Raw genomic sequence first — 57671 nt, 5'->3', positions numbered from 1 at the left:
TTGCGTTTTCACCGATCCAGGACATCATGCCACGCAGCTTCGCACCAACTTCTTCAATCTGATGGGCATCGTTCAGCGCGCGTGTTGCTTTAAGGAACGGCTGGCGAACCTTGTTTTCCAGCATAAAGTCGCGCGTAAATTTACCTGTCTGAATGTCATCCAGAACACGCTTCATTTCAGCTTTAGTCTCTGGTGTAATGATCCGTGGACCAGTGACATACTCACCATATTCCGCAGTGTTGGAAATGGAGTAGTTCATGTTGGCAATGCCGCCTTCATACATCAGATCAACGATCAGTTTGACTTCATGCAGGCATTCAAAATAAGCCATTTCAGGCGCGTATCCAGCTTCGACCAAAGTTTCAAAACCGGCGCGGATCAACTCAACCAGACCACCGCACAAGACAGCCTGCTCACCAAACAGATCGGTTTCACATTCTTCTTTGAAAGTCGTTTCAATAATGCCTGCACGGCCACCACCAATTGCTGACGCATAAGACAAGGCAATATCCAGCGCATTACCGGAAGCATCCTGATACACTGCAACAAGGCAAGGAACCCCTCCGCCTTTCTGGTATTCAGAGCGAACCGTATGGCCAGGACCTTTTGGTGCCACCATGAAGACGTCCATATCTTTGCGAGGCTCAATAAGGTTAAAATGCACATTCAAACCATGAGCGAACACCAGCGCTGCACCGTCTTTCATATTTGGCGCAAGATCATTTTCGTAAATGTCTGCCTGCAGCTCATCTGGTGTGAGCATCATGACCACGTCGCCCCATGCCGCAGCATCTGCAGGTGTCATGACTTTAAGGCCGGCATTTTCTGCTTTCTTGACGGATGAGCTATCTGCACGAAGGGCAACAGCCACCTCAGCAACACCGGAATCTTTTAGGTTGTTTGCATGGGCGTGGCCCTGGCTACCATAACCAACAATGACGACTTTTTTGCCTTTGATCAGGTTTACATCGGCATCGCTGTCATAATAAACGCGCATCTTACTATTTCCTTCTGAATATCAATTCTTGAGTTGTTTAAAATTAGTTGGCCGGGACAATCAGATTGTCTCATCACCCCGTTTAACCGCCACAATACCTGTGCGGCACACTTCGGTTTTTCCAAGTGGCCCCATCAATTCGACAAAGGCTTTCACCTTGTCACGAACTCCGGTGACTTCGAACACGAACGATTTTTCAGTGGTATCAACGGCACGGGCACGGAAAATATCCGCCATCCGCAGCGCTTCAACCGTTTTTCACCTTTGCACTCGACCTTGACGAGCGCCATTTCGCGCTCAACGCTGGGTCCATCAATTGTCAGATCAGCAATTTTGTGAACCGGAACCAGCCTTTCAAGCTGCGCCTTGATCTGGGCAATCACCATTTCAGTTCCGGATGTAACAATAGTGATGCGCGACAGATTTTCGTCGTCATCAACCTTGGCGACGGTCAGGCTTTCAATATTGTAGCCACGGCCCGAAAACAGCCCCACCACACGGGCCAGAACACCAAATTCATTGTCAACAAGAACCGCAATGGTGTGTCTGTGAAAATCAATATTTTGCATGTTGTCCAAGTTTTCTTTCTTCGGCCGCTTGAGCGTCCATCCACAATTTATCCATTCAACTGCTGAAAAGGAATTTCACCTTAAACCAGCGTCATTCCCTGAGAAGAGACTTCCGGCCCTTCCCCTTCCTTGTCATCTGCAAGCAGCATCTCGTTATGAGCAGCGCCCGAGGGAACCATGGGGAACACATTTTCCTGCTTGTCGACCAGCATATCAACCAGTACAGGCCCATCAGTTTCTATCATTTCTCGAATGCAGTCATCCACTTTATCCGCTTCATGACACCGCAGACCCTTCGAGCCAAAGGCTTCAGCAAGCTTCACAAAGTCTGGCAGACTTTCCATATAGCTTTCCGAATACCGCCCGCCATGCAGCAATTCCTGCCACTGACGCACCATTCCCATATATTCATTATTGAGAATGAAAATTTTGACCGGCAGACGATATTGCAAAATCGTCGACATTTCCTGGATATTCATCATCGTCGATGCCTCACCCGCGACATCAACCACGAGTGCATCAGGATGTGCAATCTGAACGCCCATGGCAGCTGGCAGGCCGTATCCCATAGTGCCCAATCCACCAGATGTCATCCAACGATTTGGCTCATCGAATTCAAGATACTGGGCTGCCCACATCTGGTGCTGCCCGACTTCCGTTGTGAAATACCGATCCATGCCCTTTGTCAGTTCATTCAGGCGTGACAGAGCATATTGTGGCTTGATCACAGGGCCATCCTGCACGAAATCCAGACATTTACGAGCCCGCCAGCCATCAATCTCTTTCCACCATTTGGTGAGAGCTTTCGCATCTGGCTTGCAAACTTCGGATTTCCAGACTTTGACCATGTCTTCAAGGACATGACCAACATCCCCGACAATCGGAATATCAACTTTAATGTTTTTGTTGATCGAAGATGGGTCAATATCAATGTGAATTTTTTTGGAGTTTGGCGAGAATGCGTCCAAACGCCCAGTAATACGGTCATCAAAACGCGCCCCGACGCACACCATGACATCACAATCATGCATGGCGTTGTTGGCCTCATAAGTCCCATGCATCCCGAGCATGCCCAGAAACTGCTTGTCAGAAGCGGGGAATGCACCAAGCCCCATCAATGTGCTTGTAACCGGATATCCAGTCATACGCGCGAGTTGTGTGAGAACCTTGGACGCCTTCGGACCAGAGTTAATAACGCCGCCGCCGGTGTAAAAAATCGGCCTTTTGGCACTTGCCAGCAGCTTCACAGCTTTTTTAATCGCTTTCAGGTCACCCTTAACCTGTGGCTTGTAGCTTTTATGCTGAACCAATGTTGGCGGAGTATAGGTTGCAGGTTGGAACTGAACATCTTTTGGAAGATCAATGACAACAGGGCCAGGGCGACCTGTTGTCGCAACGTGAAACGCCTCGTGCATTGTGCGCGCAAGATCGGCCGCATCTTTGACCAGATAATTGTGCTTCGTGACAGGTCGCGTGATCCCAACGGTATCCGCTTCCTGAAACGCGTCATTTCCAATGAGATGTGTAGCAACCTGCCCTGTCAGGCAAATAATAGGAATACTGTCCAGCAATGCGTCAGCCAAACCAGTCACTGCATTTGTAGCGCCAGGGCCAGATGTCACCAGAACAACGCCCGGTTTGCCTGTAGAACGCGCATATCCTTCAGCAGCGTGAACAGCGCCACCTTCCTGACGGACGAGAATGTGACGAATGTTGTTTTGCTTGAACAATTCATCATAGATGGGGAGCACAGCGCCACCAGGATATCCGAAAATCACCTCCACGCCCTGATCAATCAGCGACTTGATTACGATTTCTGCACCTGTCATTTCTTTGCTTGCCATGGGATATCCCTAATCTCTTTGTCTGGTAGTGGCATAAAAAAATTGTTTAAACGAAAAAGCGCCCGGATGATTGATCCGAGCGATGCTTCGGTCGATCTGGCAGAAAAAACTGGTCTTTCCTACCGTCAACAAGGGGAAACTAGACTTTCATTTCGTCAGGGTCAACAAAAAATGGCGAATAAATGGAAAGAATTCTGCCTTTAAACTTTCCAAATCTTGCGCAGATGACACATTTGCTTCTGTCATCTTATTTCTCACCCATGTCATTTGACGCTTTGCATACCGACGTGTCAGCAGCTTGATCCGCTCTTTTGCCTCCTCCAATGTCAGCTCTTCTGCCAAATACGCACTGATTTCTGGCACCCCCAAAGCTTTCATGGCCGGTAAAGTCGGATCCAGATCACGCTGCAGCAAGGCAGCAACCTCTTCTACGGCGCCCCCCTCATCAATCATCCAGTCAAGGCGCTTTTCACACCGATCATAAAGCCATTGGCGATCAGGAAGAAGAGCCAGCCATAATCTGGGACACTCGAGAATGGGCCCGTCAGCTTCTTTTTTATGCCATTCGCTCAAGGGAATTCCGGTTTCTTCCACGACTTCCAAAGCCCGAAGTAACCGCTGCGAATCTCCCACATTCAATCGTGATGCAGATTGCGGATCTTTTTGCAGTAACCGATCATAAATGACCTGATTACCCTCACGCCGTTGCAACTCCCGCAAATTCTCCCTGACCTCGTCACTGATACTGGGAATTTGCGCAATCCCTTTTGTCAGTATTTCGAAATAAAGACCCGTACCCCCACAAAGAATGGGGAGCTTTCCAGCTGCATGACAGGCACTTATTTTAGCCAGCGCCATATCCCGCCACCTCGCAGCAGAGCAATAATCGTCAGGGGACAAGACCCCATAAAGCGAATGCGGTGCAGCGGCTTCCTCCTGGGGGTCCGGACGCGCCGTAATAACGGACAGACCGGAATAAATCTGCATGCTATCCGCATTAATGATTACACCATCGAACTCATTGGCAATTGCAATTGCCAATGCGGATTTGCCGCTGGCGGTCGGGCCTGCTAAAAGAATGCAACCCTGTTGCGAGGGGCTTGGTGAAACCTGTTCAGACATAAAGAATACTGGTCTATTTGATGGAAAACACATTAACTCTGGTGGCCAACCCGGCCGATATTGCCTCATTTTCTAGCACATTGTCTGCGGTTAAATCCAGACTGGCGGCGCAGAACATACAGCTCACGGAGCAAAACTGGCTTTGCGATGACATTGCTGTAGATCTGCTATTAAGCGAAACACCAGATATTGCCCCGCTAGAGGAAGTCCTCTCGAGCAGTGATTACTGTCTGCAAAAAACATCTCACAGACGCAAAAAACTGTTACTTGCTGATATGGATAGCACAATCATAACTGTAGAATGCATTGATGAACTGGCAGATTTCGCAGGACTGAAGGCCGAAGTCTCCACTATCACAGAACGAGCCATGCGCGGCGAGCTGGACTTTAACGACGCCTTTAAATCCCGCGTTGCGATGCTTAAAGGACTCAAAGAAGAGGTACTCGCCCAAACCTTTGATGAAAGGGTGAAAATCATGCCCGGTGCGCGTACCCTTATCCAAACCATGAAAAAGAACGGTGCCTATTGCGCCCTCGTTTCCGGCGGATTTACCTATTTCACAAACAGAGTTCGGGATATTGTCGGCTTCGACATGGATGACGCCAATGAACTGTTATTTGAAAACGGGCAGCTAACCGGAACGGCGGTTGAACCAATTTTAAACTCTCAAGCCAAACTTGATAACCTTAACCGGTTGCAAGAAGAGCTCAAACTTGAGGCGGCGCAATCTGCGGCCATCGGTGACGGCGCAAATGATATCCCCATGATCGAAGCCGCAGGCCTTGGGGTTGCCTATCATGCCAAACCAGCGGCGCAGGCAGCCGCCGATGCGTCAATCCGTTTCGGTGACCTCACCACATTGCTTTACTATCAGGGCTATAAAAAAAGCGAATTCTTCGAAGGATAAAAAAAACCCCGGCAATCTGCCGGGGCTTCATCTGGTTCACTTTTACCTGTAACGCTACTCTTGAGTGCTCAGGGCAACAAAGCGGGAGTTAAGTCCCCTTCGCGTCAGCATGAGCACTGACTTGCGATCGCTTTCTTTGATTTCATTCAAACTGGCTTTCACATCAGCAACTGTTGAAACCGGTTTAAGCTGCACTTCCAGAATTTGATCGCCTGGACGAATATCTTTTTCCGCAGCTTCACTTCCTTCCTCAACGTCAATGACCAGAACACCTTTTGCATCGTCACCCAGTTTAAACTGTTCACGCAAACTGTCTGTGACAGTGGCAAGCTTCATTCCCATAACGGACACCGTCGCATCAGGACTGTCAGCCTTGCTGCCGTTTGCCATTTTGGTTTCAGCTTTTTCCAACTCACCCAGCTTTACCGTTTTGGTAATTTTTTCACCATTTCTCCAAAGCTCAACTTTTACTTTGGATCCCACAGCGGTCTCTGCAACAACCCGTGACAGCTCTCGGGTCTCACGAACTCGTTTATCACCAAATGTTAAAATCACGTCACCAGCTTTAATTCCCGCTTTGTAGGCAGGTCCATCCTCTGGAACACCTGCAACAAGGACGCCATCTGTATCACCCAGCCCCAAGCCATCGGCCAGTTCCTCGGTCACATTCTGAATTACAACACCGAGCCATCCGCGCTTTGTCTGACCAAATTCAATCAATTGATCAACAACCTTACGGGCGAGCTGCGATGGGATGGAAAAGCCAATACCGATACTCCCACCAGATTGAGAGAATATGGCTGTATTGATCCCAATGACCTCACCTTTCATATTAAAAAGGGGACCACCGGAATTTCCCTTATTGATGGAAGCATCTGTCTGAATGTAATCATCATATGGACCGGAACGAATATCACGGCCACGAGCGGATATAATACCCGCGGTTACTGTGCCGCCGAGCCCAAATGGGTTACCAATAGCAATAACCCAGTCACCTACACGGGACTTGTCACTATTTCCCCAAGGAACCTCGATCAGTTTTTTTTCGCTTGGATCAATCTGCAGCACAGCTATGTCAGTTTTGGGATCAGTACCGACAAGTTCGGCGGCAAGTTTTTCGCCATCCTGAAAAATCACAAAAATTTCGTCAGCGCCGTCAATCACATGATTGTTCGTAATGACATAACCATCACCAGCATCAATAACAAACCCAGATCCAAGCGACGTTGCCTTGCGTTCACGCTCCCCTTCTTTACCCTTTCTTCCAAAATCCTTGAAAAAGTCTTCAAAAGGATGCCCTGGCGGCAATTGTGGAAAGGCTCCTCTGTCGTTCTTCACTGTCTGTGTCGTTGAAATATTGACAACAGCTGGTGACAGCCGTTCTGCCAGATCAGCAAAGCTGTCAGGAGCCGACCTTGCATAGGCATTTAAAGTCATCAGAACCAGCGCGAAAAATGAGATGATCCCCATAACAATATACTGGTTCGGACCTGTAGCAGACTTTGCACGGGCAATCTTGCGTGAAGGAGAGACTTGCCTCTGGTCCTCGGAGGTACGATAGGGTGTGTACAACTTGGTCGTCCTTTCTAAATCTCATTCAGGAAAATCTGCTCTTGTTCTGAATTGAATAGCCAAGGCTGATTTCCAGAAAACTTAACCCAATGCCAAAGTGACAGGATGATCTAGTATCTGGCTTTCCATAACTGGAAGTCAATTATGGCAACATTGTGTAATTTGTGATTTTTCATCAAATTCGACTAAAAAATCAGCTCAGACCGTCACCCACCAGATTTTAAGAGCCAGACACAGAAAACACCGATCACCGCACAAACCAGCCCCATTATTCGTAAATTCATACTCGGCATTTGCAGAACCGATATCATCATCCGCTTCATGCCATTGGGAAATAAGGCATATAATGCTCCCTCAAAAAACAGAACAAGCGCCCCTGCCAAAAATAGATTTTCAAGCAAAATGATCTCCGTCAGAAAATAAAAAAGCCTGCAGAGGTCTCCCCCTGCAGGCTGCCAGATACCGTAACTCTACTGAGCTGGTCTGTTGGATTTTGTACCAAAATACTTGAAGAAGTCAGAATTTGGCGACAAAACCATGGTCGTATCATTATCCGAAATTGCTTCGCGATACGCCTGCATGGACCGGTAGAAAGAGAAGAAGTCCGCGTCCCGCCCGAAAGCTTCGGCGAAAATACGGTTCTTTTCAGCATCACCCTGACCACGCAGAATTTCGGAATCCTTTTTCGCTTCAGCAAGCAAAACAGTTTTCTCACGATCCGCGTTCGCCTTAATCCGTTGGGCGATCTCGGCACCTTCTGCTCGAATTTCACGCGCTTCCTGCTCACGCTGGGTGCGCATACGGTCAAAAACCTTCTGCCGATTTGCTTTAGGAAGATCAGTACGTACAATCCGGACATCTACAACCTGAACACCACGTCGCTCTGTCTCCGCATTCACGCGGTTTTTGATCTGGTCCATCAAACGGTTACGCTCACCGGACACAATATTCGTGAGAATTTCACGGCCCAGATTCTGTTTCACCTGCGAACTCACCAGTGTTTCCACCCGTGAAAAGGCAACTTCTAGATTTCCAAAAGACTGATAGTACAGAAGCGGATCGATAATTTTAAACCGGGCGAAGCTATCAACCATCAGACGCTTCTGATCCCGAGTTACCACTTCACTTCTGCTTGTGCTGACGGACAAAACCCGGCGTTCAACAAACACAACGTCCTGAACAAACGGAACTTTTACCTTAAGACCTGGCTCTGTGAGGACGTTTTTCACCTCACCAAACTGCATAACCATAGCCTGCTGTGTTTCGTTCACAGTGAATAGCGCGCTGCTTGCAACAATACCGCCGATAAAGACGATAACTGCTAGGACAATTCCAAGTACTTTACCCATTACTTAGCACCTCCCTTGGTCAGCTCGCCAAGCGGAAGGTAGGGAACAACACCCTGGCCTGAACCTTCACTGTCGATAATCACCTTGTTTTTACCTTTCAGCACTTCCTGCAGTGTCTCCAGATAGATACGCTGGCGTGTAACTTCCGGTGCCTTGCGATATTCATTATAAATGGCAAGGAATCTTGCAGCTTCACCTTCAGCTTCAGAAATAACCTGCTGTTTGTAACCTTCGGCTTCCTGACGAATTTTTTCCGCCTCACCACGTGCACGTGGAACAATGTCATTTGCATAGGCAAGTGCTTCGTTTTGAGCACGTTCTTTATCTGCCACAGCGGCCTGCACATCTCGGAACGCGTCCACAACTACCTCAGGCGGGCCTGAATCGTTTAGTTTCACTTCAGAGACTTCAACACCCATACCATATGTATCCACAATATCCTGAAGTTTTTGCTGCACTTGCTGCTCAACTCTCAAGCGACCTTCTGTAATCGCGCTTGTGAGTTCGGTCCGACCGATAACCTCACGCATTGCGCTTTCTGCGGCCGCCTTAATGGTCATTTCCTGTTGCGCCACATTAAATAAAAAGTCGCTGGCATCCTTGATGCGCCACAGAACCGTAACGCCAATATCGACAATATTTTCATCGCCAGTCAGCATCAGGCTTTCAACTTCAACAGGCGATGTGCCACCACGTGAATTATGCCTGAACCCGATTTCAATACTGTTGACTTTGGTTACATTTGGTGTCAGGACTGTTTCGATCGGGTATGGTAAGTGATAATTCAAACCGGGCTGGGTTGTTGCGACCTGCTCACCAAAGCGCAGAACGACGCCCTGCTGGTTCGCTTCCACTTTATAAAATCCGCTGGCAAGCCAACCGACGACAATTACAAGCAGAATAACAAAGATTCCCAACTTTCCGCCGCCACCGCCGGGGAGAGTGTCTTTAAGCTTTTCCTGACCTTTTTTGATAATGTCTTCCAGGTTGGGGGGCTGTTGGCCGCTGGGTCCCTGTCCCCAAGGCCCGCGGTTTCCACCGCCGCCGCCTTGCCAACCACCACCATTACCACCTTGATTGCTCCAAGGCATGAGATATTCTCTCCTCTATTTATTCAGCAAAATTGCTAACTTGTGTAACAAGGGTTATATGACACCCTGACTATTCTGCAATGTAGCAGCGTTGCGTTAGGTACCCATTTTGTAAGGATTCCGGAGATTTCAAGTATGGCCGACATAACAGAGCAAGCAATTCTCACCCATTTGTCCCGAATTGTGGACAAAAAAAGAGGCAAGGACATTGTCTCCCTTGGCATGGTGAGTGGTTTGGTAGTCAAGGATGGCAACGTTGCTTTCGCCCTGGAAATTGATCCATCGGAAGCCGCGGAAATGGAAATCCTTCGAAAAGAAGCTGAACAGGCTGTCTTTGGCATGAACGGAGTGAAATCTGTCAGCGCGGTTCTGACAGCGGAAAAGCAACAGGACAGCGCTCCGCAATCCGCTCCTCAAAACACGCCTCAGCAAAAACAGCCACCGCAAAAACCAGAGGTCCCGGGAGTTGCTTCCATTGTTGCTGTTGCGTCCGGAAAGGGCGGCGTTGGTAAATCTACTTGCGCAGTAAACCTTGCGCTCGGACTGAAAGCTCAAGGCTTGAATGTCGGAATACTGGATGCTGATATTTATGGGCCTTCCCTACCCCGTATGCTCGGGCTTTCTGGCAAGCCAAAAACCACAGACGGCAAAAAGCTGGAACCGATGGAAAAATGGGGCCTGAAAGTCATGTCCATGGGATTTCTTGTCGAAGAAGATACCCCCATGATCTGGCGCGGGCCAATGGTGATGAGCGCGTTGCAGCAGATGATTTTTGACGTCAACTGGGGTGAGCTTGATGTCTTGATCGTTGATATGCCGCCGGGAACCGGTGATGCACAACTGACCATGGCGCAACGGGTTCCCCTCACCGGTGCCGTAATTGTCTCAACACCGCAAGACATCGCTCTTCTTGATGCTCGCAAGGGCCTCAACATGTTTAGAAAAGTGGAAGTGCCAGTATTTGGAATAATTGAGAATATGAGCTATTTTCTATGCCCCTCCTGCGGTGATCGCAGTGACATATTTGGCCATGGCGGTGCACATGAAACGGCTAAAGAGCTGAACACGGATTTTCTGGGCGAAGTTCCCCTTCATATGAGCATCCGGGAAACTTCTGACGCTGGCACTCCCATAACTGCAACAGCACCTGATGGGGAGCATGCAAAAATCTATATTGAGCTTGCAGGTAAAATTCAGGACAGAATTGAAGCGGCCCTTGCTAAAAGTGGTCCAGCATTTGTTGTTGAATAAACCGATCTCATACTTCATCAAAAAAGCCCGGCAAAAATGCCGGGCTTTGTTATTTGGAGCAAGATCTGCTTTATGCTTCTGATTCCCGGCTGACACCCAAGGCAGCCTGCGCAGCAGCCAACCGTGCAATCGGCACCCTGTATGGTGAACAGGAAACATAATCCAAGCCAACTTTTTCACAAAAATCGATACTACTGGGATCACCGCCATGTTCACCGCAAATACCAAGCTTGATATCAGAACGCGTTTCACGCCCCCGCTCAGCTGCAATTTTAACGAGCTCGCCAACACCATCCTGATCGAGTGACACAAAAGGATCCACTTCATAAATTCCTTGATCCACATAGGCTTCAAGGAAAGAGCCAGAGTCATCGCGGCTGATGCCATACGTGGTCTGAGTGAGGTCGTTGGTCCCGAAAGAGAAAAATTCTGCCTGATTGGCAATGTGGCCTGCCTGTAGCGCAGCTCTTGGTAATTCAATCATTGTACCAATGAGATACTCTACATCCACGCCGGTTTCAGTTTCTATTTCCTTGGCAACTGCTTCAATTTTACCTTTGAGAATCTCCAGCTCACGCTCTGTCGCGACAAGCGGAATCATAATCTCTGGAATCACGGTCTCGCCCAGCTCTTTGGATACACTGGCGGCCGCTTCCAGAATGGCACGGGCCTGCATCTCATAGATTTCCGGGAATGAAATCCCCAATCGACATCCTCGGTGCCCCAGCATCGGATTGAATTCATGTAATTGAAGCGCACGATGACGAAGCTTTTTCGCATCGGCCCCAAGGGCTGCTGCCAACTCATCAATTTCCTGATCTGATTTTGGCAGGAATTCATGCAAAGGTGGATCAAGCAGGCGAACTGTCACCGGCAATCCGGACATAATCCGGAAGAGTTCCACAAAATCTGCTCTTTGAACCGGCAGCAACTTGGCCAGGGCCTCCTGCCGCTCTTCAAGACTATCAGCCAATATCATCTGGCGAACAGCAACTATCCGGTCGGCATCGAAGAACATGTGCTCTGTCCGGCAAAGGCCAATCCCTTCTGCTCCAAATTTACGGGCGGTTTCCGCATCCAATGGCGTTTCCGCATTTGTCCGTATTTTAAGGCGGCGGATTTCGTCAGCCCACCCCATCAACGTTCCAAATGTACCGGAAAGTTCTGGCAGGATCATACCAACAGCGCCAAGCATGACTTCGCCGGTTCCACCATCAATCGTGATGATATCGCCCTTGTTAAAGGTCTGCCCCATGACACTCAAAGTCTCTTCGCGGTAATCAATGTTGAGCGAGCCCGCGCCGGATACGCACGCACGCCCCATGCCGCGAGCCACAACTGCCGCATGGGAAGTCATGCCACCGCGACTGGTCAGAATACCCTTCGCCGCATGCATTCCGTGAATATCTTCCGGGCTGGTCTCAACACGGACCAGAATGACCGACTTACCTTCGGACGCAAGCTGTTCCGCTTCATCACTGTTAAAAACAATCTGTCCCGACGCTGCTCCGGGGCTTGCTGGCAAGCCGCGTGCGATTACATTCTTGTCCGCATCTGGATCAAGGGTTGGATGCAGCAACTGATCCAATGAGCCAGGCTCGATCCTTTTAATAGCCTCTTCCTTGTCAATCAGCCCTTCTTCAACCATATCGATGGCAATTTGCAAGGCCGCTTTTGCTGTTCGCTTACCCGATCTGGTCTGGAGCATCCAAAGCTTACCCTGCTGAACAGTAAACTCGATGTCCTGCATGTCGCGATAATGTGCTTCCAGTTTCTTGTAAACGTCTACAAGCTGAGCAAATACATCTGGGAACAATTCTTCCATTGAAGGCTCGTCTGATCCCGCTTCCTCGCGCGCGGCCTTGGTCAGGTTCTGAGGCGTACGAATACCGGCAACCACATCTTCACCCTGCGCATTGACGAGAAATTCCCCGTAGAAAACTTTTTCACCAGTTGAAGGATCACGGGTAAAGGCAACACCGGTCGCGCTGTCATTACCCATATTACCAAATACCATTGCCTGCACATTAACTGCAGTGCCCCATTCAGCCGGAATATCATGCAGTTTCCGATAGGTGATCGCCCGCTGGTTCATCCACGAGCCGAACACGGCACTAATGGCACCCCAAAGCTGATCCTGAACCGATTGCGGGAATGGGCGGCCCAGCTCTTCTTCGACCTTGGCTTTATATTGCTCTACCAGTTTTTCCCAATCTTCGGCGACCAGATCCGTATCAAGCTGATACCCGTTCTCTTCTTTCAGAATTTCGAGAAGTTCCTCAAAATGATGATGCTCAACTTCAAGCACCACATCGGAATACATCTGAATGAAGCGACGATAACTGTCATAGGCGAAACGGCGATCTCCGGACTGCCGGGCAAGACCTTCAACCGTTTCGTCATTCAATCCAAGGTTCAGAACCGTATCCATCATCCCCGGCATGGATGCGCGAGCGCCAGAGCGAACCGACACTAGCAAGGGCTGCTCTTTGTCACCAAATTTACCGCCAACGGAATTTTCGATTTTTTCGATAGCAGCATCAACCTGTGCAGCCAGATCTTCGGGATAATTTCGATCATTTTTATAATAGGCAGTACAGACTTCAGTGGAAATGGTAAAGCCGGAAGGCACCGGCAGGCCCAGATTGCTCATTTCCGCAAGGTTGGCGCCTTTTCCTCCCAGCAGGTTCCGCATGTCAGCAGTCCCGTCTGCTACGCCATCGCCGAAGGAATAAACCCATTTAGTCATTGTTTTGTCCACTTTTCGCTATACTGTTATCTTTAGGCTAACCCTCAATTTTTGAAAAATCAGCCAGTTGGTCCAGAGAATTACGAATGCTTGCCAGCAGTCGCAGGCGGTTCGACCGGACATCGGCCTCATCCGCATTAACGATCACATTATCAAAGAACGCATCAACCGGTCCTCGCAAAGTCGCGGCTGCTCGGCTGGCGGCATCGAACTCATCCGCACCCAAAGCTGCAGCCACCAGGCCGGAGACGTCTTCAATTTGATCGAATAGCTTTATTTCCTCGTCCCGTGTAAACAAGGATTTATCAGGGGTTTCATTGTATGAAACACCATCTTTCTTTTCTTCAATCCGCAGAATGTTGGCAGCGCGGCGATAGGCAATCAGGAGATTGGCCCCGTCTTCACTTTCAAGAAACTGGGATAATGCAGATACTTGGGCCATCAGACGGACAAGATCACTGGTTCCGCCCAGCGCAAAAACGGCTGCAATATAATCATGCCGTACATTCTGCTCTTTCAGATGGACTTTCAATCGATCTGCGAAAAATTCCAGCAGTTCCGATGCCTGCAATTTTTCGTCGATAATCTGCAATTCATCTGCCTTTTCGAAAATCTTGAGCAGCGGCAGACGCAAGCCATTTTCAAGAACAAGGCGAATAACGCCAAGTGCCGCACGCCTTAAAGCATAGGGATCTTTTGATCCGGTTGGCTTTTCATTCATCGCAAAAAAGCCAACCAGTGTATCAATTTTATCTGCCAGCGCGACAACAACACTCACCGCAGCAGACGGACAGGCATCATTAGGGCCAAGCGGGGAGTAATGTTCCTGCAAGGCACAGGCGATATCTGCATCCTCGCCATCATGTTCAGCATAATAGCGCCCCATCAAGCCTTGCAGGTCTGCAAATTCCCCAACCATTTCAGTGGTCAAATCCGCTTTACAGAGCAGCGCCGCGCGAACACATTTATCCGCATCAGCTTGCGGGACAAATGGGGCAATGACTTTGGCAAGTTCGGCGATGCGCGCCACCTTTTGACGGACAGTTCCAAGGCGGGCATGAAACACAACTTTTTCAAGCGCATCCACACGGCTTTCGAGGGTTTCTTTGCGATCCAGGTCCCAAAAAAACTTTGCATCAGAAAGACGCGCACTTAAAACACGCTCATTTCCGGCGACAATCTTTTTGCCGCCATCTTCAGCGCGCAGGTTCGCAACCGTAATAAAGCGCGGTGCCATCTTGCCCGTCCCGTCAGAGAGGGAGAAATATTTCTGATGGCTGCGCATGGCTGAAATCAGGGCTTCCTGTGGGACGTCCATAAATTGGGGATCAATTCCGCCAATGAGAACTTCAGGCCATTCAACAAGTCCAGCCACCTCCGCAAGCAAACCTGGATCTTCGATCAGCTCGAGCCCTTCATCTTTTGCAAGGCTGGTCGCATCTTTAAGAATGATATCTCGGCGCTCCGCATCATCCAAAATCACATAAGCACTGCGCAATTTGCTGTGATAGTCCGCAAAGTCCTTCACTACGATTGTATCCGGTGCCATAAACCGGTGGCCATATGTATGACCTGTTGCAGTGAGATGCTCCCACTCAATGGGGAGAACGGCTCCATCAAACAGGCACAGAATATTATGAAGCGGGCGAACCCAACGTGCCTTGTGAGCATTCCATTTCATAGGCTTCGCCCAAGGCAATGCACTCAGCGCGGCCGGAATAATGTCTTTAAGAACATCGCTTGTCTGGCCACCCTTGGTTTCAATTACCGCATAGTAAAAAGATCCCTTAGGGGTTTCACGCTCTTCAAGCTGATCCTTTGACAGACCGGTAGAGCGCAAAAATCCTTCCAGCGCTTTCTCTGGTGCTCCAACCCGTGGGCCACGGCGCTCTTCGCTTTTATCTGGCTGGGAATGAGGCAGGCCCGCAATCACCAGTGTTAACCGACGCGGCGTGGAATATGACGTTACAGCCCCATATTCAACCCCCGCCTCTTTCAAAGAGGCGACCAGTAATCGTTCAAGATCAGACGCAGCTTTCACCTGCATCCGCGCGGGAATTTCTTCGCTAAACAGCTCAAGCAACAATTCAGCCATTATTTCGCCTCCCCGTCCAGATGACCACGGTTACGAAGCCACTGTTCGGCGCAGCCCTTGGCAAGTGCCCGCACGCGCCCGATATACGCAGCCCTCTCGGTAACACTAATGACACCGCGGGCATCCAATAGATTGAACAGATGAGACGCTTTCATGCATTGATCATAGGCAGGGAGTGCCAGACCGGCAGCCAACACCTGCTGACACTGTTTTTCTGCATCCTCAAACTGGCGAAGAAGAATTTCCACGTCTGAATGTTCGAAATTGAAGGCCGACATTTCCTGCTCATTTTGCAAGAACACATCTCCGTAAGTCACGCCCTCATTGTTCCATTTCAAATCATACATGCTGTCAACGCCCTGCACATACATGGCAAGACGCTCAAGCCCATAAGTCAGCTCACCAGATACCGGATTGCAGTCAAAACCGCCAACCTGTTGAAAATAGGTAAACTGGCTGACTTCCATACCATCACACCAGACTTCCCAACCCAGTCCCCACGCACCCAGTGTCGGGCTTTCCCAGTCGTCCTCGACAAAGCGAATGTCATGGTTTTTTGGATCAATGCCCAAGGCATAGAGGCTTTGCAAATAAAGCTCCTGAATATTCTCAGGTGACGGCTTCAGAATGACCTGAAACTGATAGTAATGCTGTCCGCGATTTGGATTTTCGCCATAGCGGCCGTCGGTCGGCCGGCGTGACGGCTGGACATAAGCGGCACTCCAGGCTCCGGGCCCAGCGCCCGTAATGTGGTTGCCGGATGAAACGTACCTGCACCAACTTCCATATCATAGGGTTGCAGGATCACACATCCCTGCTCAGCCCAGAAACGTTGCAAGGTCAGGATCAGATCCTGAAACGAGGAACCAGGCGTTGACACCGCATTAGCCGTCATGACTTAAACCGCATTCTTATTTAGTAATAGGTGCGGTGCAACATAGTGCCCCGTTTTCTTTCGGTCAACAAGCCTGTGACAAGTTTGAATATTCAGCGCTTGCAGCATGATCCTCAAGCGCGGAAACATATGTCCCGCAATTTGGGCATTTTTCCATTTCAGTGGGATCAGCACCCTCATCTTTTTCATTGGAGTAGCTGTATCCACTGGATTTCCGCCTTTTTTAACAGCTCCGCGAACCATTCTGGCGATCAGAAAAACACCAGCGACGACGGCCAGCAATAAAATAATCTTTATCGGTGACAACATTTGATTCTCACTTGCTGTCCGATTTTAGCGAATCACAAACCATATTTGTTCCATTCTGCCTCTGCTTTTGCGGCCCCGACAACGGATTGCACTGTTTCAGATACAACGGACTGAGAGCCGAGCCCCAATGTTTTCTGCAGCCAGCTCTTACGACCTTCCAGCAATTGAAGTTTGACCTTCTCGCCATATTTCTCCCGCATGAAACTGCGAACATCACCCAGGCCGTCAATCAAACCCAGCTCAACAGCCTTGCTGCCAGTCCAGACATCTCCAGAGAAAAGCTCTTTATCTTTTCGCTTTTTCAGGCGATCTCCCCGACGCTCCTTAACATAGGTTTTGAAATTTTCATGGATTTCGGTCTGCAGCTTTTTCAGCCACTCGACATCAGATTCTTTTTCAGGACTGAAAGGATCAAGCTTTGATTTATTTTCACCTGCGGCATATGTGCGGCGCTCAACACCGATTTTCTCCATCAACCCGGTAAAACCAAATCCTGCTGAAATAACCCCAATTGAACCCACTACCGAGTTTTGATCTGCGTATATTTCATCTGCGCAGCAGCCCAGCCAATATCCGCCAGACGCCATAACATCCTCTGCAAACGCATAAACGGGCACTTTTTTCTCGTCTGCAAGTTGCCGAATTCGGGCCGCGATCAGTGCGGATTGTACGGGTGATCCTCCGGGGGAATTCACGGAAAGGGCGACCGCCACCAGTCCCTTGGTTTCAAAGGCGTCGTTAAGTGTGTCAGCCAATCCCATCAGATTGAGCTGCTCTCCACGTAATTTTCCTCCTCCAGAGGCGATAACCCCGTGCAAAGGAACGACGGCCACTACCGGATCTTTTTTAAGCCAGCGTTTTAAGGGTGTTTTTGCGAGTATAGATTTTAGTTTCATGGTCCATAACTTAATTACAGATTGAAAAGGCACAAGTTTTATTTGAACTGATCTTCAAGTGAAAGACCGTCTCTTAAAATTCTGTCCGCAATTTCTGTGGGTTTTCCATCCTGTTCGTGCAAAACCAACCCTCTTAGCAATTTAAGGGGTCCACCATTTCCTTTTGTGCCTTGAACAAGAACACGTTTCGCAGGCGTCAGCTCATTTGGCCAGAGGGGCAGGACTTTGATGTCACCGCATTTTCCGGTATCGAGTGCATTCAATATATCCCCAAGGCGATCTGCCCGATGAATGATACTGATACGCCCCTTGGGACGGGTTCGTGCGATACTGAATTTAATCCAGGAAAATAGATCCGCATCCCCTTCCAAATGGGCCAGTGTTTTTATCTCGCTGGGCGATGATTGCGCTCGTCCCGCTTCATAGAAAGGGGGATTGGTGATCACATGATCAAAACCAAAGGCGAGCAACGGCTGACCATCAGGCATCAAGATACCCTCAAAGCTCCGGCGTTTTGCAATATTCACCTGATGGAACTGACATCCAGCTTCAAGATTATTGTGACGGGCGTTCCGCTTTGCGGCCTCCACCAACTCCCCCTGCACATCCAGACCTATTAAAACAGTATCCCGGATGCGATGCTTGACGCAAAGGCCGGCGGTCCCCACTCCGCAGCCGACATCCAGAACGTTCAGCTTCCCCGTTGCTGTTGCAGCCGCAACCGCCGCTGCCAACAGGACCGCATCCGACCCTGCCCGAAATCCGGTAGCAGGCTGTTCAATCTGCAACGCACCGTTCAGAAACCCATCTGTGGTCCAGCCCATATTTAACGATCCTGCAGCTGTTCCGGGGCCACATCCTTCAAAATGGCTTTCGCTACCACTTCATCATCAGCCCGCACGACAATTCGCCGTTGAATGGCACCGATGCTTCCCTCCAGCACAGATGTATGCTCATCCAGAACAATCGCCTCAATCTGCTCATCTTTTAAAATGGCAACTATGTAGGAAATCAAAACCGGATCATTGGTACGGAATAATTCAATCAACGGACTGGCCCTCTTTACTTTTACACAGAATAGATAAATTTCTTTTGAATACCAACGCTTTGTACTCTCACTTGACCAGCGCCCATCTTAGGCTATGCTCAGCGCGTATTTTATACCCCTTCGGGATTAGTATTTAAGAGGCAACCTTGTCATCACTTACAGATTTGAAAACAAGCTTTCAAAAGACTGAAAAAGCGTCCTTGAAGCCCCTTATGGATATTGTAGTTCAGGATCTGGAGGATACAAACCAGATCATTCTTGACCGGATGCACAGCGATGTCGAATTAATCCCCACACTTGCCCGGCATCTCATTGCCGCCGGTGGCAAGCGCCTTAGGCCAGTTCTCACTCTGGCGCTGCCAAACTGTGCGGGTACGAAGGGGACAGAGCAAAAAAACTCGCAGCTTGCGTAGAATTTATCCACACGGCGACCTTGCTGCATGACGATGTGGTTGATGAAAGTGATCTGCGCCGAGGGAATGAAACAGCCAACGCTCTTTGGGGCAATCAGGCAAGTGTGCTGGTTGGTGATTTTCTGTTCAGCCGCTCTTTTCAGTTGATGGTGGAAGACGGATCGCTGGAAGTCTTGCGCATTCTCTCCAATGCCTCAGCCGTCATTGCCGAAGGTGAAGTGCTGCAATTGATGAATGTGGGCGACATTTCCCTGACCGAAGATAAATATTACGAAGTGATCGGTGCCAAAACGGCAGCTTTGTTCACTGCGGCATGTGAAGTGGGTGCAGTTGTTGCCGAACGCCCTGAAGCTGAAGTGAAAGCCCTTGCCGACTACGGAACCAATCTTGGTATTGCATTCCAGCTAATTGATGATGCCCTCGATTATTCGGCGGAGCAGGCATCACTTGGAAAAACCATTGGCGATGATTTTCGCGAAGGCAAAGTGACACTGCCGGTTTTGCTTGCCAATCGCAAAGGCACACCGGATGAACAGAACTTCTGGAAACGGGTGATCGAACAGTCGCAAACCAAATCAGATCTGGATACGGCTCTCGCTTGATCGAAAAATATGGAACGATCGCCGATACGTTCGCCGCCGCTCGCAAATACGGAACAGCTGCGAAAGAAGCACTCGGTATTTTTGAGGACAGCCCTGTCAAATCAGCACTGCTCAGCGCCGTTGATTTCGCCATTGATCGCGCCTACTGACATTAGGTAATATCATGCCGCACACACGGTCGGGGCGTGGCGCAGTCTGGTAGCGCACATCGTTCGGGACGATGGGGTCGGAGGTTCGAATCCTCTCGCCCCGACCAGATAGTATGGCGGGATCAACTCTTTACCCATAACTTATAATTGATAGTGAACAGATAGCTTAGAGATTTGTGACTAAAAAAGAACCAAACTATTCAACCAAAAATTGAATCTATTGACAAAGGTATCAGGAAATATGTTACCCGCATCAAAAATTATAAGAATAAATAAGACATGATCGAGCTTATCTCTAGTTTTCTGCATTAGAAATTTGATTTCTATTATTGCTAGATACTTTACAATATTTATACAACATATAAACTTGCACAACATTAATTAATAAGACGAAAGTGTTTTTCGGGGGAGAAGCAAATAGTGTCAGTACGCACAGAATTCGCCAATCAGGAAAAATATCATGAGTGATGTTCGTTTTTGTGAAGCAGGTTCATTGTGGCGACGATGGGATCTTCATGTGCACCCACCAGGCACGAAGCTAAACAATGCATATGGACCAGTGAGCGATGATACTTGGGACCGTTTTATTGATGTTCTTGAAGATTCTGATGTGCAAGCTTTTGGTATTACTGATTACTTTTCAGGTGATATTTTTTTTGATTTCAAAGAAAGGTATCAAAAAAGATATCCTGAAACCAAAAAACAGTTTTTCCTAAATATAGAATTCCGTCTATCTGAATCTATTAGTAGAGATGGATCACATCCTGATTTTCATGTGATTTTTGACAACGATCCGACTAAGATCAACAAAGATAAAATCATTAGGTTTTTAACAAATTTGGAAACACAATCTTTGGATGATGCAAGTGTTAGACAAAGATGTTCGGATTTGAAAACTGAGGCTGATTTTACTGCTGCGACGATAACTTTGGATGGTTTGCTTGATGCTTTAAGAAATACCTTTGGAAATGATAGACCTTATCTTCTTGCATTTCCCGCTAATAATAATGGCCTGCGCTCAACAGATAACAGTTCGCCTAGGAAAGTTACGCTTGCAGATCGTATTGACCGTACGTGTGATCTGTTTTTTGGTAAAAAAGAAAATCGTGAATTTTTATTGAAGACTGATCGGTACTCAGAGGTTTATCAGAACCTAAACCTGTACTTTCCGGCAGTGACGCCCATAGTTTTGATGATTTAGAGCGACTAAATGGAGATGTAGCTGGGTTTGCATCAACATGGATCAAATCTGATTTAACCTTTAAGGGACTTAAGCAAATTTGCCATGAGCCAGACAGTCGTGTCTTTATAGGTTCTGAACCCGACACAATAAGACGGTTAAACCAAGACAGAACCAAGTTCTTAAGCCAGTTGTCAATTGATCAAGTTGAAGGGTATGACGACAGTAATGGTCAATGGTTTAAGGACGTAAAAATTCCTTTGAACCCAGAGTTGACAGCAATAATTGGTAATAAGGGCAGCGGCAAAAGCGCTATTGTTGATATTTTTGGGTTTATTGGGCGACAGTCGTCAAGAAGACTACTTTTCTTTCTTAACAGATAATACAAAAAGCAAAAAATTTAGGCAACGTGGGTATGCGGAAAATTTCACGGCATCAATTACTTGGCAATCTGACAAGGTGATAGAAAAATCACTCAATGAAAAGTGTGATCGAAACAAGCCCGAAGCTTTAGAATATTTACCTCAAAATTATTTTGAACAACTGACCAATGAAATAGAAATCGAACAGTTTAGAAATGAAATTGAAAATGTCGTTTTTTCACATGTTGATGACACCGAAAAACTTGGCAAATCTTCATTCGCTGAGTTAGAGGAAGAAAAAACTCAACAAAGTAAAGTTGAAATTAGCTCTCTGAAACGACAACTGCGAGAACTGAATATTGAAATTGTTGATTTGGAAAGGCAAAGTTCTCAAGAATATAAAACACAGATTATAGCTCAAATAAAGGCAAAAAATGAAGAGTTAGAAGCATTAGAGGCCGCCAAGCCGAAAGAAATTGAAAAGCCTAACGAAGAAACGGGAGAGCAAAAAAAGCTAACTGATAAAATTAGAAGGCTAAGTGAGATTCATACCGCGATTAGTGAAAAGGGTAAGGCATTAACCGCAGTTTTAACCAATAAAAAATCTAAACTTCAAAAGGCGGTTACTCTAAAGGAAAGATTGATAAATCTTGATGCAACTTTCAAAAATGAGATTACGCAACTACTACCTTCTCTGGAAGAATTAGAGCTGGATTTAGCAAATATAGTTCAGCATCGCCTGGATACAGAAGCGATAGATCGAAAAATTGATGAAATTCAGGAACAAATAGTAGCTTATGAAACTGAGAACACACTTCAGTTCTCAACCGAAATGAACTTGGACCAACTAAAGACTATCCCAGATCTGAAAAATGCCTATCGTTTTTTTGATGATGAAATCAATCAACTCAAAGAAAAGCTCGGTACACCTCAGCGAAAATATCAGTCATATTTAGATCGCCTGAATACTTGGAGAGCAATGCGAAATGAAATACTTGGTGATGACGAGGCCCCATCAGCAAACACTTTGAATTGGTTAAGAAGGCAATTAAAGGAAATTGAGGAAGACCTAGAAGGTAATTTAAATCGCTGTTATAAAAAACGGGGAGACATCGTTAAAAGTATTTACAGTAGCAAAAAAGAGTTTTTACAGTTCTATCAAAATCTAAAGAGTAGTGTTGAGGGGCATCTCAATGCAGTACGTACTGGTGGCTTCGGTATCGAAATTCAGGCTTCGTTTGTTTTGAATAAAGATTTCCAACGAGAATTTCTCAATCATATCAATCAAAGAAAACGCGGCCCATTTAGAAACAACTCAGATGCGATATCAAAATTGAGAACATATGTAAGTGACACAAACTGGAATAATCCTGATGCAATATTGGATTTTTGCAATCAGATATTGACCGATATGCGGTCTGAAAACCCTGATTTGAGTGACCAGACATACGATCTCAAAGGGTTTTATGACTTTCTATTTTCGTTCGATTACCTTTCGTCGAAATATGAGCTGCGACTTGGAGATAAAAATCTAAATGAGTTATCCCCCGGTGAAAAAGGTTTATTATTATTGATTTTTTACCTCCAGCTTGATCGAAAGAATACCCCACTTATCATAGATCAACCTGAAGATAACCTTGACAATGAAAGCATATTCAAAGTTTTGTCTAACTGCATTAGAGAAGCAAAAAAGCACCGCCAAGTAGTAATGGTAACGCATAATCCTAATTTGGCGGTAGGATCAGACGCAGAGCAGATCATATACGTTAATCTGGACAAGGCTAATAACTACAAATTTTCATACGAGACCGGCTCAATTGAAAACCCCAGTATAAATAAGAGAATTGTTAACATTCTTGAAGGTTCACAACCTGCATTTATAAAAAGGCGACTAAAATACGGTATTTAGATCCAGCCAGCATTTGCCCCAATGGTCACGTAAATTTGACGGGCTTCAATTGGACAGCCATGCGACAATCAGGTTACTTTCAGATCCACACGTGACCGAGCACAAAATGAAGCGACGTAAACAGCAGACAGTTGGTATTGTGGGAAGCCTTCTAACGGCAATTTGCTGCTTTACGCCAGTTCTGGCGATTTTAATGGGAGCGATTGGGCTTTCATCTCTGTTGGGTTGGCTGGATTATATTCTTTTGCCCTTGCTTGTAATTTTCATCGGTATTCTGGGACATAGCTTGTGGAGACTAAGATCAAACTGACATCGATACTCACCTGCCCGGAATGTGGTCACAGCGAACAGGAAACGATGCCCACTGATGCCTGCCAGTTTTTCTATGACTGCAAAAATTGCGGGGCTCTTTTAAAGCCTTTAAAGGGTGACTGTTGCGTTTTCTGTTCCTACGGGGATACTGCCTGCCCACCAATTCAATCAGGTGAAGGCTGCTGCGAGCCGTGAGACACGGTTTGCACTTGATCCAACATCACACCACAGATGCCAGCCAAATTCGGAAATCCCCAAGCCTGTTAACAAAACTGTAATTATTTTTCCTAATATTAGGAGTTTATTTTATGGTTAATGACTTTTCATGGGAAAAGGCGGCCAAACGGCGCAGCAAAGGCACCACATATGTCTATTCGAAAAAAATTGATTTACCTCATCACGATCCTGCTCACGGCGACGGTTTTGATCGCCGGCACAGCCAGCTACATACAAATGCGGTTTCTGGTTTCCGATCGGCTGTATGAAAATGAGCTCCCTGCCGTCGTTAGCTCCATTCGAAACAGTATCGAGAAAAAACTCATCGTGTATCTGACAGCATCACAAGGCATTGCCAGCAACAGCTACGTTCGTGATTGGTTTGCCGGTGGGGAAAGCGAAGAAGGCATTGAAAAATGGGCGCAATATGCCGCGCGGCTGGTCAAAGATGTGAATGCGTCCAGCGCCACACTCGCCTCCAACGTGACACGGAAATATTATGACCAGGGCGGCTATAATCAGGCCGCCAGTGAAAATATGAAATACTGGTTTGACGGCTTCATCTCCAGAGGTCAGCCCTATGAAATGGTTCTTGATAAAAGCGACTCCACTGGCAATGAGTGGAAAATCTTCACCAATGTCCGTGTTGATATTGATGGCAAGCAGGCCTCGGTTGGTCTTGGCGTGGATGCGAAACAGATCGCACAGGATATTGCCGCCATCAAGGTTGGCGAAAGCGGGTATGTCTGGCTCACGACGAAAGAAGGTGTGTTCAAGCTGCATAGTGATGAAAGTCTTATAGGCTCCACCAACATTTCCGACATCGAAGGGATGAATGAGGTTGCCGCTGAATTGCTGAGCGGTGGGGATGGCGAGGTTAAACTTGCCACATATGACGGCGCAAATGGGGAGATGATTGTAGGGGCATCCTGGATACCCTCCATTCAATCCTTCGTTTTTGTGGAGATCCCCTCCAGTGAGGTTTACGGCGCGATCAATGCGAGCATGCTTCTGACTTTGTTGCTGGTTCTGGTCATTCTGGGAGGCGCCATTTTCGTGACCTTCAAACTGGCCCGGCAGATTTCGGATCCGATCAAGGACGTTACCGATGTTGTGGGAGAGCTGGCCGGTGGCAATACCGATGTCGTTGTACCCCAGCAGGATCGCGAAGATGAGATCGGTGACATTGCAAAAGCCATCGAGGTCTTCAGAAACGGGATTATTGACAGGCGCCTACGCGAAGAGGAACAGCGCGCAGCAGAGGAAAAAGCCCGGCAGGAGAAATTGATTGCCGAAGAGAAAGCCCGCGAAGAAATGCAGGTCGCCGAAGAGCGCAGCCGTCAGGAACAACAGCGCCTGCTGACTGAAATGGCTGACAATTTTGAAGTCAATGTTGGCAGTGTGGTTCAGGCAGTCTCCGACGCGACAACTGAACTTTCCAACAGTGCAACATCCATGACGCGAACCGCTAATAACACGCTGGAGAAAACAACATCTGTGGCGGCTGCCTCCGAAGAAGTTTCCCGCAATGTGCAGACTGTTGCCTCCGCCACCGAGGAGCTTACCGCTTCCAGTACGGAAATCAGCCATCAGGTCAATCAGTCAACAAATGTGGCGCGCAAAGCAGTCTCGGAAGCCTCCACCTCCCGCGAGAGTATTGAAAGTCTGGTCGAGGCAGCGCAGAAAATTGGCGAGGTTGTGAATATCATTACAGATATCGCCGAGCAGACCAATTTGCTGGCCCTTAACGCCACGATTGAGGCTGCCCGTGCGGGTGAAGCAGGCAAAGGCTTTGCGGTTGTTGCAAGCGAAGTTAAGAACCTCGCCAACCAGACGGCCAAGCAACCGAAGATATCAGCAGCCAGATCGCCGGCATTCAGGCCTCCACAGGTAATGCGGCCAACTCGATTGAAAATGTCAGCAGCACCATCAATCAGATTGAGGAGATCGCCTCATCGGTCGCAGCAGCCGTTGAACAGCAGACGGCCGCCACCAAGGAAATTGCCCGCAATATTGATCAGGCGGCAGCGGCCACGCGGGATGTCTCCTCCACAATTGGCGGTGTAACGCAGGCATCACACGAGGTTGAGGATATCGCCAAAAACGTTCTGGACGCCGCGAAGGCTCTTGATAGCAATTCGGGTAACCTTAAATCTGAAGTGCAGAAATTCCTAGAACAGGTCAGAGGCTAAGCGGTTATCTGTAATCCAGTGACAGGGTAATCGGCTCAGGCTCGCCGATCTGCTGAACACTGGGGCTCCCGCCTGGTTCCAGCGAAACAGGGTAATGTGCCAAAGACCCGGCCGGCGTCTTGACGGGTCGATAAGCCCGTCATAGCCCATTGCCCTGATGTCATCCGCAGCCGACCAGCTTTTGGGCTCCCTGCCCGCCCGAAAGTCAGGCTGCCACGGATGGCCCGCCCGCGCGTATAATTCGGCATGTTCCGCGGCTCGCAAATCCAGCAGTTTGCAAGCCCCGACGCGAAACCTTAACAAGGCTCGCGAGGATCATCCGCTCGAACATATTCGCCAATTGCAACCCTTGCAGCCTCTTCATCTGGTGACAGATAAAGCGCATCCTGCCCCTTCCTGTTAAATCGGGCAGCAGGCCGTGCTGGATCATTCTGGCGCAAAACAGTATGCGTCTGATCTGCATAGGCAATTTTGACGAATTCTCTTTCAATCATTTTTGAAATAACAATAAATTGGCATGTCTGTTCGGAATGGATTTCGAAATAGAAAACCATGTTACTTCGCTTGTGTAAATACAATTGCGGCGAGCCCGGTTCAGTTACCCCCGCCAAATGAGGGATTGCGAAGCCGCTTTTTTATGAGATGATGGCGCCTGTTTTTGTTTGATATACAAGAGTTTTTAATGACAGTAAGCCCGTCCTCGCCCGCCTCGACCATTCTTCTCACCAGTCTGGCCATGATCGCCTTTGCAGCCAATTCAGTCCTTTGCAGGCAAGCGCTCGGCGATGGTCATATTGATGCGGCCAGTTTCACAACTCTTCGCATGTGTGCCGGCGCCGTGACGCTCTATTTTATCCTCAAAATGCGGGGCGATGCTCTGGCCATCAAAAAAGCAAATTGGAAAAGCGCCGCCGCCCTATTTGTCTATATGGCTTTTTTCTCCTTTGCCTATATCTCGCTGGGCGCAGGAGCAGGAGCATTACTGCTCTTTGGCGCTGTGCAAATTACCATGTTCGCCGCCGCCATCAAGGCAAGGGAGCATTTCTCGGCTCTTTCGTGGGCAGGGCTTTTTGCAGCGATCGGCGGCCTCGTTTATCTGGTGTCACCGGGGGTCAGTTCACCAGATGCGCTCGGGGCGACGCTCATGGTTATTGCTGGCATTGCATGGGGCCTCTATTCGCTACAGGGCAAGGGAAATACCAATCCGTTGCAGGCAACCGCTCAAAATTTTCTAATCGGAATACCGCTTGTATTGGTGACAAGTCTCCTGTTTTCAAGCGAACTTGATTTTACCACCAGCGGTATCTATCTGGCGTTGGCATCCGGTGCGCTGGCATCGGGTTGCGGCTATGTAATCTGGTATGCCGTCCTGCCACATTTAACCTCAGGGCGGGCTGCAACCGTTCAACTCACGGTCCCGGCGATCGCGGCCTTGGGCGGCGCGGTATTTTTATCCGAGCCTTTCACAATGCGCCTCATTATCGCATCCATTGTCACTCTTGGCGGTGTTGCTATTGTCCTTAGCCAACGGGCCCGAAGCACCTGACAAAAAAAGAGCCGGGAAAATTCCCGGCTCTCTCTTTTACATGTAAAGCGATTGACTTACTGCCAGCTTTTGATCAGCTCGTCATAGTTCACTGTAATTGGTTTTGGTTTCTCGTTAGCCAGTTTGGCTTTTGGTGCACCAGGCTGGTTGAGCCAGTATTCTGGGTCTTTTTCTTCATTCAGCTTTGGACCAATGTCACCCTGTACGCCTGCGCGTTCAAGACGTGCCAGAACTTTTTCCTGAGCAGCACAAAGAGCGTCCATTGCTTCCTGTGGTGTTTTCGCACCTGAAGAAGCGTCACCGATATTCTGCCACCACAACTGTGCCAGTTTTGGATAATCTGGAACGTTTGTGCCGGTTGGTGACCACTGAACACGTGCAGGTGAACGATAGAATTCGATCAGACCACCCAATTTAGGAGCACGCTCGGTGAAGCTTTCGTGCTGGATTGTAGACTCGCGAATGAAAGTCAGACCAACATGTGATTTCTTCACGTCAACAGTTTTGGAAGTCACGAACTGAGCGTACAACCAAGCTGCTTTCGCACGATCAACCGGAGTAGACTTCATGAGTGTCCATGAACCGGCATCCTGATAACCAAGCTTCTGGCCTTCTTCCCAGTAAGCACCACGTGGAGATGGAGCCATCCGCCATTTTGGTGTTCCATCTTCGTTTACAACTGGAATACCTTCTTTCACCATATCTGCGGTGAAGGCTGTGTACCAGAACATCTGCTGAGCGATGGAGCCCTGCGCAGGAACCGGACCAGCTTCACTGAAGACCATACCCGCAGCTTCTGCTGGCGCGTATTTTTTCAGCCATTCAATGTATTTTGTGATCGCATAAACAGATGCAGGACCGTTGGTGTCACCACCACGGGCAACACAAGAACCAACTGGTTGGCTTTTTTCGTTTACACGAATGCCCCATTCATCCACTGGCAGACCATTTGGCTCGCCCTTGTCGCCGTTGCCAGCCATTGAAAGCCACGCATCGGTAAAGCGCCATCCCAGTGAAGGATCTTTCTTACCATAGTCCATGTGACCATAGACTTTCTGACCGTCGATTTCACGACCTGTGAAGAACTCTGCAATGTCTTCATAAGCTGACCAGTTTACTGGAACACCCAGCTCGTAGCCGTATTTTGCCTTGAAGTCTGCTTTGTTTTTCTCGTCGTTGAACCAGTCGTAGCGGAACCAGTAAAGGTTCGCGAACTGCTGGTCAGGAAGCTGATAAAGCTTTCCATCAGGACCGGTTGTGAATGAGCTTCCAACGAAGTCTTCCAGATCAAGTGTTGGTGACGTAACGTCTTTACCTTCACCTGCCATCCAGTCTGTCAGGTTGCGAGCCTGCTGGTAACGCCAATGAGTTCCGATCAGGTCAGAGTCGTTGATGTAACCGTCATAGATGTTTTCACCGGTCTGCATTTGTGTCTGCAGTTTTTCAACAACGTCACCTTCACCGATAAGGTCATGTGTAACCTTGATACCAGTGATAGCAGTAAAGGCAGGCGCCAAAACTTTGGATTCATATTCATGAGTTCCAATTGTTTCGGAAACAACCTTGATTTCCATTCCTTTGAAAGGTGCAGCCGCGTCGATGAACCACTGCATTTCTGCTTTTTGGTCCGCAGCTGAAAGTGATGAAAGACCACCAATTTCTTCATTGAGGAACTTTTCGGCAGCAGCCATATCGGCTTTTGCCGCTGTCGTTCCAAGCACCACAGCTACAAGTGCTGAAGTGGCTAGCATATACTTACGCATTGTTAGACCTCCCTGTGTAAGTATTCAGTTGATGACCAATTAATTGGTCAGGTTTTTTTGATCTTACACCCAACGAAATACGCAGATTGCGTAAATCAGTGAAAGACCAAGGGCCCACCAGAGATCGGGACCAACAAGTCCCAACCAAGCCAGGTGAATAAACGCACTGCCAAGCAGTGACAAAAACAGTCGATCGCCACGGGTTGTCTCGAACCGCAGAATACCAACACGCGGTGAACCGCCGGGTTTTGCGTATTCCCAGACCCCCATGAGGATCAGTAAAAATATAATGGTTCCGAAGAAAAGTGCCGTTGGAACTGTCCAGGCCATCCATGAAAGATCCATGATTGTCTCCTCTTCTAAACCCGACCGAGGGCAAAGCCCTTGGCGATGTAATTACGGACAAAATAAATAACCAGCGCGCCCGGAATGATCGTCAGAACGCCAGCCGCTGCCAGCACTCCCCAGTCCAGACCAGAAGCTGAAACCGTGCGGGTCATTGTGGCTGTAATTGGTTTTGCATCTGTAACCGTCAATGTTCTGGCAAGCAGCAGCTCAACCCACGAAAACATGAAGCAGAAAAAGGCTGCAACACCAATACCTGATGCCGTAAGGGGCATGAAAATTTTCACGAAAAATCGTGGGAATGAATACCCATCGATATACGCGGTCTCATCGATTTCCTTCGGCACACCGGACATGAAGCCTTCCAAAATCCAAACTGCCAGCGGCACGTTAAACAGGCAATGGGCAAGTGCCACTGCAATATGCGTATCGATCAGGCCAAAGGCTGAATAAAGTTGGAAAAAGGGCAAGGCAAATACTGCAGGCGGTGCCATACGGTTGGTCAACAACCAAAAGAACAGATGCTTGTCCCCTAAAAACCGGTACCGCGAAAACGCATAGGCAGCCGGCAGCGCCACAAGAATGGTGATAACCGTATTCAACACCACATAAATCATGGAGTTGATATAGCCGTTATACCAGCTTGGATCCGTCAGGATCACCGCATAATTGGCAAGAGTTGGCGCCTCTGGGAACAAAGAAAACGTCGACAGAATTTCCTGATTTGTCTTAAAGCTCATATTCACGAGCCAATAAATCGGCAAAAGCAGAAATATGATGTAGAGCGTTGGAACCAGCCACTTGAAATTTGCACCGCGGGTCGTTCTCATCCCACTCGTAAGTGAAGTTGTGCTCATTAGTCCTGCACTCCTTTTTCAGGGGCATCTGCATCATAATTCGTCATAACTGTGTAAAATGCCCAGGAAACCAGTAGAACAATTAGGAAATAGATAATTGACATTGCTGCTGCCGGACCAAGGTCGAATTGGCCGATCGCCATTTTAACCAGATCAATCGACAGAAATGTCGTGGAGTTACCGGGGCCGCCACCTGTCAAAACAAATGGTTCTGTATACACCATGAAACTGTCCATGAAGCGCAGCAATACGGCAATCAGAAGAACCCTGTTCATCTTAGGCAACTGAATGTAACGGAAAACCTTCCAGCGCGAAGCACCGTCAATACGGGCCGCCTGATAATAGGCTTCGGGAATGGATACAAGCCCGGCATAACTTAAGAGCACAACAAGACTTGTCCAGTGCCACACATCCATCACAATGATGGTAATCCAAGCGTCAACCGCGTTATTTGCGTAATTATAGTCAATACCCAGATTAGCAAGAGTATATCCCAAAAGACCAATATCTGCGCGGCCAAATACCTGCCAGATCGTCCCGACCACATTCCACGGAATAAGGAGCGGCAGCGCCATTAATACAAGGCAAACAGGCACCCAGATGCCTTTTTTAGGCATGGTCAGGGCAATAGAAATTCCCAGAGGGATCTGAATGAGCAGAATAATCGCTGAGAAAGCCAAATTCTTGAGCAATGCATCATAAAAGCGGCTGGAATGAAGCACTTCACGGAACCATTCCGTTCCCGCCCAGAAGAACTGATTATTACCAAATGTATCCTGTACGGAATAATTGACAACGGTCATCAATGGAATGATTGCGCTGATCGCCACAAGGAAAAAGACCGGCAGCACCAGAAACCAGGCTTTGTTATTGAATGTTTTTTCCATGATTACACGCCCTCCCTGACAAGGTGAGAGTCCCGGTAAATATTGATCCGTGATTTGTCCAGAATTGCCCGTGGCTCTGCTGGAACGGATTGACCTTCAGGAATAACAGCATCAAGAGCTTGTCCTTCAAGCTGCGTGCGAACGATTTTGTATCGGCCGATGTCTTCTACAGCGGTAACCTGAACCGGAACTCCCAAAGGATCATTCCCCAAGGACACAAATTCAGGGCGAATGCCCAATTCAATGGTGCCATCAAGGTCCGGATAGGATTTCCCAAGCTCAATGACATGTGAGCCCAGCTTCGCCTGATTTTTCTGCAAATCAGCGGTCAAGACATTCATGCCCGGTGAGCCGATGAAATATCCAACGAACGTGTGTGCAGGCTCATCGAAAAGCTCTTCAGGTGTACCGATCTGCACCACTTCACCTTCATACATAACCACGACCTTGTCTGCAAAGGTCAGCGCTTCGGTCTGATCATGCGTGACATAGATCATTGTATGTTCGAACTGTCGGTGCAGCTCTTTCAGCTTCGTGCGCAACTGCCATTTCATATGTGGATCAATAACCGTAAGCGGCTCATCGAACAGGATTGCGTTTACATCATGGCGAACCAGTCCTCTACCGAGCGAGATTTTTTGCTTCTCGTCCGCAGTCAGGCCCCTCGCCTTACTGTTTGCTTTGGATCCAAGCTCCAGTATTTCAAGCATCTCTGAGACACGTTGGTCAATCTCGGACTTTGCCACCTTCCGATTAACAAGCGGAAATGCAAGATTTTCGGCAACTGTCATTGTGTCATAGATAACAGGGAACTGGAAAACCTGAGCAATATCACGATGCTGAGGCTGCAATTGTGTCACATTCTGCTCATTAAACAGAATATTACCTTTCGATGGAACCAACAGGCCGGAGATAATATTCAGCAGAGTTGTCTTACCGCAACCCGAAGGTCCAAGCAGAGCATAAGCCCCTCCATCATCCCAAACATGATTGATTTCCTTCAGCGCAAAATCTGCATCTGATTTGGGAAATGGCATATATGAATGAGCAAGGTTTTCTAACGTTATTTTAGCCATCTCAGCTCACCTCCGAATTTGCAAAAGAAGGTGCCAGCACAAGTTGATTATCTTCGTTGAAAATGAAGAAATGAGAAGGGTCTAAATAAACAGGAATTTCGTCACCAATTTCAACGCGGTGAACACCATGCGTTAGCGCCACCCATTTATACCCGTTCCGCTCGATGTGAATGAAGCTTTCAGAGCCGGTAATCTCCGTTGTAGAAACACTCGACATCACCATCAAAGCATTCGCATCAGGCTTTCCAAGTTGGATATGGTGCGGGCGAATACCAATTTTGTACCTGCCGGTTTGAAGCGCAGCGACCGGACCTGCAACAGATATTTTCTCACCATGAAAATCCATGACGCCATTTTCGATCATAACTTCAAAGACATTCAACGGCGGATCAGAGAAGGTCTGCGCCGTAATCATGTCCACCGGATTGTTATGAACCTGAATGGAAGGGCCAAACTGTGTAACGCGCCCTTCAGACAGCGTCGCGGAATTACCGCCCAATAGCAACGCTTCATGTGGCTCGGTAGTAGCATATACAAAGATCGCACCGGTTTCCGCAAAAATACGAGGCAGTTCAACGCGCAGCTCTTCACGCAACTTGTAGTCAAGATTGGCAAGTGGCTCATCAAGCAGTACCAGCTCCGCATCCTTGACCAACGCGCGGGCCAACGCTGTCCGCTGCTGCTGTCCACCAGACAGATTAAGCGGTGTCCGATCCAGATAAGGGGTGAGTTTCATCAACTCCGCCGCGGATTTAACACGGGTATCGATGGTTGCCTGATCCACACCGGCAATTCGCATGGGAGATGCAATATTCTCATATACAGTCATCGCGGGATAATTAATGAACTGTTGATACACCATTGCAACATTCCGCTTTTGCACAGGAACACCAACAACGGATTTTCCATCCATCAACACATCACCTGATGTAGCTTGTCCAAGCCCGCCATCAACCGCATCAGCGTCGTCTTACCCGATAGCGTAGGGCCAAGGAGGACGTTCAAAGAACCCTTCTCCAGCTTCAGAGAAACATCACTAATGTGATAGTCTTCCCCCACCCTCTTGCTCACATTCTTCAATTCAAGCATTCATATTCACCAATGAGCAGCCTAGACTGCCGCTTTATTTTCTTCGATCCACTGACCAAGTCTGGAAATTTGTTGTTCAGTCAAGCGCAGTCCAAGTTTGCTTCGCCGCCAGACGATATCCTCTGCAGTTCGTGCCCACTCATACTTGACAAGATACTTTACTTCTCGCTCACTCAGACCGGCTCCGAAGTCCTCTCCCAAATCAGCCACCGATGTTGCGCCTTGCAGAATTTCCAAGGTTTTTGTTCCATAGGAGCGAACGAGACGCCAAACGGTATCACGCTCCAGGAAAGGAAACTGTAACGCATATTGATCAACAACGTCACTGAATTTTTCGGGTTCGAATTCACCGCCGGGGAGTTTGGCATTGCCAGTCCATTTCGGCCCCTTTGCGCCAATAGCCTCTTCCACTTTTTCAAGCATGGATTCAGCAAGTCGCCGGTAAGTCGTAATTTTACCGCCAAATACATTGATCAGTTTTGGCTGGTCAGCGTCACCATCCGCTCGCAACACATAATCCCGGGTTGCTTCCTGGGCTTTGGACGCACCATCATCATATAGTGGCCTTACCCCGGAATACGTCCAGACCACATCGTCCGCCTTGATTTCTGTTCGGAAATATTCACTTGCCGCGGCACACAGATAAACTGTTTCCTCATCTGCAATTTTGATATCGTCCAGACTGCCGTCAAAATCATGATCTGTGGTACCGATCAGCGTAAAATCCTGCTCATAAGGGATGGCAAAAATAATACGATCATCAGCATTTTGGAAAATATAGCAGCGATCATGATCATACAGCTTTGGAACGACAATGTGGCTTCCTTGTACAAGCCGCACATTTTGTGCCGCCTGATCAGCCAACGGCAACTTCAGCACCTCATCAACCCACGGACCTGATGCATTGATAAGCAGCCTGGCCGTAACGGTTTTTTCTTCACCACTGTCATGGTTCAGTGTTGTAACTTCCCAAACGCCATTATTTCGTACTGCCCGAATACAACTTGTTCGTGTTTGAATGACAGCTCCTTTATTGGCCGCATCCATCGCATTCAGAACAACCAGCCGGGAATCGTTGACCCAACAATCAGAATATTCGAAAGCCTTTTTGAACTCAGGCTTCAAAGGGCTTCCTGTTACATCACTTTCAAGATTGAGTGATTTGGTAGCGAGTAATTTTTTACGGCCACCGATATAATCATAAATGAAAAGACCAAGGCGCAGCAGCCAGCGCGGACGAAGTTCCTTATGGTGCGGCAATACAAAGCGAAGCGGCCAAATAATATGAGGGGCTGCATCCCACAGAAGCTCTCTTTCACTTAAAGCTTCTCGCACCAGCCTGAATTCGTAATGCTCCAGATACCTAAGTCCGCCATGAACCAGTTTTGTGGATCCAGAAGAGGTGCCACTGGCCAAATCTTTCTTTTCGCACAGCGCCACAGAATAGCCTCGCCCGACAGCGTCACGGGCAATTCCACAGCCATTGACTCCCCCGCCAATGATGAAAATATCATAATCCACAGACAAGAACGCTTCCTCAGGTTTTCCGTATTCGTTTTTGTTTCGTTTTTCAACTTTGCGACATCAAACAGAAAGCCTTTATGAAAGTCAAACGAAAAATATTACAGAAATATTATGGTAAAAACGAAAAAAACGAAACCTCATCGCGGATTTTGTGGCGCGCCCTTGTGGTTTTCCACATAAATACCAACAGTTTCAATAATGAAGCGTTTTTCAGTTGGTATCCGCGCCCGAATTCAACAGCCGAGCTTATCTGAATTTGATACGCGTGCGTGACTTAAGAAGGATTGCGCGATAGCAAATTGAGCATGATTTTCTGATGGCCCCTGCAACTGACAAAGAATCGCTAGCAAACGTCAAAGCTGGCCTTTACAAATTAAACAAGGCCGCAACGTCTTCTCGCGCGGCCTTGGTAATTTGCTATCCCAAGATGAAACTAGACTGAACGTGTAATACCGCCGTCCACTCTCAAGTTTTGGCCCGTGATATAACCTGCGCCCGGTGACGCCAGAAATGCGATGGTTTCTGATATTTCATCGGTCTTGCCATACCGGCCCATGGGAACACGGTTTTTAAACTCCTCTTTTTCCGGCAAGCTGTCGATGAACCCCGGCAACACGTTATTAATTCGCACATTGTCAGGCGCATATTTATCAGCAAATAACTTCGTATAAGCCGCCAGTCCTGCGCGGAAAACCCCGGATGTGGGAAATACCGGATCAGGCTCGAACGCGGCAAATGTGGAAATATTGATGATCGAGCCGGATTTCTGCGCCACCATGATTGGCGCCACAATGCGAATTGGGCGTACCGCACTTAAGAAATAGACATCCATCCCCGTATGCCAATCCTCATCGGTAAGCTCAAGTATGGGGGCCCTTGGACCATGCCCGGCGCTATTTACAAGCACATCAATTCGTCCCCACTTCTGCAGTGTGCGATCTACCAGAGTCTGAATATCCTCGTTGGACTGATTGCTCCCTGTGAAACCGATACCGCCCAGCTCATTTGCCAGCGCCTCCCCCTTCCCTGAGCAGGAAAGAATGGAAATTTTATATCCATCCTCATGCAGTTTTCTGGCGGCACCTGCCCCCATACCACTGCCACCCCCGATTACCACAGCCACTTTTTCTGCCATTTCTAACACTCCTGTTCCTTGCGATCATTTACCGGATAATATTTCACAGTTCATTTGCCATCACTAACCAGAAATAGTAGCCTCACCCTATAGAAAAACTATAGGGTACACATATGCCAGCCCCGTCAAAATTGCCGCCATTAAATGCGTTGAAAGTCTTCGAAATTGTTGCCAGAACGCTCAACTTTCGCCTCGCCGCTGAAGAGCTTGGGGTGAGCCATGGCGCGGTAGCCCAGCAGATCAAATTGCTAGAAGACCATCTTGAACTGAAACTGTTCAACCGGTTACCTCGGGGCCTCAGTTTAACGGTGAATGGCGAACAGTATTTCCCAGAAGTTCATCAGGCCTTAGAGAAAATCAGGGTTGCAACGGCCGGTTTAAACCCACAATCCAATCGCATCTGCCTCAGCATGCCTCCCTCATTTGCGAATAAATACTTTATGTCGAAACTCTCCCGCCTGAAAGAAAGCCATCCGGAATATGAGGTTCAGATCCTGGCCACGGAAACTCTTGCCGACTTTTTCGATGACGAGGTTGATATCGCCATAAGACTGACAGCCACCCCCTTTCCAGATCATTTATACGCCGAACGATTTTGCGTCGACAAACTCATCCCGGTTTGCACCCCGGAATATGGCCGGCGGAATTTGGGTAATCCGCCAGTGCTGGACCCAAACACGCTGACTTTTCTGTATGATGCACACGACCACTGGCCAGAATATTTCAAAATTTTGACTGGCAACCAGGAGTTTCATCCCCGCAACTCACTCAAATTCAATCAGACCGCATTGGCCATAGATGCCGCCATAAATGGACAGGGAATTGCGCTCGTCAGTGAAGTCCTTGTTCTGGAGGAGTTGAAAACAGGGCGCTTGATCCAACCTTTTGACGAATTCATGTTTGGGTACAATGCCTATTATCTTGTACATCTGAGAAAACGGCAGTCAGACAAGGCAATTCAACTCATTATGAGTTGGCTTCGGCACGAAACACCCATGATCAAGAATTACTAAGACTCGTCGCTCACCTGAATTCGCCCAGCAAGCGCTGCCAAATCATCTGCTCCGGGGTCTGTCATATTGTCGAAGACAACCTGCGGCCCATTCCCTGCGAGTACGGTCAAGGTCGTGACACCGCTTGCAACCTGTAATTCCCACGCGTCCCCTTCACCCCGCGCGGACGGCTCGAGGGATAAAGCGTCAAAAACCGCATCCAAATCGACGGTATCCTCTAAAACATCGAAATCCGTAATGTGGATATTGCCATCCGGATCAGCGCTCACAATAAAAGTATCAGCGCCGGCACCGCCGGTCATAACATCCTCGCCGCCACCGCCAACAAGCGTATCATTTCCATCACCGCCGATCAGGCTGTCATTGAATGCAGAACCTTCCAATAGCTGGTCTTCGCCATCAGCAAGAACTTGAGCGCCACCATCAGCGTTCTGAAAGGCAACAAGGGGAAGCGCGCCTTCATCAATGAATGAAAAGCTGAGGACAGCCTGATCAACGTCACCATCTCCATCAAGCAGGGTGTATTCAAAATCGTAAAGAGTTCCCACCGGGACACCCGCTGCCGCTTCCAGCCGATATTCCCCGCTCATATCAATGCTGAACAGGCTTCCAAATTCCAATTCTATTGCCACTGGATCGCCGTTTTGCGGAATATCAAACTCTATCTCATATTGCCCTTCGATAACTTCGCTTACCGTGGCCCCCGCGGCATTCATGGCACCCGCAAATTCGGCATTCTCTGTCTCAAAAGCAAATGAAGTCACACTTGCACCATCTGCACCGAGCTTGTCTACAATCCCGTTGCTAACGATATTTCCTTCCGCGACCTCTGGCAGGGTGGTGCTCAGAACCGCTTCCAGCTCATTTGCATCGCTGATTACCGTGGCAACTTCACCAGCATTTTCCACACGGTTAAGCTGATCCGTGCTCACGCCATCGCCTATACCAACAGCTACAACCTCAATATCGTTACCATCTACGAATTGTTGCCAGGGAACCTGCAAATTATCATCGAGTGGAACCTGACCTGACACTGGATATGGCGCACCGTCTGACAGGAAATAAACCGTTTTGCTGTAATCATCCAGATCCGGGTTATTCAGATGCGCAGTCAAAACGCCTTGCGCCCCATTGGCGTCATCCGCCAATGCCGCTTTGTAATTTGTAAGCCCGGACGGGTTCAGGTTTTCAGGATCATTAATAAACGCGATCGCATCTGAAATTGATGTTCCGCTAAAGACCAGTTCGGAGTCTGAATCAAAATCGATAACAGTAATCAAAAAGCCCTCTCCGACCTCACTATACTCAGTCAGAAGCTTAACCACAGCCTGCTTCAACACTTGCATCGTCGTTAAACTTCCGCCCCCATCCTGCGGAACGGGATTACTCATTGATAACGATGTATCAAGCACAAACACCAGATCAAATAGAGGCTTGGGAACCGTAACAATTGACTCCATATCATCAAAGGCTACAGGCGCATCATCAATTATTGAAAATTTGAATGATCCCTCATCGACACTGCCATCCTGATCCTCTGCGGCGATGCCAACCTCGAATTCAATCGCATCACGCCCCTCAAGCGGATGATCAAGAACATCTTTTAGTGTAACTGAATAGGCATAGTTTTCACCGTTGCCATTCGGGGCGAAATCCAGTGTAAAGACTTCCCTGGGCGCCCCATCAAGTGGCTGAGCAATGGCAGTAACCTGAACAGAGACCCCGTCTTCCAATGTTTCAACACTGTACTCAACAGGATCACCACGTGAAAATATTTCCGGAAACGCATCAACGTTCAACGTTAGGCTTCCCGGACCATCTCCGTTAAATGTGAGAGGGATTTCCGCCCCCGAGGTCAGGCTTTCCTTGCTATCGTCACTGCCTTGGGCAAGGTCATCTTCATTCACCGACGCATTTGCAATTGTCCCAATCTGCGGGCTGTTTGCATCAAGAACCGTGATCGATAGTGTCGCGACACTGTAATCACCATCAGCGTCTTCAAGTCTGTATACAAACTGGTCGACCACCGCTTCACTATTGTCTATTCCATCAAAAGCTTCGTATGTGTATGTGCCATCCGACTGAAGACGAAGAGTCCCATATTTTCCATAAACGTCCATAAAGCCGATTTCATTCGGGTAAACCGGCAATGCCTCGCTGTCACTGGATTTCGCGTAAACAATGGCAGTGGCATCCGCGCTTGCTGTATCAGCCACCCCATCAGTTTCATTCGCATCGCCTTCAGTTTCCAAGCCTGTCAGAACATTTCCGGTCGCAACCTGCCCTTCCTCAACCGTGTCTGCTTCGGAATTGGCTACAGGAGCGTCATCGGCAACACTCACGGTAAAATTACCGCTCGCCTCAGATCCATTCTCGTCCACTACATCAAATGCAAAGACCAGCTCTATGTCTTCGTCAGTTGGCTCTGCGTCCAGTAAATGATCAAGTGGCCCCAAAAGTTCAAACTCATAGTCTCCTTCAACCGACAATGTGACGGTGAAAATATCCAATTCACCAGCCTTACCAGTCAATTGACTGCTGCCCTGCCCGCTTAATACGACAGGGATGCCATTGCTCTGTAGTTGCAATGCATCAAATGCAGGCTGCTCTAGCGCGAACACAGCACTGGTAAGCGCTCCGGATCCCCCAGTAATACCAAGGGAGTTTGCATCCGATGTATCCGGAATAGCGTTTTCTGCCACTTCGGCATCGTCAGCTTCGCTCACCACCACCTGCGTTTCATCATCTTCCACAGTCACTGAGATACTTGACTCCAGCGTATCTGCGATCGCATTTGAGCTTGCGCCAACAATTGTAATCGTGAAGGATTGATCCCCTTGATATTGGTCATTATCAACCAAATCAATTTCTACGATAACCTCTGATCCGGCTGGCAGTCCACTCTCGCCACCATTGAAAAAGGCCGATTGAACAACCCCTTCTTCAACGCCGGTGCGCGCAGCTCCCTCTCCTTGCAGCACATAATCCACCCGAACTTCAACACCGGGTGCGACCGCCTTGTCCAAGACAAACTTGAACTGCAACACGCCATCGTCTTCGCCGACAGTCATATCACTTGGGTCTGGTGCATCTTCTGAAAAAGCAAGTGCGAATGCAGCGAACGCCGGGACAGGCGTATCAACCGGCTGAATGGAAATAACCCCGATATCGTCATCTTCAATTACAATAATCGCTGATGAGGCAAGCGGATCCAGATTTGCGTTAATGGCATCAGTTAATTGAACGATAAAAAATTCGGTATTTTCTATTACATCATCATCAAGAAGTGTAACCGAAAAACTGGCGGCTGTTTGCCCCGGCAATAGCGTAAGAATACCACCGCCATTATCCACATAATCAATATCCCCCGGCGCGCCTGTGTCCGTTGCGGTTGCCGTACCCGGAATGACTTCATAGAAAATCGTTATTGTCTCCAACGAAGGAGAGCTTAACAGAACTTCGATATTGAAGGCGCTGACTGTACTGGTTTCAGGATCGGTAATGCTGATAACCCGAACCTCCGCATCAGGTGCTTCGGGAATTCTGAAGGGGTCGAGGAAACCTCTGAGTTCGTCTTCGGTTAAATCAGTCTCTCCCAGCAGGTCTGATAAGGACAATATTCCGCCCAGACCAAGACCACTTCCCAACTCTTGGAATTGAGGTTCCTGAAACCCAGCTCCGCCGCCGGACCGACTATTGGCACCCTGCGGGCCAGCCTGTGGATTAATGGATTCTGGATCAAAATCCTCATCTTGTCCCCAATCCGGATTAATCAACTGCAGAACTTTGCCATAGGCATCGATAATCTGCTCTTCCGCCAAAACGAAAGGTTTGCTAGGTGCAATTGAAAAACTGGTTACAATCACCGATTGCTGGCTCACCGTTAGCAACTCTGAACCTGCTTCGTTGGCAACAATTATGGCGCCGCTAAACAGCGTAAATAGGGACTCTTCACCCAATTGAGCGATCTTACCACTCCAGGAAGTCCCGCGAATACCGATTGTTCCAACAGGGGTCTTGATACTGACACTTTCTGGATCATCCTTGGCAATCTTGCCACTGACAAAGGAGAAAACCCCCTGAAGCAAGGATACACCCATGCCATTACCAGACGGGTTTTCTTCGCTATAAACAAGATCGTCCATAACGGCTCGACCGCCGGGGCCCATGGAAAACTTGGTTTCATCGACAAAAGTGATGTTCAAATTTCCATCGCTGCCGGTTTCAATCACATCGCCCTTGAAAATAAAGGAGCCCGCAAATCCTTCCTCGGACGTTCCATCTGCGTGACGGATCAGGATTTCGCCGCCAGCCTCTTCGATCTGGCCAATAGGACTTTCATCTGTCAGAGTAGAACCTGATTGCGCCAAAGGCCCGGGCCCTGCCAGACGAGATACAACATCAGAGCTGAGAACAGCCCCACCCTCGGTTATCAGATTGGCTGCCGGGTAAGTGGAAAAATAATCCTTTATGACGCTAAAATCGCCAGTCTGGTCTTTGACCACCAGATCAACGCCATCGCGAACATATTCGGCAACAAGCGGCTTTAATTCACCACCCATTTGAACTGGAGAATTGCCCTCTGCCACATATTCCTTCAGGATTTTTCCGGAAATGTCACCGCTCGAGCTATTAGAGTTGAGAAAACTCATTACTTTTTCCAATCTTACTGTTCAGGCAAGCTTCACCAAAAAGAAAACAGCCCGCACAACAATTCCCTGTTGCCAAAAGGAATTCAGCAGTTCTCAAAAGATTAACCAAGTTCACATCGAAATTGATTCAATTTTACTATAAAATATGACCATTCAGTAACATAAAACCCGCCAAATTCCTAGCTTTTATCACAAAAAGCTACTAATTATCGCAAAGTAATACAAAACATTCGACGACTTTTATTTATACTTCCTCATTTAAAAATTAATTAATATGGTTAACATACGCAGGTATGACTAGATTCTTTGCAAATAACGGCTTCAAGCGATTATTGAAAAAAGTGGTGGAAACTGTTGGTATCGGGCGGACAATGGCACTCTGCCTGTTACTCCCCTCTCTATATTTGCAAATACTGGATCCGGCATTCTTGGTAAATATACGTAATCGCGTATTTGATTATTATCAGCAATGGCAACCTCGCATCCCGCCAGAGACACGGCCTGTAGCAGTGTTGGATATAGACGAGAAAAGCTCCTGCAACTTGGCCAATGGCCATGGCCGCGAAACTACCTTGGCGCGCTTGTCCAGAACGCGACCCAGTTGGGCGCAGTTGTCATCGGGTTTGATATGGTATTCGCGGAAGAGGACCGCCTGTCTCCGCACAAGGTGAGCGAGACCGTAACCAACTTGAGCCCAAAGGCTGTGGAAGAGCTTAATGCTCTGCCCTCATTCGATGCGGTTTTTGCCAAATATCTGGCCCAAAGCAGAACTGTTCTGGGCATTGCAGTTAGCCCGACAAAGTCAGATGTGAACAATTTTGGTCTCAACCGTATCGCCACTGTGGCAACATTAGGAGAAGATCCCAATCCCTATCTGAGGAATTTTCCGGGCTTGATCGGTAATCTGGAAATTTTGGACGAAGCCGCTTCCGGACGGGGAATGATCAGTCTGGATCAAGGGTTTGACGCGTCGTCAGGCGTGTGCCGCTCGCCAATGTTGTCGATAACCGGATTATCCCAACGTTGACGTTGGATATGTTGCGTGTTGCCACCGGCAGAAATGTTATATCCCAAACAACTCAAGGCGGCATACTTGGCTTCAAAATAGCAGGAACACTTGTCCCAACCGACAAGTACGGGCGTGTCTGGATTAAATATTCCGAGTTTGACCCCAGTCAGTATATTTCAGCAGTGGATGTGATTACCGGTAAGATTGATGCTTCGAAAATCGCTGGCAAGCTGCTTTACGTTGGAACGTCCGCGACGGGACTGAAAGATCTACGGTCGTCACCGCTGCAATCCTCATTGCCTGGTGTAGAAATGCATATGCAGTTGATGGAGAATATCCTGACGCAGACTTATCTGTTCCGGCCAGATTATCTTGCCGTTCTGGAATGGGCAGGTACAACTTTTACCGGATTAATCCTGATACTTCTTGTTCCTCTGGTGGGGGCGAGAACAACAATGGGATTGCTGATCCTGATTTCCAGCATCGCAGTTAGCTCGTCTTTATACCTGTTCGCGGAATTTTCACTGCTGGTGGATGTGACTTACACGCTGTTTGTTTCGTTATTGCTGTATATTACCCTCGTCTATTTTAATTACCTTTCCACTGAAAAGGAAAAAGCTCGAATTAGAACTGCTTTCTCTCATTACCTTTCACCCGATCTTGTCTCCAGACTATCTGAGTCACCGGAGAGTCTTGTGCTCGGCGGTGAAGAAAAGAAAATGACTTTCCTGTTTTGCGATATCCGGGATTTCACAGGAATCTCCGAGACTTTCAGAGATGATCCCCAAGGCCTTACTCACCTCATCAACAGATTTCTGACCCCAATGACCGATGAAATTCTATCAAACAACGGTACGATTGATAAATATATGGGGGATTCCATTATGGCTTTTTGGAATGCACCACTGGACACCCCCAATCATGAGAAGCTGGCGGCCCTTAGCGCATTAGGAATGATTAACCGGTTAAAACAGATTAACGATGAAATTCGAGAAGAAGCAGAGAGTGAAAGCCGTGACTTCAAAGAACTTAAAATTGGAATTGGGTTGAATACAGGGACTTGTATCGTTGGAAATCTTGGCTCTCAACAACGGTTTGATTATTCTGTGCTCGGTGATCCTGTGAACCTCGCTTCCCGGCTTGAAGGGCAGTCGAAGACTTATGGCATCAACATAATCATCGGCGAGGATACAGCAAAAAACATCTCTGATTTTGCATTGGTTGAGCTTGACCTGATTGCTGTCAAAGGTCGTAGCGCAGCGGTAACTGTCTATGGTCTTCTCGGCGATCCTGATACTGCGAAGGATGAAATTTTTCAAAAAGAAAAACAAACCGTTGAAGCTATGTTACGCCATTACAAAGCTCAGGAATGGGACAGATGTGAAGAGTATGCACAACAGCTTTCAAGCCTTTCCCCCCGCTTTGTAACCCTAGCAAATCTATATCAACAGCGGATTAAAGTATTCCGCGATAATCCTCCGGGGGATCAATGGGATGGAATTTATAGAGCAACGTCAAAATAATTGGCTTCTATTGAGACTATCTTCATTATTTTGCATGATCCTGCAGATCGTAGCCTGGTCAAAATCTATGAGGGGGGCCGATTTCGGTTTTTGATTTGGTAAAAATTCTATTTGCAGACATGTTCATGAACGTGAGCCTCGCTCGAATGCCCTACCAATTTAAGCAATTGGGCGTAAAAACCTATGGTTTGGGCTTTCCAGACAGGCTTATCATGCAATGTGACAGTTACGCCGGAAAATACGAAATTCCGGGTAGCCCCAGAGATTTGCGGTTTAGCCAGATCGTAAAAGGCGTCTCTCGCGCCGTGCAGGAATGTCAGCCAGATTTCCTGCTAACGATCGATGAAACTTTGATCCGGGGCCTTCTTCAACTGAGGGAAAATATCAGAACCACGGACAAACCTCTTTCCGATAATGTTCGCCGGATATTAAACCTCCTCGATCGGTCACTTGTAGAAAAGCCACAGATGTATCAGCGGCACACGTCGTTGTCCTTGGCAAAAGAAGCAGGCTTTCCCATTCCAAATCATTTTGTTGCTTCCAGCGAGGAGGAACTGCTGGAAATTGCTGGCGGATTAACTGGGGATCATTTTATCAAGATCAGTTTTGCAGCGGGTGGTACCGGGGTCATTCACATACCTGCAGATCAACCAAAGGATCAGCTGCTCGCGAACATTAAAAAGTCCGGGTATTATATCACAAACATTCAAAACGCACTTATTCAGCTAAATCTGAAGGTGAGGAACTCACGGTCAGTTTTGCCGCCTGGAAAGGGAAGTTGCTGGGATATACCGTCGTACGACCATTGCAAAAACTTTTTAAAAACGGACCAAGCTCCGTTATTCAAAACCTGTATAGACCACAACTGGAAGCCCCTTTGGTCAAGCTAGTTAAATCACTCAATTTGAGCGGTTTCGGGGGGCTCGATATCTTTGAAACAGATGAACAGGGTTTGCCGGAAGTGATCGAAGTAAACCTTCGGGCGACACACACAGTCCCTTCTTCAAGAATGCTTGGAAACGATCTGGTTAAGCTGTTTTATCAAGGACTGACTGATGAGCGGAAGCTTCCTGACACCGTTGCCCATATCCAAAACGACACATCCATTGCCCTCTTTCCAGACGCAATAATGAGCGATCCGACCAGTGACTATCTAAAAACGCTACCGTTGGATATTGCATGGGAAGATGAAGCCATTAATCGATTTTTGTTTCGCCAGATATACAAAATGCAGCGCAAAGCTGCTGATAGGATGAAAGATGCTATTCAATAACTTTAATCAGCTTGGAAGGCTGACCACAACCAACAGCGACAACTGGACCAATCGGGCCGAATTTCAGAGCCGGATTTCTGAGCGAACAGAAGAGCTTTCGAATATGGTGTCAGCGGGGGAAAAGGTGCTGATCTGTCATGGTGGCAGTGCTGGCTTTATTGTTGATCTATTCTCATGCTGGAATCTGGGGGTTGCAGCCGCCTGCATTAACCCGACGACCACTGAAAATGAAAAGCAGAACATCATAGAATTCATTAAGCCCGCAGCAGTTCTTGAAGCGGCTGACAGTGAGCCAAAAGCTACGCCACATGCGGGCGCAACAAAGCCGACTAATCTGTCACTGGATCTACCCGCATTGTATTTGTTCACCTCAGGAACAACAGGCACTCCTAAAGGTGTTGAGCATAGTTTCAGATCAATTCTTGCCCGGCTCACCCTGAACCAGACTTATATTGGTCTGGATAGTTTAAAAACCACGCTGTGCCCTTTGCCTACCCATTTTGGGCATGGTCTCATCGGTAACCTGCTCACCCCTTTATTGGGCGGATGCGATGTCATTTTACTTGATGACAAGTCGCCTATGGGCGTTGCGAAGCTGGGGGAATTGATTGACCAGTATGAGGTCACATTTCTAAGCTCCGTACCTTCCTTTTGGAAACTGGCCACTCGCCTGTCCAAAAAGCCGCAAAAGAATTCTCTAAAACGGGTACATGTGGGCTCTGCCCCTCTATCAACTGACCTTTGGAAATCCATTGCGAATTGGTGCGGGACCGAAGACGTCTTCAATATGTATGGAATTACTGAAACCTGCAATTGGATCGGCGGCGTATCCTTGAAAGATGGATTGGCTGTTGACGGTCGCATTGGAACTGTCTGGGGCGGGTCTGCTTTGGTAAAAAATGCAGAAACCGGGCACATAACTGCTGTTGGCGAAGGTGAACTCCTCATTCAAACGCCCTCGCTCATGAACGGATATTACAATCAGCCCGACCTTACCAGCGCGGTGCTGAAAGATGGCTGGTTTCACACTGGCGATATCGGATTAATTACAGAAGACGGTGACATCAGGATCACCGGCCGACAAAAATCTGAAATAAATCGCGCCGGCATTAAAATTCTGCCAGAAGAAATTGATTTGTTGCTGGAGCGCCACGAAGACGTGCAGGAAGTGTGCGTGTTTGGTATTCCCGATGAGATCAGCGGTGAAAAAGTAGCCGCCGCAGTTGTTCAAAAAGACGGATGTGATTTAAGCGGAGATGCCTTGTCCAAGTGGATGCAGAACCTGATCAAAAGGGAAGCTATTCCCGAGACATGGTTCTTTGTAAATGAAATTCCCAAAACCGATCGCGGTAAAATAAACAGGGATAATGTGCGTGAAGTCTGCCTCAAGGAAGGCAAGTCATGAAGTGGAAATACGGAACTCCCCTTTTGCTTGGAACAGAAAACTATGTCTTGCAATCAGTGAACCCTGCTGCAATTCCCGATGAGTTTGTCACGTGGTTTTCCGATCCCGAAGTCATGCGCTTTATGAACGATCCGATGGGGATGGATAAAAGCAAACTTGCCAGTTATTTTTCGACCTATAACAACAAAACCCGAATAGCCATGACAATCTATGATCGGAAGATTAAATCTCCGATCGGCATCTTCAAAATCTATATCGAAGCGCCGCACAATCATTGCCATACCAGCGTATTGATCGGCGATAAATCCTACTGGGGAACAGGCGCTGTGCTGGAAATTCGCGAGCGGGTGATTTCCTTTCTCTTTAAAGGCATGAAACTCAACAAGATTTGCGGCTATGTAAGGGGGCGAAACTTCCCCGCATTATTTAACTACACAAAACAGAAATTCACCAAAGAAGGAGTGCGAAAGCAGCATATGCGAAACCACGAGGGCGGACTTGATGATGTGGTTGAGTTTGCGCTTCTGCGCGAAGAATGGCTCAAGAGACAGGAAGAAAACTCAAACGAGGAGACTGCTCGTGGATAGCCCGAACATCGAAAAAGCAATATCGCTCCTGTCTTCTATTTTGGACTGTCCTGCAGATTCCATTTCAGAAAATGATACAATAGAAACAGTCGAGAAATGGGACAGCCTCAATCATATGAGGCTTATTTTGAAAATCGAGGAAGAGTACAAGGCTGAGGTGGACCCTGATACCGCGCTTGGCCTGTTTACCGTCAAAGATATTGCAGCCTATATTTCCACACTTTAAAAAAAAGCCGGGTCCAAATGAGACCCGGCTTTTTTGTAGCTTATCAGCTTATCCAGCGCGCACCCTTGTCAAAAAGTTTTGCACTTCACGGTCAAGATCCGTGACTTCTTTTGCAAGGCTGCCCGAGACTTCTTTGACCTGCGCCGCAGTTGTTCCGGTCGAGGCTGCGGCCTGATTAACCGACCCAATATTCACAGAAACTTCCTGAGTGCTTTGTGCTGCCTGCTGAACGCTTCGGCTGATTTCACTTGTTGCCGCGCCCTGCTCTTCAACCGCAGAAGCCACACCAGCCGCAATACTGTTAATATCTGAGATGGTTGACGAAATTCCGCTAATCGCATTGACGGCACTTTCCGTCTCTTCCTGTACAGACTTGATTTGAGCCGAAATTTCTTCCGTTGCGCGGGCTGTCTGTGTCGCCAGATTTTTAACTTCTGATGCAACAACAGCAAATCCTTTACCCGCATCACCGGCTCTTGCTGCTTCAATCGTCGCGTTCAAAGCAAGCAGGTTGGTCTGTCCTGCAATGTCATTAATCAGACCGACAACATCACCGATTTTCGCGGCGGCATCATTGAGGCTTGTGACCATCTGGTTTGTACGGGCTGCTTCAGATACAGCTTCACTTGCAATCGATGCAGCCTGTCCGACCTGACGGCTGATTTCATTGATTGAAGAGGTAAGCTCTTCCGTTGCTGAAGCCACAGAATTCACGCTGGCACTCGCCAACTCGGACGCATTTGCCACCGTATTGGAACGCTCACTGGTCTCGTTGGCATTTTGGGCCATATCCTGCGAACTTGCTGTCATTTGCGACGTAGCGGCTGCAAAACTCTCCACCAGATGTTTCACACTTCCCTCAAAGTCGTCAGCAAGCTGTTGCATTTCTCTCTGCTTCTGTTCTGCTGCTTCTCGCTCCATGCGCTCACGTTCAGCAGCGGCTTTTTCTTCGGCTTCTTTAGCTTCCGCAGCAGCGCGCGCCCGCTCGGCCTCGCGCTGTTGACGCTCACTTTCCGCCTCGGCCCGAAGCCGTTCTGCTTCGCGAGCATTATCCCTAAAGCCGAGCAAAGCGTTGCCCATTTCGGTAATCTCGTCTCCGCCAGAAACATTAACGTCATGATCAAGATTACCACCGGCGATTTCGCGCATATCCACGACAAGCCCATTAAGCCTGCGCATCAGGTTTCTGCCCACATATAACCAGGCCAGCAGCAGCGCTGCCGCGACACTGGCCGCAGAGATGGAACCAAGCTGAATTTTACCCATGCTGATACTGGTTTCAGCCGTTGCAATCTGCTTTTCAGTATCTGCCGTAATTTGCCCAACAACTGACTGGATGTTGTTAGACATTTGCGAAGTTGCCTCAGTGATCAAACTGATTGCGTTTTGGGCACTATCCATAGTGTTCATGTAAGCCATACGGACCGGGAATAGACCCGTTTTTTCTTCGATGGCCAAATTCAGCATAGCTAATGAATGTTCGACGAGTTTCTCTTTACCTTCGAACTCCGGGAACATTTTCGCCCGGCGCAAGCGGTTTCCATATTTGGAAAACTCTACTTCAATTTTCCGGTAGGTTTCCATGTCTGAGGCTGACGCCAAGCGTTGAATAAGCCCCGCGCTATAGTTCAAATTGCTTTGGAAGATCAGCGCTCTTGTCAGAACTTCAACTTCTTCACCAAACAGATTGGTAACCCCCTGCTGCAGCTTGGCAACATCCTGCTCGGTTTCAAGTCCCGCAGCATCGACGTTGATCACCTGCTCACGGTAATCGATGAACGGCTGCAAAATCTTGAGACTTTCTGCACGATGTTCTGTCAATGCGTTGTCAATTGCACGGGAATTCTGCTCAAGTTCCAGACGTTCCAGCATCAGATCGGCCAGATTGGATATGCCATCTTGCAGCTCTATCACCTGCATTTGCAGGTCGGTGATCATTTCATCCCCCATATCCACATGATACAGGTCGGATACAATTGAATTGAGCTCAATCAGATGCTCATCTGATTTGGCGCGTAATTCTTCAACTTCCGAAGCCTCGCCGGCTTTGAGCATGTCTGGTGCGATAGCCACAACCGATTTTGCATTTTCCGAAAGCTTCTGGGCAAGCGTTAATGAATTTAGAGAGGATTTTGTTGTGCTCTGAAGCGTCTGCCCCAGACTGTTAAACAATGCCCACCCAACGGCACCGGATGCCAATGTCAGGATTGCAATAACTCCAAAAGACATATACAGCCGCGCGCGAATGCCAAACTTTCTTTTTGATTTTTTCTTCTGTGGCTGTGTGTCCAGGTTTTCTGATTTTTTCTTCCTTAAAAAGGATGGAATTGCGGACAACATGTAAGACCCCCATCAGTATCCGAACGAAACGACAAAACTACTTTGTGGGGAAATTAACCATCAAACCTTACTAATTGGTTCACAAATGACAAATAGTTACAAAACATAAAAAACCCGGCCGAAGCCGGGTTTTTCAGTTGATTTTTCAACAAGTTAGTATGATACGTTTTTGATGAATTTCCATTTAGGACCTTGCACCTGGAACAGTTTTGTACTGTTTCTTGGATCAGGGCCAAGATGGTCATCTTCACCAAAAGAAATGGGTGCACTATCAAAAATAGTTTTGTATTCCTTGATGGATTCAAGTGCTTTGGCAACTTTCTCCGCGGTCAAATCTTTACCCGCTTTTTCAAGTGCTATGCCAAATACATGCATCAAGTCATAACCGGCAATCGATTGCAGTACCGCAGTTTTGTCAAAACGCTTCTGATACGCATCCATCCAGGTTTTAACTTCTGCTGATGCATCTTCGTAATAAGGGATAGATGTCTGACCAGTGCCATACAACCCTTCTGTAAGCCCTTTTGCCAGTATCACATTTTCCGGAACGTAACCGGCGGAACTCACGACAAAAGTGGCGTCATAGCCAATTTTCTTGGCGGTTGCCATACTGCCAATCGTCTCACCAATGATGGTGCCCAGGCAAACCAGTTCAACGCCCGCAGATTTCAGCTTGGCAATCTGGGATGAAAAATCTTTTGAGCCGCGCTTGAAGTTGGTTTTGACCACTTCGGGAAGGCCCATTTCTTTGGCCTGAATTTCACATCCATTTAGAACGTTTTTGCCAAAATCATCATCCTGATACAGGACGCCAATTTTTTTGACGCCTTTTTCTTCGACAAAATATTTCACCGCTGATCTCATCTGATCATCATATGGCGTGAACATCGCGAACTTTAACGGATGAAATGGTTCATACATTTCACGCGCTGCAGACAGTGGAAATACATTCAGCACATTGGATTTCAGCGCCCGCGGCATCGTCACCATGTTAGTCGGCGTTCCAAGCGGCCCCATCAAGGCAAACACTTTATCTTTTCGCAACAGCTTGTCGCCAGCCTGCGCTGCCTTGTTTTGCTGATATGCTGTATCTTCGACAATCAATTCCAGTTTGCGGCCATGAATACCGCCCTTGGCGTTGATTTCCTCAACCGCCATGCGCATACCATTTGTTACAGGAACCCCCCACAGCGCAACCGGCCCCGATAAAGGCTGGTGTGAGCCCAGAATGATCTTATCATCGTAACACCCTGCGTCGCGCTTGCTGAACCCGTCACTGCAAATGTCGCAGCAATAGCGGCTGCAACGGACAGTCCCAACCGAACAAAAGTTCTTCGTTTCATCTTCTTCCTCCCGTAGGCAAAATGCCCTCTTCAAAGTTAAGACCAAGCCCCCAATAGTTGGTCAGTACATGGTATTGATCAAAGCCTCATACTTCTTGTTTACGAATGACCGCTTCAGTTTCATTGTCGGCGTCAATTCATCATCTTCCGCGGTCAGAATTTCATCGATCAACCTGAACTTCTTGATCGTCTCTACTTGCGCAAAATTCTTGTTTACCTTTTCAATCTCCGACCAGATCAGTTCTTCAACTTCTTTTGCCTTGCACAGGCTTTGGAAATTGGTAAAGGGAACATCCCTGTCCTGCGCATATTTCTCCACATTTTCCTGATCGATCATGATCAGACATGTGAGATACTTGCGCTTGTCACCGATCACAACGGCATCGGAAATATAAGGGCTGAACTTCAACTGATTTTCGATTTCTGACGGTGTAATGTTCTTGCCGCCGGCTGTAATGATAATGTCTTTCATCCGATCCGTGATCTTCACGAAACCTTCGTTATCAATATAGCCCACGTCACCCGTATGGAGCCATCCATCAACAACTGTTTCGGCGGTCTTTTCAGGCTGATTAAGATATCCCATGAAAATATGAGGCCCTTTCAAAAGGATCTCACCCTGATCAGAAATCGCAACCTCTGTGTTGGGGGCTGGTGGCCCGACAGTGCCCAATTTAAACTTGTCTTCAAGATTTGAAGTTGCCAAGCCTACATTTTCAGTTTGCCCATAAACCTCATACATATCCAGACCAAGCGCCAGATACCACTTTATCAGGTCTGGAGAAATAGGCGCAGCACCTGAGCCCAGATACTTGGCCCGATCCAATCCCAGCAAACGCTTGATATTTTTAAGAACCAGTGCGTCCGCAATCTTGAACTTCAGCTTTTGAAGTCCTGTTGCTCCCGCCCTTCAAGCTTACAATCTGCTATGTCATAGCCAGCGCCAATTGCCATCTTGTAGGCCAGCTTTTGCAAACCTGTCGCATCGCGAAGCTGCAATGTGATCGCGGAATAAAATTTTTCCCAAATACGGGGCACAGCAAAGAAAATCGTCGGAGATACCTCCCTGATATTTTCCGGAACTGTATCCAGTCCCTCTACGAAGTTTACTATAGTTCCCGCATAAAGTGGCAAAAAAATGGTGAAAGACCGCTCCGCTATATGGCATAGGGGCAAAAAGGAAAGCTGTTCGTCATCCGGTCCGAAACCGATTATGGGTGTCAGGTTGGAAATCTGGAACATCAAATTTCGATGAGAAATCATCGCTCCTTTCGGCGGGCCGGTTGTCCCAGATGTATAAATCAGGATTGCCAGATCATTGGGCTGTGATTTATTAACCTCAGCCTCCCAAAAATCTGGATGTTCCTTATGATAAGCCTCCCCCAATTCGTAAAGCTCATCAATACTCAACACCATCTCATCGCGGAAATCACGAAGCCCTTCCATATCAAGGACGATAATTTTGCGAAGGTCGGGTAGCTGATCGCGAACTTCCAGCACTTTATCAAGCTGTTCTTCATTTTCCGCGACAAAATACCTGGTTTTGGAATCCAGACACAGATAAGCGACCTGTTTGGCGCTGTCGGTTGTGTAGACGCCATTACTGACGCCCCCAACCCCCAATATTCCCATATCGAAATATAACCATTCGGGGTTATTATCGCTCAGGATTGAAACGGTCTCCCCGCGTTTGAGGCCCAAAGATACCAGACCAAGCCCAATTGCACGTGCCCGCTCTCCATATTCTGCCCAAGTGATGGATCGCCAGATCCCTAGATCTTTCTCACGCATGGCGATTTTCTGATCATATTCCTGGACACGCTTCCAGAACAATTTCGATGTGGTATCGGTCCCATCGATAATACTTGGTGGATAAACCATTGCGTTCATCTTTTATTCTCCTTCAGGCCCGATTAGCGCCAGGTCTTGCGTTTTTTCCAGCGCCGTTTGCCCCTGACACCCTGATCCTGCATACCCAGATAAAACTCCTGAATATCATCCTTGTTGAGCAGGTTGGCAGTTGTGTCTTCCATAACAATCCGCCCTACCTCGAGCACATATCCATAATCCGCTGTATGCAACGCAATATTGGCGTTTTGCTCTACCAGCAACATGGTCATGCCCCGCTCCACATTCAGCCTTTTAATGATGCCAAATATTTCTTTAACCAGAAGTGGACTGAGGCCAAGGCTCGGTTCATCGAGGAGCATGACTTTCGGGCGGGCCATTAGAGCGCGGCTAATGGACAGCATTTGCTGTTCACCACCGGAAAGCTGCCCCGCTGGCTGATCCCCTCTTTCTTTGAGGATCGGGAAATAGCTATGGACCATTTCCATGTCTTTAGCGATCTCATCCTTGTCATTGCGGGTATAGGCCCCCATCAGAAGATTGTCCCGCACACTCAGAAAAGGAAAGACTTCCCGACCTTCGGGAACATGGCTCAAGCCCTGCCGCATCACCCAGTCAGGATCATTTTTCTGAATCTCTTTCCCGTCAAATACGACAGTGCCCTTTTGCGGGTCCATTACACCACTGATGGTCTTGAGGATGGTTGTCTTGCCTGCACCATTTGCACCCAGCACAGTGACAATTTTCCCCTCCTCCACGTCCAAAGAGACCCCCCGGATCGCCATGATCGGTCCGTAATAGGTTTCAATATTCCTGACTTTCAAAATTGCGTCGCTCATATCATCCCCCCAGATACGCTTTGATCACTTCGGGATCACTTTGAACCTCTGCGGGCGTCCCAAAAGCTAGCATTCGTCCATAATTCAAGACCAGAACCCGGTCAGACACCTCGGACACCAGGCCCATGTCGTGTTCAACCATCAACACGGTAATGCCCAGCTCTTTCTTGATGTCTTCAATCCAGAACGCCATGTCCTGTGTTTCTTCAACATTCAGTCCGGAGGAAGGCTCATCCAGAAGGATCAGCTTTGGCTCGGTACACAGCGCACGCCCCAGCTCCACCACTTTGCGAACACCATAAGGCAGGTTCATAATGAAACTTTCGCGGTAATGCTGAAGGTCAAGAAAATCGATAATTTCCTCTACCTTCTCGCGATGGCGCAGCTCCTCATTCCTGACAGAGGGTGTGAAAAGTCCCTCTTTCCAAATAGACCGCTTAGTATGACAGTGTCTGCCCACAAGCAGGTTCTGAAGAACTGTTGCATGCTCGAACAATTCAATATTCTGAAATGTCCGTGCGATTCCAAGTCCCGCGATATCATGAGGTGGGGTCGTGGTGATATCCTCTCCCCGGAAGGTCATACGCCCTTCCGTTGAGTCATATATCCGACTAATCAGGTTAAATATTGTTGTTTTACCCGCCCCGTTCGGACCGATAATGGTAAAACATTCTCCTTCTTCAATTTCAAAATTGACGCCATCCACGGCCTTTACACCGCCAAAGTTGATGGCCAGGTTTTCTGCTGTAAACAGGCTCATTTCAACCTCTCTGACTTCATATAGGCTTTTTGGCGTTTAAAGGTGGCTTTCTTGTAAAGTGGGAACATCTGGAAATAGAGTTTCACTTTCAGCCAACGGCCATAAATACCCAATGGTTCGAAGATGATGAAAAACACCAGTATCAGTCCAAAAATAAACGGTTCAATTCCGGGAGTTTCAGCTATTTCAGCAGGCAGATAGTCTTTCAGAATTGCCAGCGCCTGTGGCAGGGCAAGAACGAACATCGCCCCGAAAATGGCTCCGTGAATGGATCCAAGTCCTCCAACCACAACCAGAACCAGCAGCTCCAGCGACTGCAGAACCGTGAAGCTTTCCGGTGACAGGAAGCCCAGTTTATGGGCAAATAATGCGCCCGCCAGACCTGTAATACCCGCACTCAATGCAAATGCGGTTGTCTTGGTTTGCGCCAGATTCACACCCATACTCTGCGCCGAAATTTCTGAATCTCGAACCGCCATCATCGCCCGGCCGGTCGGGGAGCGAAGCAGGTTCAGCGAAAACAGAATGACCGCGATCAGAACCCCTAGACACAGGAAGTAGAAAGGCGTGCCATCAGTAAGCGTTACTCCCCCGATTTCAATATATTCCACCAGCAGCCCGGTATAGCCATTGGTTACACTCTCCCATCTGGAAAAGACTTCCTCCACGACAATCGCAAAAGCAAAAGTCGCAATTGCCAGATAAATACCGGTTAGCCTCAGCGCCGGAATACCAATGGCAATCCCGGCAACTGCCGCCAACAATCCAGCTAACGGAAAGGAGAGAAAGAAGGAAAAGACAATCGGCTCTTCCATAAAGGGTAGGTGCAGACCGTTTCCAGTCAAGACGGCTTCGGTATAGGCGCCGATGCCGAAAAAGGCTGCATGACCAAGGCTGACAAGCCCCGTGTAGCCGGACAGAAGCATCAGGCCCACGCCAGCTATCGCCATGATGTAAAGTTGCGTCATTTGCCCCACATAATAGGAGTCCAGCATTAGGGGTGCAGCGAAAACGATCGCCAGAAGAGCGCCATAGGACCAGTAATAGCCAGAATGCTTGGCCAGACGAATATCCTGCTCATAATTTGTCTTGAATAAAAATCGCATAATTACACCCTCTTCCCTGTTTTCTCACCGAACAGGCCTTGAGGCCGGACAACCAACACAACAAGCAGTATGATATAGGCAGCAACATTCTTAAAACCGGGCGGTAGATAAAACCCAGCAAGAGTTTCAATAATACCGATAATAATTCCGCCCACGACGGCTCCGGGAATTGATCCAAATCCTCCTAAAACTGCGGCAGGAAAGGCTTTAAGCCCGATAAATCCCATATTGGAATCAATCAGTGTTGTCGGCGCCAGCAAAATACCAGCCGCGGCGGCGACCGCCGCGCTTATTCCCCAAATCATTGAGAAGACGGATTTTACTGGGATCCCATATAGTAGGATGCCAACTGATTTTGCGACGCAGCCTGCATCGCAAGTCCCAATTTCGTGTAGGTGAAGAACGCATACAGGATGGCACAAAACAGAATGGTCGCGACGATGACAGACAGGTCTGTTTGTGAAATCACCAATGTCCCCATACTCTCAGGTATCAGGGCCATTCCCTCACTGGAAAAGGGTGTATCGATGGCATAAGTCTCAGTTCCCCAACCGGGCATCATGCCTGCGGCACTGCGCGCCATATACCCGAAACCGATCGTTACCATGACGATGGCAAACTGCGGTTGCCCCAGTACCGGACGCAGAACTACCCTGTCTGTCAGATTACCAATGACAAACATCCCGGCAATTGCTGCTGCAGCACCAAGCCAGTAATTCCATCCCAAAATTGAAATAAATGTGTAGGCAAGAAACGCACCGAGCATCATCAGCTCACCCTGTGCAAAATTGACTACCTCTGTTGCTTTATAGATCAATACAAAACCGAGTGCGACGAGCGCATAAATACACCCGATTGACACTCCGCCGATGACCAACTGTAAAAATTCTAACAGAACGGCCTCCCCTTTAATGTCCGACAGTTATTCTTTGTTAGTAAAGGCCGTCCAATTATCGGACCAGGACGACCTTAAGTAAAAATATAATCAGTGTTTTATTTAAGCGTCAACAGTATATGGAAAATACATGTTCGTCTTTATCTTCGCAGTTGCGAAATAAAAATATAATACATTTCGATTTGATTTCATCTTGCAGTAATATTTTAAATTAATTCAGTATAATTATTGTTGACAGAATATTTTTTTGACTTAAAAATATAATATATATTTCTTATATTTAATTTTTTTTCTTTCATATTAAATATGCATTATTTACAACAGTTTAATATTCATTAATAAGTTCTATATTTAGAACTATTGAAAACTCTCGCGCATAGCTGAATTATCTTTGAAATCATTCTATCCGCTAGAATTAATCCAAACTTTCAATCCCCAGCCTGCCTGTGGTCCCCGACGTAAATTTGCAAGAGGGCGCTTACAATCGCCGATTATTAGTGATAGATTCTGCGAACAGATGGATTGAGCCCAATAAAAAACAGGAAACCGATATGGCTGCATCGCTTAACTTCAACAAAGACCTTGAATTTGAATATGGCG

45 protein-coding genes, 1 tRNA gene and 7 pseudogenes (2 of these 53 only partly in view) are annotated in these 57671 nt (G+C 47.9%); 19 read left to right on the top strand and 34 right to left on the bottom strand.

Going from position 1 to position 57671, the window contains the following annotated elements; translation table 11 throughout:
- From ilvC to miaA, 4 genes and pseudogenes are all read right to left on the bottom strand, one after another.
- On the bottom strand, positions 1 to 997 hold the 5' portion of the coding sequence (gene ilvC, locus JCM23214_RS13050; protein WP_025899322.1) for a ketol-acid reductoisomerase. Its footprint begins 23 nt before the window's first position; only the first 997 of its 1020 coding nucleotides appear in the window; its start codon is at positions 995 to 997; its stop codon lies off the left edge, out of view.
- A gap of 60 nt (positions 998 to 1057) precedes the next feature.
- A pseudogene (gene ilvN / locus JCM23214_RS20775) lies at positions 1058 to 1566 on the bottom strand (acetolactate synthase small subunit).
- 80 nt (positions 1567 to 1646) lie between these two features.
- Positions 1647 to 3410: an acetolactate synthase 3 large subunit gene (locus tag JCM23214_RS13040; protein ID WP_025899321.1), complete on the bottom strand. Its 1764-nt coding sequence runs from the start codon at positions 3408 to 3410 to the stop codon at positions 1647 to 1649.
- 147 nt (positions 3411 to 3557) lie between these two features.
- On the bottom strand, positions 3558 to 4532 hold the full coding sequence (miaA, locus tag JCM23214_RS13035) for a tRNA (adenosine(37)-N6)-dimethylallyltransferase MiaA (RefSeq protein WP_025899320.1): 975 nt from the start codon (positions 4530 to 4532) through the stop codon (positions 3558 to 3560).
- A 20-nt stretch (positions 4533 to 4552) separates the two neighbouring features.
- On the opposite strand from miaA, the gene serB reads away from it, so the two are divergent.
- Entirely contained in the window at positions 4553 to 5440 is an 888-nt protein-coding gene (serB, locus tag JCM23214_RS13030) for a phosphoserine phosphatase SerB (RefSeq protein ID WP_025899319.1), read from the top strand.
- 54 nt (positions 5441 to 5494) lie between these two features.
- Here serB and JCM23214_RS13025 read toward each other — a convergent pair whose 3' ends face one another.
- The 4 genes from JCM23214_RS13025 to hflK form a co-directional block, all read right to left on the bottom strand.
- Positions 5495 to 6910 carry a DegQ family serine endoprotease gene (locus tag JCM23214_RS13025; protein ID WP_025899318.1) on the bottom strand — a complete coding sequence of 472 codons (1416 nt, stop codon included), beginning with the start codon at positions 6908 to 6910 and terminating at the stop codon, positions 5495 to 5497.
- Positions 6911 to 7218: 308 nt separating this feature from the next.
- Complete coding sequence (locus JCM23214_RS13020) at positions 7219 to 7413, bottom strand: DUF2065 domain-containing protein (protein WP_025899317.1); 195 nt, start codon at positions 7411 to 7413, stop codon at positions 7219 to 7221.
- Positions 7414 to 7482: 69 nt separating this feature from the next.
- Positions 7483 to 8361 carry a protease modulator HflC gene (gene hflC / locus JCM23214_RS13015; RefSeq protein ID WP_025899316.1) on the bottom strand — a complete coding sequence of 293 codons (879 nt, stop codon included), beginning with the start codon at positions 8359 to 8361 and terminating at the stop codon, positions 7483 to 7485.
- Positions 8361 to 9452 carry an FtsH protease activity modulator HflK gene (gene hflK / locus JCM23214_RS13010; RefSeq protein WP_025899315.1) on the bottom strand — a complete coding sequence of 364 codons (1092 nt, stop codon included), beginning with the start codon at positions 9450 to 9452 and terminating at the stop codon, positions 8361 to 8363. Before hflK ends, hflC begins: the two co-directional genes overlap by 1 nt.
- A gap of 135 nt (positions 9453 to 9587) precedes the next feature.
- Here hflK and apbC point away from each other — a divergent pair, with 135 nt between their 5' ends.
- Positions 9588 to 10703: an iron-sulfur cluster carrier protein ApbC gene (apbC, locus tag JCM23214_RS13005; RefSeq protein WP_025899314.1), complete on the top strand. Its 1116-nt coding sequence runs from the start codon at positions 9588 to 9590 to the stop codon at positions 10701 to 10703.
- Between the two features lie 70 nt (positions 10704 to 10773).
- Here the strand turns inward: apbC and ppdK are convergent, their stop codons facing one another.
- From ppdK to JCM23214_RS12970, 7 genes and pseudogenes are all read right to left on the bottom strand, one after another.
- Positions 10774 to 13452: a pyruvate, phosphate dikinase gene (gene ppdK / locus JCM23214_RS13000; RefSeq protein ID WP_025899313.1), complete on the bottom strand. Its 2679-nt coding sequence runs from the start codon at positions 13450 to 13452 to the stop codon at positions 10774 to 10776.
- A gap of 37 nt (positions 13453 to 13489) precedes the next feature.
- The gene (glyS, locus tag JCM23214_RS12995) at positions 13490 to 15547 is read right to left on the bottom strand and encodes a glycine--tRNA ligase subunit beta (protein WP_025899312.1); all 2058 of its coding nucleotides are present in this window, start codon (positions 15545 to 15547) and stop codon (positions 13490 to 13492) included.
- Positions 15547 to 16442: pseudogene (locus tag JCM23214_RS20770) on the bottom strand (glycine--tRNA ligase subunit alpha). Before JCM23214_RS20770 ends, glyS begins: the two are co-directional and overlap by 1 nt.
- Positions 16443 to 16445: 3 nt before the next feature.
- Positions 16446 to 16751 carry a hypothetical protein gene (locus JCM23214_RS12985; RefSeq protein ID WP_025899311.1) on the bottom strand — a complete coding sequence of 102 codons (306 nt, stop codon included), beginning with the start codon at positions 16749 to 16751 and terminating at the stop codon, positions 16446 to 16448.
- A 32-nt stretch (positions 16752 to 16783) separates the two neighbouring features.
- Positions 16784 to 17647, bottom strand: a complete 864-nt coding sequence (locus JCM23214_RS12980; protein ID WP_025899310.1) for a S49 family peptidase — start codon at positions 17645 to 17647, stop codon at positions 16784 to 16786.
- A gap of 38 nt (positions 17648 to 17685) precedes the next feature.
- Positions 17686 to 18471 (bottom strand): tRNA1(Val) (adenine(37)-N6)-methyltransferase, encoded by a 786-nt coding sequence (locus tag JCM23214_RS12975; protein WP_025899309.1) that lies wholly within the window; start codon positions 18469 to 18471, stop codon positions 17686 to 17688.
- A gap of 2 nt (positions 18472 to 18473) precedes the next feature.
- Positions 18474 to 18695: a putative signal transducing protein gene (locus JCM23214_RS12970; protein ID WP_025899308.1), complete on the bottom strand. Its 222-nt coding sequence runs from the start codon at positions 18693 to 18695 to the stop codon at positions 18474 to 18476.
- A 212-nt stretch (positions 18696 to 18907) separates the two neighbouring features.
- Here JCM23214_RS12970 and JCM23214_RS26760 point away from each other — a divergent pair.
- From JCM23214_RS26760 to JCM23214_RS22615, 7 genes and pseudogenes are all read left to right on the top strand, one after another.
- Positions 18908 to 19859 (top strand): annotated as a pseudogene (locus JCM23214_RS26760) (polyprenyl synthetase family protein).
- 30 nt (positions 19860 to 19889) lie between these two features.
- Positions 19890 to 19966: transfer RNA gene (locus JCM23214_RS12960), tRNA-Pro, on the top strand.
- Positions 19967 to 20319: 353 nt separating this feature from the next.
- Entirely contained in the window at positions 20320 to 21060 is a 741-nt protein-coding gene (locus JCM23214_RS12955; protein WP_025899307.1) for a hypothetical protein, read from the top strand.
- Between the two features lie 264 nt (positions 21061 to 21324).
- Positions 21325 to 23310 (top strand): TrlF family AAA-like ATPase, encoded by a 1986-nt coding sequence (locus JCM23214_RS12950; protein ID WP_025899306.1) that lies wholly within the window; start codon positions 21325 to 21327, stop codon positions 23308 to 23310.
- Between the two features lie 106 nt (positions 23311 to 23416).
- Positions 23417 to 23620, top strand: a complete 204-nt coding sequence (gene merF, locus JCM23214_RS12945) for a mercury resistance system transport protein MerF (RefSeq protein ID WP_025899305.1) — start codon at positions 23417 to 23419, stop codon at positions 23618 to 23620.
- Positions 23611 to 23817 (top strand): GDCCVxC domain-containing (seleno)protein, encoded by a 207-nt coding sequence (locus tag JCM23214_RS26295; protein WP_304945158.1) that lies wholly within the window; start codon positions 23611 to 23613, stop codon positions 23815 to 23817. The genes merF and JCM23214_RS26295 overlap by 10 nt, the downstream gene beginning before the upstream one ends.
- A 120-nt stretch (positions 23818 to 23937) precedes the next feature.
- On the top strand, positions 23938 to 25905 hold the full coding sequence (locus tag JCM23214_RS22615) for a methyl-accepting chemotaxis protein (RefSeq protein ID WP_051548168.1): 1968 nt from the start codon (positions 23938 to 23940) through the stop codon (positions 25903 to 25905).
- A gap of 104 nt (positions 25906 to 26009) precedes the next feature.
- Here the strand turns inward: JCM23214_RS22615 and JCM23214_RS20755 are convergent, their stop codons facing one another.
- Both JCM23214_RS20755 and JCM23214_RS22610 read right to left on the bottom strand, forming a co-directional pair.
- The gene (locus JCM23214_RS20755; protein ID WP_025899304.1) at positions 26010 to 26333 is read right to left on the bottom strand and encodes an RES domain-containing protein; all 324 of its coding nucleotides are present in this window, start codon (positions 26331 to 26333) and stop codon (positions 26010 to 26012) included.
- Positions 26327 to 26584 (bottom strand): RES family NAD+ phosphorylase, encoded by a 258-nt coding sequence (locus tag JCM23214_RS22610; protein ID WP_025899303.1) that lies wholly within the window; start codon positions 26582 to 26584, stop codon positions 26327 to 26329. The genes JCM23214_RS20755 and JCM23214_RS22610 overlap by 7 nt, the downstream gene beginning before the upstream one ends.
- Before the next feature lie 128 nt (positions 26585 to 26712).
- Here JCM23214_RS22610 and JCM23214_RS12925 point away from each other — a divergent pair, with 128 nt between their 5' ends.
- Positions 26713 to 27576: a DMT family transporter gene (locus tag JCM23214_RS12925; protein ID WP_025899302.1), complete on the top strand. Its 864-nt coding sequence runs from the start codon at positions 26713 to 26715 to the stop codon at positions 27574 to 27576.
- A gap of 56 nt (positions 27577 to 27632) precedes the next feature.
- On the opposite strand, the gene JCM23214_RS12920 is transcribed toward JCM23214_RS12925, so the two are convergent.
- The 8 genes and pseudogenes from JCM23214_RS12920 to JCM23214_RS12880 form a co-directional block, all read right to left on the bottom strand.
- The gene (locus tag JCM23214_RS12920) at positions 27633 to 29327 is read right to left on the bottom strand and encodes an ABC transporter substrate-binding protein (RefSeq protein ID WP_037493647.1); all 1695 of its coding nucleotides are present in this window, start codon (positions 29325 to 29327) and stop codon (positions 27633 to 27635) included.
- A 75-nt stretch (positions 29328 to 29402) separates the two neighbouring features.
- Positions 29403 to 29684: a DUF2160 domain-containing protein gene (locus tag JCM23214_RS12915; RefSeq protein ID WP_025899300.1), complete on the bottom strand. Its 282-nt coding sequence runs from the start codon at positions 29682 to 29684 to the stop codon at positions 29403 to 29405.
- A gap of 14 nt (positions 29685 to 29698) precedes the next feature.
- Positions 29699 to 30514, bottom strand: coding sequence for a carbohydrate ABC transporter permease (locus JCM23214_RS12910; protein WP_025899299.1), 816 nt, complete (start codon positions 30512 to 30514; stop codon positions 29699 to 29701).
- Between the two features lie 26 nt (positions 30515 to 30540).
- Entirely contained in the window at positions 30541 to 31428 is an 888-nt protein-coding gene (locus tag JCM23214_RS12905; protein WP_025899298.1) for a carbohydrate ABC transporter permease, read from the bottom strand.
- 2 nt (positions 31429 to 31430) lie between these two features.
- Positions 31431 to 32504: an ABC transporter ATP-binding protein gene (locus tag JCM23214_RS12900; protein ID WP_025899297.1), complete on the bottom strand. Its 1074-nt coding sequence runs from the start codon at positions 32502 to 32504 to the stop codon at positions 31431 to 31433.
- Between the two features lies 1 nt (position 32505).
- Positions 32506 to 33593 (bottom strand): annotated as a pseudogene (locus tag JCM23214_RS26755) (ABC transporter ATP-binding protein).
- A 21-nt stretch (positions 33594 to 33614) separates the two neighbouring features.
- A complete protein-coding gene (gene glpD / locus JCM23214_RS12890) occupies positions 33615 to 35120 on the bottom strand; it encodes a glycerol-3-phosphate dehydrogenase (protein ID WP_025899296.1) in 1506 nt (501 codons plus the stop codon).
- Between the two features lie 430 nt (positions 35121 to 35550).
- Positions 35551 to 36252: an SDR family oxidoreductase gene (locus JCM23214_RS12880; RefSeq protein WP_025899295.1), complete on the bottom strand. Its 702-nt coding sequence runs from the start codon at positions 36250 to 36252 to the stop codon at positions 35551 to 35553.
- A gap of 113 nt (positions 36253 to 36365) precedes the next feature.
- On the opposite strand from JCM23214_RS12880, the gene JCM23214_RS12875 reads away from it, so the two are divergent.
- Complete coding sequence (locus tag JCM23214_RS12875; RefSeq protein ID WP_025899294.1) at positions 36366 to 37265, top strand: LysR substrate-binding domain-containing protein; 900 nt, start codon at positions 36366 to 36368, stop codon at positions 37263 to 37265.
- Here the strand turns inward: JCM23214_RS12875 and JCM23214_RS12870 are convergent.
- Positions 37262 to 41917: a FecR domain-containing protein gene (locus JCM23214_RS12870; protein WP_025899293.1), complete on the bottom strand. Its 4656-nt coding sequence runs from the start codon at positions 41915 to 41917 to the stop codon at positions 37262 to 37264. The two genes, JCM23214_RS12875 and JCM23214_RS12870, sit on opposite strands and share 4 nt — an antisense overlap.
- Positions 41918 to 42386: 469 nt before the next feature.
- Here JCM23214_RS12870 and JCM23214_RS26750 point away from each other — a divergent pair.
- From JCM23214_RS26750 to JCM23214_RS12840, 7 genes and pseudogenes are all read left to right on the top strand, one after another.
- Positions 42387 to 43282, top strand: a pseudogene (locus JCM23214_RS26750) (CHASE2 domain-containing protein); the annotation flags it as partial.
- A 99-nt stretch (positions 43283 to 43381) separates the two neighbouring features.
- Positions 43382 to 44449, top strand: coding sequence for an adenylate/guanylate cyclase domain-containing protein (locus JCM23214_RS20745; protein ID WP_369405907.1), 1068 nt, complete (start codon positions 43382 to 43384; stop codon positions 44447 to 44449).
- Positions 44450 to 44544: 95 nt separating this feature from the next.
- Positions 44545 to 45339, top strand: coding sequence for an ATP-grasp domain-containing protein (locus tag JCM23214_RS12860; protein ID WP_025899292.1), 795 nt, complete (start codon positions 44545 to 44547; stop codon positions 45337 to 45339).
- Positions 45327 to 45722 (top strand): hypothetical protein, encoded by a 396-nt coding sequence (locus JCM23214_RS12855; protein WP_025899291.1) that lies wholly within the window; start codon positions 45327 to 45329, stop codon positions 45720 to 45722. Before JCM23214_RS12860 ends, JCM23214_RS12855 begins: the two co-directional genes overlap by 13 nt.
- Positions 45709 to 47127: a class I adenylate-forming enzyme family protein gene (locus JCM23214_RS12850; protein WP_025899290.1), complete on the top strand. Its 1419-nt coding sequence runs from the start codon at positions 45709 to 45711 to the stop codon at positions 47125 to 47127. Before JCM23214_RS12855 ends, JCM23214_RS12850 begins: the two co-directional genes overlap by 14 nt.
- Positions 47124 to 47714 carry a GNAT family N-acetyltransferase gene (locus tag JCM23214_RS22600; protein WP_025899289.1) on the top strand — a complete coding sequence of 197 codons (591 nt, stop codon included), beginning with the start codon at positions 47124 to 47126 and terminating at the stop codon, positions 47712 to 47714. The genes JCM23214_RS12850 and JCM23214_RS22600 overlap by 4 nt, the downstream gene beginning before the upstream one ends.
- Positions 47707 to 47940 (top strand): acyl carrier protein, encoded by a 234-nt coding sequence (locus tag JCM23214_RS12840; protein WP_025899288.1) that lies wholly within the window; start codon positions 47707 to 47709, stop codon positions 47938 to 47940. Before JCM23214_RS22600 ends, JCM23214_RS12840 begins: the two co-directional genes overlap by 8 nt.
- Before the next feature lie 48 nt (positions 47941 to 47988).
- On the opposite strand, the gene JCM23214_RS22595 is transcribed toward JCM23214_RS12840, so the two are convergent.
- The 8 genes and pseudogenes from JCM23214_RS22595 to JCM23214_RS26745 form a co-directional block, all read right to left on the bottom strand.
- Positions 47989 to 50280, bottom strand: a complete 2292-nt coding sequence (locus JCM23214_RS22595; RefSeq protein ID WP_025899287.1) for a methyl-accepting chemotaxis protein — start codon at positions 50278 to 50280, stop codon at positions 47989 to 47991.
- Between the two features lie 153 nt (positions 50281 to 50433).
- Positions 50434 to 51471 carry an ABC transporter substrate-binding protein gene (locus JCM23214_RS20730; RefSeq protein WP_234397747.1) on the bottom strand — a complete coding sequence of 346 codons (1038 nt, stop codon included), beginning with the start codon at positions 51469 to 51471 and terminating at the stop codon, positions 50434 to 50436.
- Entirely contained in the window at positions 51453 to 51623 is a 171-nt protein-coding gene (locus JCM23214_RS25545; RefSeq protein WP_234397762.1) for a hypothetical protein, read from the bottom strand. The genes JCM23214_RS20730 and JCM23214_RS25545 overlap by 19 nt, the downstream gene beginning before the upstream one ends.
- 61 nt (positions 51624 to 51684) lie before the next feature.
- Positions 51685 to 53504, bottom strand: a pseudogene (locus JCM23214_RS26965) (AMP-dependent synthetase/ligase).
- A gap of 32 nt (positions 53505 to 53536) precedes the next feature.
- On the bottom strand, positions 53537 to 54310 hold the full coding sequence (locus JCM23214_RS12820) for an ABC transporter ATP-binding protein (RefSeq protein WP_025899286.1): 774 nt from the start codon (positions 54308 to 54310) through the stop codon (positions 53537 to 53539).
- A 1-nt stretch (position 54311) separates the two neighbouring features.
- The gene (locus JCM23214_RS12815) at positions 54312 to 55070 is read right to left on the bottom strand and encodes an ABC transporter ATP-binding protein (protein ID WP_025899285.1); all 759 of its coding nucleotides are present in this window, start codon (positions 55068 to 55070) and stop codon (positions 54312 to 54314) included.
- Positions 55067 to 56176: a branched-chain amino acid ABC transporter permease gene (locus JCM23214_RS12810; RefSeq protein ID WP_025899284.1), complete on the bottom strand. Its 1110-nt coding sequence runs from the start codon at positions 56174 to 56176 to the stop codon at positions 55067 to 55069. The genes JCM23214_RS12815 and JCM23214_RS12810 overlap by 4 nt, the downstream gene beginning before the upstream one ends.
- 2 nt (positions 56177 to 56178) lie before the next feature.
- Positions 56179 to 57071 (bottom strand): annotated as a pseudogene (locus tag JCM23214_RS26745) (branched-chain amino acid ABC transporter permease).
- A gap of 551 nt (positions 57072 to 57622) precedes the next feature.
- Here JCM23214_RS26745 and JCM23214_RS12800 point away from each other — a divergent pair.
- Positions 57623 to 57671: the 5' end (the start) of an MBL fold metallo-hydrolase gene (locus JCM23214_RS12800; protein ID WP_025899283.1), read on the top strand. The gene runs 857 nt beyond the window's last position; only the first 49 of its 906 coding nucleotides appear in the window; the start codon lies at positions 57623 to 57625; its stop codon lies off the right edge, out of view.

The sequence above is a fragment of the Sneathiella glossodoripedis JCM 23214 genome, assembly GCF_000616095.1.
Lineage (GTDB): Bacteria > Pseudomonadota > Alphaproteobacteria > Sneathiellales > Sneathiellaceae > Sneathiella > Sneathiella glossodoripedis.
The sequence above is the reverse complement of the archived record's forward strand: the minus strand, read 5'-3'. Positions and strand labels throughout refer to the sequence as shown.

Coding starts and splice junctions, on each gene's coding strand:
- JCM23214_RS12815 (WP_025899285.1), bottom strand. CDS start 55,070: ATGAGCCTGTTTACAGCAGAAAACCTGGCCATCAACTTTGGCGGTGTA.
- JCM23214_RS12905 (WP_025899298.1), bottom strand. CDS start 31,428: ATGGAAAAAACATTCAATAACAAAGCCTGGTTTCTGGTGCTGCCGGTC.
- apbC (WP_025899314.1), top strand. CDS start 9,588: ATGGCCGACATAACAGAGCAAGCAATTCTCACCCATTTGTCCCGAATT.
- JCM23214_RS12920 (WP_037493647.1), bottom strand. CDS start 29,327: ATGCTAGCCACTTCAGCACTTGTAGCTGTGGTGCTTGGAACGACAGCG.
- miaA (WP_025899320.1), bottom strand. CDS start 4,532: ATGTCTGAACAGGTTTCACCAAGCCCCTCGCAACAGGGTTGCATTCTT.
- JCM23214_RS12985 (WP_025899311.1), bottom strand. CDS start 16,751: ATGTTGTCACCGATAAAGATTATTTTATTGCTGGCCGTCGTCGCTGGT.
- JCM23214_RS12820 (WP_025899286.1), bottom strand. CDS start 54,310: ATGAGCGACGCAATTTTGAAAGTCAGGAATATTGAAACCTATTACGGA.
- JCM23214_RS12850 (WP_025899290.1), top strand. CDS start 45,709: ATGCTATTCAATAACTTTAATCAGCTTGGAAGGCTGACCACAACCAAC.
- glyS (WP_025899312.1), bottom strand. CDS start 15,547: ATGGCTGAATTGTTGCTTGAGCTGTTTAGCGAAGAAATTCCCGCGCGG.
- hflC (WP_025899316.1), bottom strand. CDS start 8,361: ATGGGTAAAGTACTTGGAATTGTCCTAGCAGTTATCGTCTTTATCGGC.
- JCM23214_RS12880 (WP_025899295.1), bottom strand. CDS start 36,252: ATGGCAGAAAAAGTGGCTGTGGTAATCGGGGGTGGCAGTGGTATGGGG.
- JCM23214_RS12925 (WP_025899302.1), top strand. CDS start 26,713: ATGACAGTAAGCCCGTCCTCGCCCGCCTCGACCATTCTTCTCACCAGT.
- merF (WP_025899305.1), top strand. CDS start 23,417: ATGAAGCGACGTAAACAGCAGACAGTTGGTATTGTGGGAAGCCTTCTA.
- JCM23214_RS12980 (WP_025899310.1), bottom strand. CDS start 17,647: ATGAAACTAAAATCTATACTCGCAAAAACACCCTTAAAACGCTGGCTT.
- JCM23214_RS13040 (WP_025899321.1), bottom strand. CDS start 3,410: ATGGCAAGCAAAGAAATGACAGGTGCAGAAATCGTAATCAAGTCGCTG.
- JCM23214_RS13025 (WP_025899318.1), bottom strand. CDS start 6,910: ATGGGGATCATCTCATTTTTCGCGCTGGTTCTGATGACTTTAAATGCC.
- JCM23214_RS12875 (WP_025899294.1), top strand. CDS start 36,366: ATGCCAGCCCCGTCAAAATTGCCGCCATTAAATGCGTTGAAAGTCTTC.
- JCM23214_RS22595 (WP_025899287.1), bottom strand. CDS start 50,280: ATGTTGTCCGCAATTCCATCCTTTTTAAGGAAGAAAAAATCAGAAAAC.
- JCM23214_RS12915 (WP_025899300.1), bottom strand. CDS start 29,684: ATGGATCTTTCATGGATGGCCTGGACAGTTCCAACGGCACTTTTCTTC.
- hflK (WP_025899315.1), bottom strand. CDS start 9,452: ATGCCTTGGAGCAATCAAGGTGGTAATGGTGGTGGTTGGCAAGGCGGC.
- JCM23214_RS22615 (WP_051548168.1), top strand. CDS start 23,938: ATGACTTTTCATGGGAAAAGGCGGCCAAACGGCGCAGCAAAGGCACCA.
- JCM23214_RS12900 (WP_025899297.1), bottom strand. CDS start 32,504: ATGGCTAAAATAACGTTAGAAAACCTTGCTCATTCATATATGCCATTT.
- JCM23214_RS12955 (WP_025899307.1), top strand. CDS start 20,320: ATGAGTGATGTTCGTTTTTGTGAAGCAGGTTCATTGTGGCGACGATGG.
- JCM23214_RS12975 (WP_025899309.1), bottom strand. CDS start 18,471: ATGGGCTGGACCACAGATGGGTTTCTGAACGGTGCGTTGCAGATTGAA.
- JCM23214_RS22610 (WP_025899303.1), bottom strand. CDS start 26,584: ATGGTTTTCTATTTCGAAATCCATTCCGAACAGACATGCCAATTTATT.
- JCM23214_RS12910 (WP_025899299.1), bottom strand. CDS start 30,514: ATGAGAACGACCCGCGGTGCAAATTTCAAGTGGCTGGTTCCAACGCTC.
- JCM23214_RS20745 (WP_369405907.1), top strand. CDS start 43,382: ATGGGATTGCTGATCCTGATTTCCAGCATCGCAGTTAGCTCGTCTTTA.
- JCM23214_RS25545 (WP_234397762.1), bottom strand. CDS start 51,623: ATGAAACGAAGAACTTTTGTTCGGTTGGGACTGTCCGTTGCAGCCGCT.
- JCM23214_RS12810 (WP_025899284.1), bottom strand. CDS start 56,176: ATGCGATTTTTATTCAAGACAAATTATGAGCAGGATATTCGTCTGGCC.
- ppdK (WP_025899313.1), bottom strand. CDS start 13,452: ATGACTAAATGGGTTTATTCCTTCGGCGATGGCGTAGCAGACGGGACT.
- JCM23214_RS22600 (WP_025899289.1), top strand. CDS start 47,124: ATGAAGTGGAAATACGGAACTCCCCTTTTGCTTGGAACAGAAAACTAT.
- serB (WP_025899319.1), top strand. CDS start 4,553: ATGGAAAACACATTAACTCTGGTGGCCAACCCGGCCGATATTGCCTCA.
- JCM23214_RS12870 (WP_025899293.1), bottom strand. CDS start 41,917: ATGAGTTTTCTCAACTCTAATAGCTCGAGCGGTGACATTTCCGGAAAA.